The sequence below is a fragment of the Lamprobacter sp. genome, assembly GCF_034860625.1.
Classification (GTDB): domain Bacteria; phylum Pseudomonadota; class Gammaproteobacteria; order Chromatiales; family Chromatiaceae; genus Lamprobacter.
Genome location: NZ_JAYESN010000024.1, coordinates 1 through 57,671 on the forward strand (window position 1 = coordinate 1; position 57,671 = coordinate 57,671).

The 57,671-nt window shown below is 61.2% G+C and carries 46 protein-coding genes, 1 tRNA gene and 1 pseudogene (1 of these 48 running past the window's edge); 26 read left to right on the forward strand and 22 right to left on the reverse strand.

Annotated elements, in window-relative coordinates:
• Positions 1–42 precede the first annotated feature (42 nt).
• The 4 genes from VBE63_RS08500 to VBE63_RS08515 all read left to right on the forward strand — a co-directional run bounded on the left by VBE63_RS08500 (position 43) and on the right by VBE63_RS08515 (position 4,624).
• A complete protein-coding gene (locus VBE63_RS08500) occupies positions 43–399 on the forward strand; it encodes a hypothetical protein (protein WP_323682587.1) in 357 nt (118 codons plus the stop codon).
• A gap of 256 nt (positions 400–655) precedes the next feature.
• On the forward strand, positions 656–1,450 hold the full coding sequence (locus VBE63_RS08505; RefSeq protein WP_323682588.1) for a ParB/RepB/Spo0J family partition protein: 795 nt from the start codon (positions 656–658) through the stop codon (positions 1,448–1,450).
• A 778-nt stretch (positions 1,451–2,228) separates the two neighbouring features.
• Positions 2,229–3,905: a DUF6399 domain-containing protein gene (locus VBE63_RS08510; protein ID WP_323682589.1), complete on the forward strand. Its 1,677-nt coding sequence runs from the start codon at positions 2,229–2,231 to the stop codon at positions 3,903–3,905.
• A gap of 116 nt (positions 3,906–4,021) precedes the next feature.
• Positions 4,022–4,624 (forward strand): tyrosine-type recombinase/integrase, encoded by a 603-nt coding sequence (locus VBE63_RS08515; protein ID WP_323682590.1) that lies wholly within the window; start codon positions 4,022–4,024, stop codon positions 4,622–4,624.
• Positions 4,625–4,742: 118 nt separating this feature from the next.
• Here VBE63_RS08515 and ltrA read toward each other — a convergent pair whose 3' ends face one another.
• From ltrA to VBE63_RS08545, 6 genes are all read right to left on the reverse strand, one after another.
• On the reverse strand, positions 4,743–6,074 hold the full coding sequence (ltrA, locus tag VBE63_RS08520; RefSeq protein WP_323682591.1) for a group II intron reverse transcriptase/maturase: 1,332 nt from the start codon (positions 6,072–6,074) through the stop codon (positions 4,743–4,745).
• A 658-nt stretch (positions 6,075–6,732) separates the two neighbouring features.
• Entirely contained in the window at positions 6,733–7,077 is a 345-nt protein-coding gene (locus VBE63_RS08525; RefSeq protein WP_323682592.1) for a phenylpyruvate tautomerase MIF-related protein, read from the reverse strand.
• A 61-nt stretch (positions 7,078–7,138) separates the two neighbouring features.
• The gene (locus VBE63_RS08530) at positions 7,139–8,605 is read right to left on the reverse strand and encodes a GGDEF domain-containing protein (protein ID WP_323682593.1); all 1,467 of its coding nucleotides are present in this window, start codon (positions 8,603–8,605) and stop codon (positions 7,139–7,141) included.
• A 104-nt stretch (positions 8,606–8,709) separates the two neighbouring features.
• Positions 8,710–10,152, reverse strand: a complete 1,443-nt coding sequence (gene mgtE / locus VBE63_RS08535) for a magnesium transporter (protein ID WP_416274526.1) — start codon at positions 10,150–10,152, stop codon at positions 8,710–8,712.
• Between the two features lie 209 nt (positions 10,153–10,361).
• Entirely contained in the window at positions 10,362–12,362 is a 2,001-nt protein-coding gene (locus VBE63_RS08540; RefSeq protein ID WP_323682595.1) for an HDOD domain-containing protein, read from the reverse strand.
• Between the two features lie 218 nt (positions 12,363–12,580).
• Entirely contained in the window at positions 12,581–13,690 is a 1,110-nt protein-coding gene (locus tag VBE63_RS08545) for an AI-2E family transporter (protein WP_323682596.1), read from the reverse strand.
• 568 nt (positions 13,691–14,258) lie between these two features.
• Between VBE63_RS08545 and ilvB the strand changes: the two genes are divergently transcribed.
• The 3 genes from ilvB (at position 14,259) to ilvC (ending at position 17,638) form a co-directional block, all read left to right on the forward strand.
• On the forward strand, positions 14,259–15,986 hold the full coding sequence (ilvB, locus tag VBE63_RS08550) for a biosynthetic-type acetolactate synthase large subunit (protein WP_323682628.1): 1,728 nt from the start codon (positions 14,259–14,261) through the stop codon (positions 15,984–15,986).
• 15 nt (positions 15,987–16,001) lie between these two features.
• Positions 16,002–16,493: an acetolactate synthase small subunit gene (gene ilvN, locus VBE63_RS08555; protein WP_323682597.1), complete on the forward strand. Its 492-nt coding sequence runs from the start codon at positions 16,002–16,004 to the stop codon at positions 16,491–16,493.
• Positions 16,494–16,621: 128 nt separating this feature from the next.
• Positions 16,622–17,638 carry a ketol-acid reductoisomerase gene (gene ilvC / locus VBE63_RS08560; protein ID WP_323682629.1) on the forward strand — a complete coding sequence of 339 codons (1,017 nt, stop codon included), beginning with the start codon at positions 16,622–16,624 and terminating at the stop codon, positions 17,636–17,638.
• Positions 17,639–17,960: 322 nt separating this feature from the next.
• Here the strand turns inward: ilvC and VBE63_RS08565 are convergent, their stop codons facing one another.
• The 8 genes from VBE63_RS08565 to VBE63_RS08600 all read right to left on the reverse strand — a co-directional run bounded on the left by VBE63_RS08565 (position 17,961) and on the right by VBE63_RS08600 (position 30,842).
• A complete protein-coding gene (locus VBE63_RS08565) occupies positions 17,961–18,614 on the reverse strand; it encodes a cytochrome b/b6 domain-containing protein (protein ID WP_323682598.1) in 654 nt (217 codons plus the stop codon).
• Positions 18,614–20,200, reverse strand: coding sequence for a tetrathionate reductase family octaheme c-type cytochrome (locus tag VBE63_RS08570; protein ID WP_323682630.1), 1,587 nt, complete (start codon positions 20,198–20,200; stop codon positions 18,614–18,616). The genes VBE63_RS08565 and VBE63_RS08570 overlap by 1 nt, the downstream gene beginning before the upstream one ends.
• 387 nt (positions 20,201–20,587) lie before the next feature.
• Positions 20,588–21,001 carry an SCP-2 sterol transfer family protein gene (locus VBE63_RS08575; protein ID WP_323682599.1) on the reverse strand — a complete coding sequence of 138 codons (414 nt, stop codon included), beginning with the start codon at positions 20,999–21,001 and terminating at the stop codon, positions 20,588–20,590.
• Positions 21,002–21,193: 192 nt separating this feature from the next.
• Complete coding sequence (gene ppx / locus VBE63_RS08580; RefSeq protein ID WP_323682600.1) at positions 21,194–22,732, reverse strand: exopolyphosphatase; 1,539 nt, start codon at positions 22,730–22,732, stop codon at positions 21,194–21,196.
• A gap of 119 nt (positions 22,733–22,851) precedes the next feature.
• Positions 22,852–26,364, reverse strand: coding sequence for a mechanosensitive ion channel domain-containing protein (locus VBE63_RS08585; protein ID WP_323682601.1), 3,513 nt, complete (start codon positions 26,362–26,364; stop codon positions 22,852–22,854).
• Between the two features lie 22 nt (positions 26,365–26,386).
• Entirely contained in the window at positions 26,387–27,832 is a 1,446-nt protein-coding gene (gene argA, locus VBE63_RS08590; protein WP_323682602.1) for an amino-acid N-acetyltransferase, read from the reverse strand.
• A 32-nt stretch (positions 27,833–27,864) separates the two neighbouring features.
• A complete protein-coding gene (locus VBE63_RS08595) occupies positions 27,865–29,187 on the reverse strand; it encodes a sigma-54 dependent transcriptional regulator (protein ID WP_323682603.1) in 1,323 nt (440 codons plus the stop codon).
• A gap of 35 nt (positions 29,188–29,222) precedes the next feature.
• On the reverse strand, positions 29,223–30,842 hold the full coding sequence (locus tag VBE63_RS08600; RefSeq protein ID WP_323682604.1) for a sensor histidine kinase: 1,620 nt from the start codon (positions 30,840–30,842) through the stop codon (positions 29,223–29,225).
• Positions 30,843–31,005: 163 nt separating this feature from the next.
• On the opposite strand from VBE63_RS08600, the gene sucC reads away from it, so the two are divergent.
• The 3 genes from sucC to VBE63_RS08615 all read left to right on the forward strand — a co-directional run bounded on the left by sucC (position 31,006) and on the right by VBE63_RS08615 (position 33,555).
• Positions 31,006–32,199, forward strand: a complete 1,194-nt coding sequence (gene sucC, locus VBE63_RS08605) for an ADP-forming succinate--CoA ligase subunit beta (protein ID WP_323682605.1) — start codon at positions 31,006–31,008, stop codon at positions 32,197–32,199.
• Positions 32,196–33,068 carry a succinate--CoA ligase subunit alpha gene (sucD, locus tag VBE63_RS08610; protein WP_323682606.1) on the forward strand — a complete coding sequence of 291 codons (873 nt, stop codon included), beginning with the start codon at positions 32,196–32,198 and terminating at the stop codon, positions 33,066–33,068. Before sucC ends, sucD begins: the two co-directional genes overlap by 4 nt.
• A 148-nt stretch (positions 33,069–33,216) precedes the next feature.
• Positions 33,217–33,555, forward strand: a complete 339-nt coding sequence (locus tag VBE63_RS08615; RefSeq protein ID WP_323682607.1) for a P-II family nitrogen regulator — start codon at positions 33,217–33,219, stop codon at positions 33,553–33,555.
• A 147-nt stretch (positions 33,556–33,702) separates the two neighbouring features.
• On the opposite strand, the gene VBE63_RS08620 is transcribed toward VBE63_RS08615, so the two are convergent.
• Positions 33,703–34,524: an outer membrane protein assembly factor BamD gene (locus VBE63_RS08620; RefSeq protein WP_323682608.1), complete on the reverse strand. Its 822-nt coding sequence runs from the start codon at positions 34,522–34,524 to the stop codon at positions 33,703–33,705.
• A gap of 128 nt (positions 34,525–34,652) precedes the next feature.
• On the opposite strand from VBE63_RS08620, the gene rluD reads away from it, so the two are divergent.
• From rluD to gshA, 4 genes are all read left to right on the forward strand, one after another.
• On the forward strand, positions 34,653–35,639 hold the full coding sequence (rluD, locus tag VBE63_RS08625) for a 23S rRNA pseudouridine(1911/1915/1917) synthase RluD (RefSeq protein WP_416274527.1): 987 nt from the start codon (positions 34,653–34,655) through the stop codon (positions 35,637–35,639).
• Positions 35,636–36,376 carry a peptidoglycan editing factor PgeF gene (pgeF, locus tag VBE63_RS08630; RefSeq protein WP_323682609.1) on the forward strand — a complete coding sequence of 247 codons (741 nt, stop codon included), beginning with the start codon at positions 35,636–35,638 and terminating at the stop codon, positions 36,374–36,376. Before rluD ends, pgeF begins: the two co-directional genes overlap by 4 nt.
• Before the next feature lie 367 nt (positions 36,377–36,743).
• Entirely contained in the window at positions 36,744–38,831 is a 2,088-nt protein-coding gene (locus VBE63_RS08635; RefSeq protein WP_416274528.1) for a carboxy terminal-processing peptidase, read from the forward strand.
• 56 nt (positions 38,832–38,887) lie between these two features.
• On the forward strand, positions 38,888–40,522 hold the full coding sequence (gshA, locus tag VBE63_RS08640; RefSeq protein ID WP_323682632.1) for a glutamate--cysteine ligase: 1,635 nt from the start codon (positions 38,888–38,890) through the stop codon (positions 40,520–40,522).
• Here gshA and VBE63_RS08645 read toward each other — a convergent pair.
• On the reverse strand, positions 40,519–41,370 hold the full coding sequence (locus VBE63_RS08645) for an SDR family oxidoreductase (protein ID WP_323682611.1): 852 nt from the start codon (positions 41,368–41,370) through the stop codon (positions 40,519–40,521). The genes gshA and VBE63_RS08645 overlap by 4 nt on opposite strands.
• Positions 41,371–41,507: 137 nt before the next feature.
• Here VBE63_RS08645 and VBE63_RS08650 point away from each other — a divergent pair, with 137 nt between their 5' ends.
• Both VBE63_RS08650 and VBE63_RS08655 read left to right on the forward strand, forming a co-directional pair.
• Positions 41,508–42,497: a nicotinate-nucleotide--dimethylbenzimidazole phosphoribosyltransferase gene (locus VBE63_RS08650; RefSeq protein WP_323682612.1), complete on the forward strand. Its 990-nt coding sequence runs from the start codon at positions 41,508–41,510 to the stop codon at positions 42,495–42,497.
• 137 nt (positions 42,498–42,634) lie between these two features.
• On the forward strand, positions 42,635–45,022 hold the full coding sequence (locus VBE63_RS08655; RefSeq protein ID WP_323682613.1) for a Tex family protein: 2,388 nt from the start codon (positions 42,635–42,637) through the stop codon (positions 45,020–45,022).
• A gap of 49 nt (positions 45,023–45,071) precedes the next feature.
• Here VBE63_RS08655 and VBE63_RS08660 read toward each other — a convergent pair whose 3' ends face one another.
• The gene (locus tag VBE63_RS08660) at positions 45,072–45,257 is read right to left on the reverse strand and encodes a hypothetical protein (protein ID WP_323682614.1); all 186 of its coding nucleotides are present in this window, start codon (positions 45,255–45,257) and stop codon (positions 45,072–45,074) included.
• 113 nt (positions 45,258–45,370) lie between these two features.
• Positions 45,371–46,057, reverse strand: coding sequence for a Bax inhibitor-1/YccA family protein (locus tag VBE63_RS08665; RefSeq protein ID WP_323682615.1), 687 nt, complete (start codon positions 46,055–46,057; stop codon positions 45,371–45,373).
• Positions 46,058–46,471: 414 nt separating this feature from the next.
• Here VBE63_RS08665 and VBE63_RS08670 point away from each other — a divergent pair.
• From VBE63_RS08670 to VBE63_RS08715, 10 genes and pseudogenes are all read left to right on the forward strand, one after another.
• Positions 46,472–46,561 (forward strand) — tRNA-Ser (locus VBE63_RS08670).
• A 782-nt stretch (positions 46,562–47,343) separates the two neighbouring features.
• Complete coding sequence (locus VBE63_RS08675; RefSeq protein WP_323682616.1) at positions 47,344–48,948, forward strand: SNF2-related protein; 1,605 nt, start codon at positions 47,344–47,346, stop codon at positions 48,946–48,948.
• A 10-nt stretch (positions 48,949–48,958) separates the two neighbouring features.
• Positions 48,959–49,171: pseudogene (locus tag VBE63_RS08680) on the forward strand (four helix bundle protein); the annotation flags it as partial.
• A gap of 35 nt (positions 49,172–49,206) precedes the next feature.
• Positions 49,207–49,812: a DUF4391 domain-containing protein gene (locus tag VBE63_RS08685; protein ID WP_323682617.1), complete on the forward strand. Its 606-nt coding sequence runs from the start codon at positions 49,207–49,209 to the stop codon at positions 49,810–49,812.
• Positions 49,800–51,737, forward strand: a complete 1,938-nt coding sequence (locus VBE63_RS08690) for a site-specific DNA-methyltransferase (protein WP_323682618.1) — start codon at positions 49,800–49,802, stop codon at positions 51,735–51,737. The genes VBE63_RS08685 and VBE63_RS08690 overlap by 13 nt, the downstream gene beginning before the upstream one ends.
• Positions 51,738–51,743: 6 nt before the next feature.
• Positions 51,744–51,968 carry a hypothetical protein gene (locus tag VBE63_RS08695; protein ID WP_323682619.1) on the forward strand — a complete coding sequence of 75 codons (225 nt, stop codon included), beginning with the start codon at positions 51,744–51,746 and terminating at the stop codon, positions 51,966–51,968.
• On the forward strand, positions 51,968–52,300 hold the full coding sequence (locus tag VBE63_RS08700; protein ID WP_323682620.1) for a hypothetical protein: 333 nt from the start codon (positions 51,968–51,970) through the stop codon (positions 52,298–52,300). The genes VBE63_RS08695 and VBE63_RS08700 overlap by 1 nt, the downstream gene beginning before the upstream one ends.
• A 90-nt stretch (positions 52,301–52,390) precedes the next feature.
• Positions 52,391–52,663, forward strand: coding sequence for a YlcI/YnfO family protein (locus tag VBE63_RS08705; RefSeq protein ID WP_323682621.1), 273 nt, complete (start codon positions 52,391–52,393; stop codon positions 52,661–52,663).
• Positions 52,663–52,971, forward strand: coding sequence for a type II toxin-antitoxin system RelE/ParE family toxin (locus tag VBE63_RS08710; RefSeq protein WP_323682622.1), 309 nt, complete (start codon positions 52,663–52,665; stop codon positions 52,969–52,971). The genes VBE63_RS08705 and VBE63_RS08710 overlap by 1 nt, the downstream gene beginning before the upstream one ends.
• A 15-nt stretch (positions 52,972–52,986) precedes the next feature.
• On the forward strand, positions 52,987–56,112 hold the full coding sequence (locus VBE63_RS08715; protein WP_323682623.1) for a type III restriction-modification system endonuclease: 3,126 nt from the start codon (positions 52,987–52,989) through the stop codon (positions 56,110–56,112).
• Between the two features lie 137 nt (positions 56,113–56,249).
• Here VBE63_RS08715 and VBE63_RS08720 read toward each other — a convergent pair whose 3' ends face one another.
• The 4 genes from VBE63_RS08720 to VBE63_RS08735 form a co-directional block, all read right to left on the reverse strand.
• Positions 56,250–56,690: a type II toxin-antitoxin system HicB family antitoxin gene (locus VBE63_RS08720; protein ID WP_323682624.1), complete on the reverse strand. Its 441-nt coding sequence runs from the start codon at positions 56,688–56,690 to the stop codon at positions 56,250–56,252.
• A gap of 20 nt (positions 56,691–56,710) precedes the next feature.
• Entirely contained in the window at positions 56,711–56,965 is a 255-nt protein-coding gene (locus VBE63_RS08725) for a BrnA antitoxin family protein (RefSeq protein WP_323682625.1), read from the reverse strand.
• Entirely contained in the window at positions 56,952–57,449 is a 498-nt protein-coding gene (locus VBE63_RS08730) for a BrnT family toxin (protein WP_323682626.1), read from the reverse strand. Before VBE63_RS08730 ends, VBE63_RS08725 begins: the two co-directional genes overlap by 14 nt.
• An 80-nt stretch (positions 57,450–57,529) precedes the next feature.
• Positions 57,530–57,671, reverse strand: part of the annotated coding region (locus VBE63_RS08735) for a transposase (protein WP_323682627.1) (this coding region is incomplete at its 5' end). Its footprint extends 212 nt past the window's final position; 142 of its 354 annotated nt are in view.

Below are 57,671 nucleotides of genomic sequence, written 5' to 3' on the forward strand. Positions count from 1 at the left end.
ACCGTGCTGTTCACGCGCCCGAGCTGAGCGCCTTCCCAGGTATTGGTGATCGGTACCCTGCTTGCGCAGGGGCCGCGCACCGTGGCTGCAGCGCTGCGCGCGATTGGCCGCTCGGGCGAGCGGCGCTTCGAGCGCTCTTATCGGGTGCTCAACCGCGTGCGCTGGTCGGGACTGCGCGGCGCGCAGATCCTACTGAGGCTGTTGCTGGCCCTGCTGCCGTCCAGTCTGCCGATCGTGATGGTGGTTGACGAGACCTTGGAACAGCAGTTCGGGCCGCGCATCCGAGCCAAAGGGGGTGTATCGGGATGCGGTGCGCTCGAGTCGTGGCAATCCAGCGCCAGTGGAGCGACTTGGCCATCGCCCGCACCACGTCAGAGCGCATGGTCCTGTTCTCGCTAGTCTGTCTGATGGTGCATCGCTGGCGGGAGCACTGGTCCACCCTGGCGCGCTCGAGCGCCTGCTACCTCAAGCCGGAGGCAACGTGCTCCGATTGCCTGGCTTTGGTCCGGCGCCGGATTTGGGGCGAAACCTATTTCGACAACTCAGCCAGCGCGCAAGACCCTGTCCAAATATCACCCCAGTGCCTAAAGCGCTTGCTCGATCAGCTTGCCGCGACGGCCTAAGGGGCCGAAAAGTCCTAAAGTCGAGGTGAATAATGAACGGATTATTTGGAAATTCCATCGTGAATGCACCCGTGGTTGCAACCATCCGACTCGATGAGATCGAGCCAGATACAAACCAACCGCGCAAGCATTTCGATAAGGACGCACTCAAAGAACTTGCTGCTACGATCAAGGAGAAAGGGCTGATTCAACCAATCATCGTCCGTAGCAATCCTGACAGTACCGGCTACATCATCATTGCTGGTGAGCGCCGTTGGCGAGCAGCACGGATAAACAACGCTGAGACCATCGAGGCGATTGTGCGCGATGATCTCGATGCGCGAGCCGCGGCGCTGATCGAAAATATCCAGCGGCAGAACTTGAAACCGCTCGAAGAGGCCGATGCGGTTGCGACCCTACTGGCTGAGGCCGAGCTATCGCAAGGTGACCTCGCGGCGATGCTAGGGATGGGCCGTGCATCCCTCAATCAGCTGTTGAAGATCCGAGCGCTACCGGATGACATCAAACAGGAGAGCGTTGTAGCTGATACGCCAAAATCGATTCTAATTGAACTCTCTAGCATCAAGGATGAACCGGTAGTCAGGCGTCTGTGGAAGCGTTACCGCAACTCGGATCTGACGATTGCGGATATTCGCCGAGTTCGAGATGCAGGAAAAAACAAAAAGGGAGCGACAGAAGAACTGACCGGGATAAACATAGAAGAACGCAACATCCGCAAAGCGATCGGAGCGATCGCAACGCTGGTGGAAAAGCCACTGACCGATCAGGAACGATCACTCCTCGTTGAACTACAGCAACGGATTCAGACGCTACTTGGAGAACAGTAGATGAATTGCTCACCTCTGAAACGATTTCCGCGTACCTTCACTCGCCTTGGTCTCCTCGCGCTCATGGTGCTGCCAGTAATTGGGCCTCAAGCGAGGACAGATTCTCCGCAATTGGCCTCACGGAGGCCGAGGTACAAGCTTTCTTCGAGCCATTATAGACCGCCGTCAAAGACCATGAGATCAAGCGCATAGCTACCATGGTCAGGTACTCGCTCGTCGTCAACGGCAAGCTAAGGGTCCAGACTGAAGCCGAGTTCATCCGCCGTTATGCCAAGATCTTCAATCCAGCCCTTTTAAGGTGACGAAATTCACCTGACTGCAAGCCCCTGATTCTTCGTCAAGGTGCTTGCGACGGATCGCGTGGTTCGGTGACCGGCAGATTCACATGGAATCGTAAGTCGCTGATTTTAAATGTTGCTTTTATGCACCTTAAAAGGGCTGCTCTAATTGAACCAAAATCTTAAACGGCGGTCAAATACATCGAGCAAATCCCATATTAAGGAGATTTACTATGAAACCAGACTGGCTTTCCGATGCACGTTTGATACCCGATGAGGTGATGAGTTATGTCCGAAAAATCGCAGTAAATGCGGCCTTGATCACAACTCCGTCCAAAACCCAGTGCGGCGCTGCGAGATGACCCAGAAGGGGGATGGCAGACCCTCCGAAATCTCTTACCCTTGGAAGTGGAAGCTCACCGAGGGTCGAAAGAGATGTTCGAAGGCTCTGCCACTGATGACTTTAGCCCAGTCCTGGCGGCTTCGCCAGAGGCGCCGCGATGAAGCCCGCGACCCGTCTGGAGCGGGCGCAGACGCTCACCGCAGCGGCCAGCGCGTGCGCCGCAGCTCAGAGCGAACGCCAAGCGGCCGCCGCGATCGGCTGCCCACGCAGTACCTTGCGCGATTGGTCGCATTCGGCGCTAGCGGTTGGCGACGCGCCGGCGGCGTTAGCCGCGTTCATCGCCACCGAAGCCGGTGTGCACTGGCTGCATCAGTTGGTGCTGGCGATCCACTTCGTCATTACGCTGCGCGCCGGTGGCGGCGTGCGCCTGGTCAGTGAGGTCTTGGAGTTGAGCGGCTTATCGGCCTTCGTCGGTGCCTCCTACGGCAGCCAGCAGGCGTTGAATGCCGCGCTCGAGCAGGCGGTGGTCGACATCGCCGCCGAGCAGCGCCAGGCGCTGGCCGCCGGCATGGCCCCCCGGCAGATGACCGTCTGCGAAGACGAGACCTTCCACCCGGCGATCTGCTTGGTGGCGCTCGAGCCGGTCTCGAACTTCATCCTGTTGGAGCAGTACGCTGAGGATCGCACCGCGGCGACCTGGACCCAGGCGCTGGCCGCGGCCTGCGCGGGCTTGCCGATCACCCTGGTGCAGGGCACCTCGGATGAAGCCACGGCGCTGCGCCGGCACATCGAGCACGATCATCAGGCCCAGCATTCCCCGGACCTGTTCCATCTGCAGCACGAGGTGGCCAAGGGCACCGGTCTGTCACTGGCGCGGGCGGTGCGCGAGGCCGACGCCGAGGTGGCCACGGCTGAGGCACAACTGCAGGCCGAGCGCGAGGCCGAACAGGCGTACCGCCAGCAGCGCCATGGCCCGGGGCGTCCGCCGGCCTTTGCTCAGCGCATCCAAGGTGCCCTGCAGCGGTGGGCCGCCGCGGCCGTCGCTCGGGATCAGACGCAGGCGCGTCAGGAGGAGGCCAAGACGTTGATCCGCGCCCTCGGCGAAGCCTACCATCCCTTTGATCTGGAGCGCGGTGAGGCGCAACCACCTGAGCGCTTGGGAGAACGGCTGAACGCGATCTGGCAACGCTTGGAGGCCCTCGCCGAGGCGGCCGACTTGCCGGCACGCGCCCGTGCCCACTTACAGAAGGCCAAGCGCTTGAACACGGCCCTGCTGACAACGATCGCCTTCTTTTTTGCCACCGTGCATCAGCGTGTCGAGGCGCTCAACCTGGCGCCCGACCTTGAGACCGCCGTGCTCGAGCAACGGATCCCGGCGATCTACCTTGAACGCGTCGCAACAAAATGCTCGGGAGCCGAGGCGCGTCAATGCCTCGCGGCACTGAGCGCGCAGAGGCTCGCACCGCTGCGCGCGGCAGATCACCCCATTCAAGCCCTGGAGGCAACTCAGCGCGCGGAGATTGAGCAGGTCGCCAGCGACTGCGCCAACCTGTTCCAGCGCTCGAGCTCTGCTGTGGAGGGGCGCAACGGTCAGCTCTCCCTCTTCCACCACGGCTGCCATCGCCTCAGTGCACGTAAGCTCTCCGCCCTGACGGCGGTACACAACTTCTACATCCGCCGTGCGGATCAGACCACCGCCGCTGAGCGTTTCTTTGGCCGGGCGCCCCCGCCCTTGTTCGAGCAACTGCTCGAGCGGGTGCCTCTGCCACCCCGGCCACGCCGACGACGAGCGTGCGCGCCGAAGGTCTCCTACCTCACGCCGATGGCCGCGTGAGAGGGGTGGAACCGTGTCACCGCGGGTGCTGACGCACCCGCGGTTCCCACAGATCCGGACATGCGGGACTACCGCATCTTATGTAGCACGCCACATAATGTACGGAAAAACCGGAAATGGATGCCCTGCTTGGGGCGCCGGATCGCACGACTCACCAAGGGCGGCGCGATTATGCGCTGTTGCTCTTCCTGTTCAACTCAGGGGCCAGGGCGAGTGAGGCGGCCGGGCTGATGATTGCCGACCTCGACTTGGCTCAACCCTCGGCCCGGCTGCTCGGCAAAGGCAACAAGATCCGCTTTTGCCCGCTTTGGTCGACGACCGTGCAGACGCTCGCGCCCTTGGTGGCGGAACGCGCGCCGACCGAGGCGGTGTTCCTTAACCGATGCGGCCAACCGATCACGCGCTTTGGCATCCACACGCTGGTGGAGCGTTGCGCTCAAAAAGCAGCGGCCGAGTTCCCTTCGCTGGCGAGTAAGCGCGTCAGCCCGCACTCGATTCGCCATACCACCGCCGTCTTCCTCCTGCGCGCCGGCGTGGATATCAATACGATCAGGGCTTGGCTCGGGCATGCCTCGATCAACACCACGCACGTCTATGCCGAGTTCGACCTGGAGATGAAGGCCAAGGCGTTAGAAAAATGCGACCTCACAGGCGATACGATACCTGGGAAGCATTGGGCTGACGACGCCTCCTTGATGGCATTTCTCCAATCGTTGTAGGCGTCGTTTATGTGGCGCCCGGGCTGGCCGTAGATCAGTATCTACGGCCTCTGCGCGACGGGACGCCACATAACAGGCAACGCCACATTACGCATCCGGCTCCTCGGTTGAGCAGTCGCTACGCGACATAGTGGCTATGAACGACGCGGATGGGCGGCAGGGGGTAGCGTTGGAGCAGTCGGTTGAAGGCCTCCCAGTTCAGCGAGGGCCGATAGGAGCGGCGATTCAGCCACTTTATCCAGACACGGCGCACCGCCTGTCGGAACCGAACCAACGCTCGCGCGTTACCGGTGATTCCATAGTAGGCGTCATGGCCGAGCAGTTTGCGACTGAGTGCCTTCCATTGTTCCGCCACCGACAGATGCCGATGGCGGCGGCACCACTGCCCGATCTGTCGCACGGCGCGACTGAAGCGGGCTTTGGCCGTCTTGCGCTGCACCACCCAATGTCCCTTTCGGGAGCGTCCCCAGTAATGGGTAAAGCCGAGCAACTCGAAGCTGCGCCCGCGCTGCGAGCGCCGCGTTGCTCGCCGCCAGGGCGGACGACGAAAGTCCACCAGGCGGGTCTTCTCGGGGTGGAGCGTCAGCCCAAAGCGCGCCAAGCGCTTGGCCAAGACCTCCATCACCCGCCGGGCGTCATCTTCCCGCTCAAAGGCCAGCAGCGCATCATCCGCAAAGCGGACCATAAAGGCCCGCCCGCGCAGGCGCGGCTTGGCCGTGTCCTCGAACCAGCGGTCCAGGACTTCATGCAGGTAAAGATTCGACACCAGCGGGCTGATCACATGACCCTGGGGACTCCCCCGCTCGGGTTGGCTGATCACCCCGTCTTCCATGATCCCGGCTTGCATCCATTTGCCCAGCACGCGACGGATCACGCCGTCTCGTACCCGTTGGTCAAGAAAGGCATGCAGATGGCTTCGTTCCATGCTGCCAAAGAAGTCCTGGATGTCGAGATCGATCACCCAGGCGCCGCGCAGGTCCATAACCCCATCCCAGAGCGCTTGCAGCGCCTGGTGGGGACTGCGACCCGGGCGAAAGCCGTAAGAGCAGTCCAGAAAGTCTTGCTCGTAGACCGGCTCCAACACCATCAGCACCGCCCGTTGGAGGATTTTATCTTCCAGAGTGGGAATGCCGATCGGGCGGGTCTTCTTCGCCGTTCCCTCTTTCGGGATGTAGACGCGCCGCACCGGTGGCGCCTGATACCGGCCGCTCTTGAACCGATCGAGCAGGTCGCTCAGGTTCTCGTGCAACCGGGCTTCGTACGCCTCGGCAGTGACGCCATCCACACCCACCGCGCCATCCTTGCGCGTCCGCCGGTACGCTTCTTCCAGCCACATCAGGTCGATGTGGTGCGCCAACGTGGTCAGCACCATCTCGGGTGCCTGTCTCGCCAGATTCGCGATCATCGCTTGTTTCGTTGTGATGGTCTCGCAACTCAATGTTTGCGCCATCTGTCCCTCCCGATGTTGTCTCAACCGATCGGCCGCTTCCCTCCCGTGGGTCCGCTCGGGTGCGTTCCCCACGCTCGGCGGTACGATCAGCCGACTCTGACTGCTCAGCCGCCCTCGCACCGCACCTCTGGCCTTCGCTTGGTGCTACCTTGAGGTCGGTCCTGTTTGCTCCTGCCGGGTGGACCTTCACCGACAGACCTGGGCCGCTTCTCTCGCGGTGCCCGCGCCGCGTTTCACTCAAGGAACGACTGAGCCCTCCCAGGTTCCTGGGCGACCCGTGCGTGCATGCCCTGCTCTTCGACCCCGGCGGAGTCTCGTCATCAGACCGTTTCAATGTCGAGACGGTTGCCTTCCGGTCTTTCGACTACGTCGGCTCCGCTGACATCAGTATCGGGGCTCTATCACACAGCCTACACGCCCCCTGTGTTCGCTTCGCAGGCGGGATCACTCCCGCACCACGCCACACTCGGTTCCGGTGGATGGTCAGTCCTTACCGGCTCGGGACTTGCACCCGTTGGGCCGCAACAAGGAGTTTCCGATTCGCTTATCCGTTCGCTCTCTTCCCCTCCTTCCAGGCTTTGCCTGGCGCAACGAACTTAATGATCAAGGCCCGCAGCAGGACCCAAGCTTTCGCGGCGCGTTGTCATTCCTCTTTGGATCAAAAGGTCTTGCCGTCGAATCCGAACAGGTGGCGTGGCGGTGAGGCGAATTCGATGTAGACCCGGTTGGAGGGTATCTCGAGCGTCTCGTCGAGCAGTTCGCAGAGTGCAGCCGAGAGTGCTGGGGTCTGATCTTCGGGCAGCCCCAGGCTCTTCAGCTCCAGGAAGGCAAGGGGACTGGTCTCGCCGCCAAAGCACATGGCGGGGGTTGGCTCGAGGATCACCATGACGTAGCGCTCCGGCTTGCCGAGCAGCTCGGCGACACGGGCGGAGGCGCGTTTGATGAACGACTCGGTTGCCGTTGACTCAAGGGTGGCGTTGGTCTTGATGATAAGAGTGGGCATCGCAGAAATCGCTGCAGTGGGTTGCTAGGTCGGCAGCATAGCCGATCGCTAGGATGAGGGTTTAACCGCTGCTCAAGGCGGCCGAGTCTGACAGGGCTCCAATCCGTCCACGCCCGGTTCGCTTCACATCCAGCATGGCCAAATCGGCCTGATGCAGCAAGGCATCGAGGTCCAGAGGGTGATCGGCACGCAAGCAGGCGACGCCGATACTGGCGTTTAGGCTCAGAGGTTCGCCCTGATCATTGAGGATCTTTGCTGTCCGGATCTCCTCCAGCAGGCGCTCGGCGAGACCCAGCGCCGCTGTTTGATCTTGGCTGATGAGCACCACAAACTCATCACCGCCCCAACGGCCAACGACGTCCTCGGCGCGGGTGACACGGCTACAGCAGGCGGCAAAGGTCTTGAGGGCGCGATCACCGACATGATGACCATGGCTATCGTTGATGGTCTTGAAGCGATCGACATCGAGCAACAGCAGCGAGATCCAGCCGCAAGCACGCTGCGCCCGCGCGATCTCGCGTTCCGCCAGCGTCGTGAAGTAGAAACGGTTAGCGATCCCAGTCAAAGAGTCAGTGCGCGCCTGCTGCTGCAACGCGCTGCGACCTTCGAGCAAACGCAGGTAGTTGCGCAGGGCTATAAACCCCAACCCCATGATCAAGATCCAGCCCAACACTGCCAGCCCGGCCAGGCGATACCAGTCCGCCAACCAGTCGGCGTGATCGATGCCTAAGATGATCACGAAGGGCGTCCCCTCAACCTTCAGTGAACCAAAGTAGCGGTTTTTTTGGTCCAGTGGAGAGCGCACCAAGGCAACCCGAAACGGCTCGTCGGAGGCCAGGAAGTCGCTCAAGTTTGGGTTATCGACCAACTGCCCGATCGCCTGCGGCAAGGGCGGGTAACGTGCCAGCAGCATGTGCTGGTCATCCACAATCGCGAGGGAATCGAGGCGACCCGTCCCCATGCGGGCCAGCCATTGGCTGAAGAAGTCGGTCTTCAGGGCGATCGCCACCAAGCCGAGAAAGGTCCCGTCCTCGGCGCGCAGGGCGCGTGCGTGGGTCACATTCACCGGACCGACATTGGCGCGATAGCCCCGCGTGACTAGGCTGTCGAGCTCAGGATCAGCCTGCAAGCGCTGACAGTATTCGCGATCGCTGGCGTCATAACCGAGATCGCCATTGCCCTGTGTGACGACGCAGTGTCGGTTGAACGCGCCATACAGGAAGGCGTGGGGAAAGGTCTTGCGGCGTTGCTCGAGCCGCTGGCTCAGATCGGCATGGGCCTCGGGATTGGGATGCGGGTAGCGCAGTGCATTCGGGTCGATCTGGGCGACCATGTCCCGCAACAGATAGTCCGAGGCGACGAAGGCGCCGCGAATCCATTCAGCGATCAGTTCAGAGGAGAAGGCTAGGCGGCTCTCCTGAAGCTCCAAGGTCCGCTGATACGACGTCCAGAGAAACAGGCCCAGGAGAAGACTCGATAGGCCCATTAACAACGCATAGGCGGCAAGCCCTGAACTCCTTTTTTGCAACTGACTGCTCCTTTCTGACCCAAACCCAGGATGATACCGACGACGTTACTTGATGTCACAAGCCGGCAGGTTAGGCGGCTAAACTGCGCGCTCCGGTCTGCACGCTACAACAGAAATAACGTTGCCAGCCCGAGGAAGATAAAGAATCCACCGGAGTCGGTCAGGGCCGTGATCATCACCGAGCTGCCGAGCGCAGGATCTCGACCCAAGCGTTGGCGCAGCAGTGGGATCAGCACGCCTGCTGTTGCTGCAAGGAGCAGATTCAATGTCATTGCCGCGACCATGACCACCCCCAGTTGCAGATTCTGGTAGACCACCCCGGCAAAGACGCCGATCACGCCGCCCCAGACCAGGCCGTTGATCAGCGCCACGCCCAGCTCCTTGACGATCAGCCGCCGCCAAGCCGAGGGCTGCACCTGCCCCATCGCGATCGCGCGCACAATCATGGTGATGGTCTGATTGCCTGCATTACCGCCGATGCCGGCGACGATCGGCATCAAGGCTGCCAGTGCGACCAACTGCGCAATCGAGCCCTCGAACAGATCGATCACGCGTGAGGCGATCACCGCGGTGATCAGATTGATCGCCAGCCAGGCCCAGCGGTTCTTCACCGAGCGTAGGATTGGCGCGAAGATGTCCTCCTCTTCCTCCAGACCGGCCTGGCTGAGGATCTCGGCCTCGTTCTCCTCTTGGATGTAGTCGACCACATCGGAGACGGTGAGCCTGGCGACCAGACGCCGCTGTTTGTCGACGACAGGCACCGAGACGAGATCGTAGCGCTCGAAGGCATGCGCGGCTTGGCGCGCCTCATCCTCGGCGCGAAACAGGATCAGCTCACTGGCCTGCATCACCGCGCTGACGGGGGTCTCTGGCTCGTTGATGAGCAGCGCCTCAAGCGTGAGGATACCGCGCAAGCGCTCATCACGATCGACCACGAACAGCTTATCGGTATGATCTGGCAAGGCATCGAAACGACGCAGATAACGCGCCACCACCTCCAGCGTCACATCCTCGCGGACCTTGACCAGATCGAAGTCCATCAAGGCGCCGACCGTGTCCTCGGCATAGGACATCGCCTCGCGGACCCGCGCTTGCTCGCGCTGATCGAGGGCGGTCAAGACCTCCTGGGCGAGATCCGTCGGCAGATCCGGGATCAGATCGGCCAGCTCATCGGCATCCAGGGTCTCGGCCGCGGTCTTGAGCTCGTCAGGGTCCATGCTCTCGAGCAGGCTTGGGCGCACCGCGTCCGAGACCTCGAGCAGGATGTCGCCATCCTTGTCCGCTTTGACCTGATCCCAGACGTAAAGCCGCTCATCCAATGGCAGCGACTCGAGGATGTAAGCAATATCTGCCGGATGGAGGCGGTCCAGTTTGCGCTGCAGCCGCGCCAGGTTCTGCCGATGGGTGATGTTCTCGACCAGTCGCTGATGCGCCATGCGCTGTCGTCGTGTCACATCCTCAACCAGCTGCTGTTTTGTCAGTAATTGCCGCACTTCGCGCAGATGCCGCTGGAGCAGGTCTTCATCGGGTCGCGGCAGGTATGGCATCGGCATCTGTCTCCAAGCTAAGGTTTGAGTCAGGCACCTTGTAAGTCAGGTCGCACGGACAGCCAGACTATCCAGGTCAGCATCAGGACCACCAGCGCTATCAACAACGATGCCCCAGGTGAGGAATTGGGCGGGTCAGGAGGTTGTCGCAGTGGCTGCGCCAAGTGTCTTGGGGATAGTAGGAACGGTTGGCGATCGCGGTCAACGGGTCAGTGCGCGCCTGCCGCAGTCCCCTGGGTCCAAGCCGCGCAGACGCGATTGCGTCCCGACGACTTGGCGGTGTAGAGGGCCTTGTCAGCCGCAGCGACGAAACTCTTGGTATCCACGTAGCCGTGGCTGGAATGGGCGATGCCGATGCTGACGCTGAGCGGGTGGCCGGAAAAACGGGCCTCAAGCATCCGTCCGCGTCGAGCGATCTCGCGGCGGATACGCTCGGCGTAGCTGGCAGCGCCTGACTCGCTGGGTGACATCAGGCCAAACAGGAATTCTTCGCCGCCGTAGCGGCCCAGGAAGTCGCCGGGACGGGTCAAGCCGCGCATGGTGTCGGCGACGATACGCAGCACATCATCGCCGGTTTGGTGGCCGAAGGTATCGTTGAAGGCTTTGAAGTGGTCGATGTCGACCAAGCCGATGCCGAAATGACGCCCGGAGGAGAGTTGCGCGAAGGCTTCCTGTAAGAAACGGTCGACGGCGCTGCGGTTGGGTAGTCGGGTCAGGGCATCGATCTCCGCCTTGGCACGCTCCATTGCGAACAAGCGACTGCGCTCGAGCGCGATGCCAAGCTCGCCGGCGACGCCTTGAATCTCATGCAGCACGGAGGGTTCCGGGGGCCGCTGCGACTCGGGGTCGTAGAGGCAGATGATGCCTTGCAGCCGTCCCTGACTCATCACCGGGATGGCGGCTGCGACGGACGCTCCGAGCAGGCTCAAGAAGCGGTGATTGGGCGGGGTGTCGTGGATCATCACCGCAGTGCGCTTGCGCAGACAGAGGATCAGGTCGCCGGCCAGCCGATCGAAGACGATCTGGACGCCCGGCGGCTGCCCGCCTTGCGGTAGCTCGGGCAGCCCATGGGTGGCGACGAAGCGGCGCCGTTTCGGTTCGACCTGCATCAGGAGCAGATGCGAGAGCGCGAATTCCTGCTGCAGCGCGCGCAGTGTCTGCGGCACGAAGACGTCAGGGCTGAGGCTCTGGTGGGGGGCAGTGGCACTCTTGATCGGTTGACGACCGACAGGGTGGGTCGCGGACTGGCTGGCGTTGACCAGGGCCAGCGCGGTGGTCACTACATTGGCGCGCAGTTGTAACGGGGATGGGAAGCGCAGTCCATAGAAGGTGGCGATCTCGGTCATTTCTTGATCCGCCGTGGAGAGTAGATCAGCGAGCCCGAGCTGCTCCAGCTCGATCAGCTCGAGTACTTCAGGCGCTAGAGACGGGCTGGTGTAGGTGCGAACCGAGCCGAGGCCTTGTGTCCAGGCGATGAAGTCTGCGAGCGCGACGATGGCGACCTCTTGGGCTTGCGGCCTCTCCAGATGGCTCTCCGCGAGTCCGCAATGGTGCAGTGCTTGAGCCCGGCAGACGACGTCGGGTAGCCCCCAGGTCTCGCTCAGCAGCGCGCCGAGACGGTCGTGAGCGATGCCGAAGAAGAGGCGCTCATCGTCGCCTGTGGCCTTGCCGCTGGTGCCCGCGGTGCTGAGAAACTCGCTGTAACTGAGCTTGCCGTGCGATTCCAAGATGACTTTGCCGAGATCGTGCAATAGGCCGGCGGCATAGAGCTCATCGGGGTCCTCGTGGCCGAGGCGCTCGGCGATGCCGCGGCTCAGAATGGCCACTAGCAGGCTGTGCTGCCAGAAGAAGAGGCGATCGAAAGCGCGCTTGGTGTCGCTCTGGATCATGCTCTCGTAGAAGAACAGATGTAGGGTCGCTTGACGCAAGGTCGATAACCCGAGCAAGGTGGCCGCCCGGTGGATCGACGGGATACGCTGGGGGAAGCCGTAGTAGGCCGAGTTGACGAGCTTAAGCACCTTGGCAGCGAGTGCCGGCTCGGTCTCGATGAGCTGAGCGATCTCGTCGAGGCCGGTGTTCTCCGAACGGGTGACCTGCAGCAGCTTGAGCGCCGCCGCGGGCGCCGGTTGCAGGGCGCCAACCGGGCAGCGTAAGGCCTGGTGGACGATCGACTGCGTCTGCGGGTTCGCTCCTACAACATCCTCTGCCACGCTGTCCTGTCCTGCCTGGGTTAGCTGTTTGGCGCGCTGCCATGATCATGGCTCCTGATCATCATAGCATCGTCCTTTTCCGCGCTGCAGGTCGTGATCTCAGTCGCAGATCCCCGTGGCGTTGCCACGCCCCGATGCGGGCGCCGTCACAAGCTCCAGGCCAGTGACACCATGCGCATGGCTTGGGCAGCCTGACGCGCGATAGAGACGATCAGCACTCAGTGCCCATGATCAGTCGGCTCATCCATCGCAACGGCATCCAGCACCGGCTGATTGACCTGGTCGGGCGGGGGCATTGTCTCGACCTCCGGGCCGAGCAGGATGGCGATGGGACGGGTGGTTGGGCTCGCATCCAAGGCGATGACCAAGGTCACGGTGAGAGGCACGGCGAGGAACATCCCGACGCTGCCGAACAGCCAGCCCCAGAACAGCAGCGCCAAGAATACGGCCAATGTCGAGATGCCGAGCCCCTTGCCCATGATGCGTGGCTCGATGATGTTGCCGATGGCGGTGTTGATGACCAAGTAGCCGATGATGACCATCAGGGCGGTCGAGAGGTCGGCCTGGACCAACGCCAGCAACGCGGGTGGAATCATCATGATGATGTTGCCAACCACCGGGATGAAGTTCAGGAAGAAAGCCAGGATGGCCCAGAAGATCGCAAAATCGACGCCGAGGAGCCAGAGCAGCACATAGGCACAGACGCCAGTGGCGAAGCTGGTCGCCGCCTTGATCTGCATGTAGCGGTTAATCGAGCTGAACAGCCGGCGGATGCGCTCTTCACCCTCGGGCGTCAGCGAGAAGGCCGCATGCAGCTTGGCCCAGAGCGTCGGTGCCTCCAGCAGGATAAAGATAACCGTCAGTAGGACGAGCAGGCCGTTGGCGAAGATGCCACTGGCGTTCGACAACAGCAGACGCACGCCAACCATGAGCTTGCTCGGATCGAGCAGGTTAGGGACCGCATCGCCTGACTGATCCATGCCCACCGCCTCGAGCCAATTCCCGAGCTGGCTCACAAGCAAGGTCAGGCGATCTTGATAGGTCGGGATGCTGTTGCGAAAGCCCTCGACGGCGCCGGAGGTGACCAGCGCCAAGAGGCTGCCGATGTCGATCAGGACGAAGCCGATGACCACCAAGGCGGCCCATTTCGGCACGCCCTTGCCCCGCATCCAACCCAATACCGGCGTCACGACGATGGCGATGAAGGTCGCGAGCAGGATCGGTGCCAGCAGCGACGAGGCCATTTTCAAGACGATCACGACTAAGGCGAAGGCAGCCGCCACGATCAGACCGCGCGCGGGAGCACTGAAATCAGTCAGCGTGTTCATGGACCAGTGGACCTCTTGATGACAACCTGCCATGCCCGGCGCGGCTTGGCCGAGACCGTTTTAGGCGACCTCGGTATTTTCAGCGATCTCTCAAATGGGGTCTATCGAAATCTCCCCGCTGCCCAAGTCGTTTCGAAGGCGCTCAGTCAATGTGCTCAGTGAACGGGTTTCCCCGAAGTAGTTGACCGGTGGAGCAGTTATTTAGTATTTTTGACTGTTTACCGCTTGGGGCTAGCCGATTGGGCTTGCGGCGACGTTCGCTTGGTCAAGCAAGTCTCAGTGTTTCTAGCGCCGAGTCGGCGTGCGGTACCTTGTCAAGCCTTTGTGAGCCCCACAACTATCGCCTTTCGGCTGGGCGTTGCGAGAGGCGCTGCTCGGCATACTTGACATCTCACCGGTCGCTGCATCGGTGGCTGCGGGCGCAACTCTGCGTCTCAAAGCCGCCGAGTCGATCCGTACGGAGGACGCCTGCGTGCAATCCAATCTGGCCGATGGGCCTGACCTTACCAACACCGCTGAAGCTGTCGACCAGGAGCCTGTGGGTGCCAGCGCTGCAGCCGAGGCACCGATGCTGAGCGGTGCTGAGATAACCATTCAGGCGTTGATCGACGAAGGGGTCGAATACGTCTTCGGTTACCCAGGTGGCGCGGTGCTGCACATCTATGACGCCTTGTTCCAACGTGGCGATGCGATCAAGCACGTTCTGGTGCGCCACGAGCAGGGCGCGACGCACGCGGCGGATGGTTACGCGCGTGCGACCGGTCAGTGTGGCGTCTGCCTGGTGACCTCGGGTCCGGGGGCCACGAATGCGGTGACTGGCATCGCCACCGCGCATCTCGATTCGATCCCGATGGTGGTGATCACTGGTCAGGTGCCAACACCTGTGATCGGTAGTGATGCCTTTCAAGAGGTCGATACCGTTGGCATCACGCGGCCTTGCGTCAAACATAACTTCTTGGTCAAGCGGCTCGAGGACCTCGCGGAGACCATCCGCAAGGCCTTCTTTATCGCGCAATCCGGTCGCCCTGGCCCGGTCGTGGTCGACATCCCAAAGGATGTGACTGATCCGACGATCAAGATCCCCTACATCTACCCGCGTGATCTCAATATCCGGTCTTATAACCCGGCCAAGCGCGGCCATCTGGGACAGATCCGTAAGGCGGTCGAGGCCATGCTCGATGCCAAGCGTCCGATCTTCTACACCGGCGGCGGGGCGATCCTGGACGATGCCGCGGCACCGCTGACCGACTTGGTGCGCGCGCTCGGCTTCCCGATCACCAGCACCCTGATGGGGCTGGGCGCCTACCCGATGACCGACAAGCAGTTCCTCGGCATGCTCGGGATGCATGGCACCTACGAGGCCAACATGGCCATGCACGAGACCGATTGCCTGATCGCGATCGGCGCGCGCTTCGATGATCGGGTCACCGGCAAGATCGAGCACTTCTGTCCGCATGCCGAGATCATCCATGTCGACGTCGACCCTTCATCGATCTCGAAGAACGTCAAGGTACAGGTGCCCATCGTCGGCCCGGTCGGCAGTGTCGTCACCGACATGCTCGGCGTGCTGCGTGAAAGCGGCGGGCGCCCGGACCAGACCGCGCTCGCGGCCTGGTGGCAGCAAATCGACGCCTGGCGCGGCGTCGACTGCCTGCGCTATGACCGCTCGAGTCCGATGATCAAGCCGCAGTTCGCGGTCGAGACGCTCTATAAGGTCACCAACGGCGACCTCTATCTGACCTCGGATGTCGGCCAGCATCAGATGTTCGCGGCCCAGTTCTATCCGTTCGATAAACCACGCCGCTGGATCAACTCAGGCGGCCTTGGCACTATGGGATTCGGTCTGCCGGCGGCCATGGGCGTGCAGCTCGGCCACCCTGATGCCCAGGTGGCCTGCATCTCTGGCGAAGCGAGCATCCTGATGTGCATCCAGGAGATGGCGACCTGTAAGCAGTACAGTCTGCCGATCAAGGTCGTGCTGCTGAACAACGGCTACATGGGCATGGTGCGCCAGTGGCAGGAATTCTTTTACGAGAGCCGCTACGCGCATTCATACGTCGACGCCCTGCCGGATTTCGTTGCCTTGGCGCAGAGTTTCGGCCATGTCGGCATGCGCGTCGAGAAGCCGGATCAACTGGAAGCAGCAATGCGCGAGGCCTTCGCGATGAAGGATCGCTTCGTCTTCCTCGACGTGATCGTCGATCCATCCGAGAACGTCTATCCGATGATTTGTGCAGGCAAGGGCCATCACGAGATGGAACTGCCGCCGACCATGTCCGAGCGGGAGCTGGCCTAAGGCCTGAGAGCAGGTATGAGACACATCATTTCGATGCTGGTGGAGAATGAGTCGGGTGCGCTGTCGCGCATCGCCGGCCTGTTCTCGGCCCGCGGCTACAATATCGAATCCCTGACCGTCGCGGCGACTGATGAGCCGTCGCTCTCGCGCATGACCCTGGTGACGCGCGGCAATGACGACATCGTCGAACAGATCAAGAAGCAGCTCAATAAGCTCATTGATGTCGTCAAGCTCCAAGATCTCTCCGAGGGCGAGCACATCGAGCGTGAGATGATGTTGATCAAGCTCAAGGCCGCCGGTCCCGACCGCGAAGAATTGAAGCGCCTGACCGAGATCTTCCGCGCCAAGATCATCGATGTGACCGACGCGAGCTACATCGTCGAACTGACTGGCGCCTCGCGCAAGCTCGATGCCTTCATCGAAGCCGTGCCCGAGGGGCTGATCACCGAGGTGGTGCGCTCCGGTCCGACGGGTATCCTGCGCGGCGCCAAGGGCTTGACGCTGTGAGTCGCCGCGCCGCTCTGGCGCGCGGCCCAGGGTAACACGACCCGAGGCAGCCATTAACAACGGTTCAGCCGAGGCCGCTCGGCGTTCACGAATATCAACCCAAGATAGAGACCAGGACCATCATGGCTATTAATGTTTATTACGACAAAGACGCCGACCTCTCGCTGCTTCAAGGCAAGCAGGTCGCCATCATCGGCTATGGCTCGCAGGGCCATGCCCATGCCAATAACCTCAAGGACTCGGGCGTCGATGTTGTCGTCGGCCTCCGTACTGGCTCCAGTTCGGCCGCCAAGGCCGCTGATGCGGGTCTCGCCGTCAAGGACATCCCGGAGGCGGTCAGCGGTGCCGACGTGGTGATGATCCTAGCGCCCGACGAGCACCAAGCCAAGCTCTACAGCGAGCAGGTGGCGCCGAACATCAAGCAGGGCGCGGCACTGGCCTTCGCGCATGGCTTCAACATCCACTTCGGCCAGATCGAGCCGCGCGCCGATCTGGACGTGATCATGATCGCGCCCAAGGGGCCGGGGCATCTGGTGCGCTCCACCTATACCCAGGGCGGCGGCGTGCCGAGTCTGATCGCGGTGCATCAGGACGCGAGCGGCAAGGCGCGGGATATCGCGATGGCTTATGCCTCGGCTAATGGCGGCGGCCGTGCCGGCATCATCGAGACCAGCTTCCGTCAGGAGTGCGAGACCGATCTCTTCGGCGAACAAGTCGTACTCTGCGGTGGCTTGACCGCGCTGATCCAGATGGGCTTCGAGACCCTGGTCGAAGCCGGCTACGAGCCTGAAATGGCCTATTTCGAGTGCCTACACGAGGTCAAGCTGATCGTCGATCTGATCTACGAGGGCGGCATCGCCAACATGCGCTATTCGATCAGCAATACCGCCGAGTATGGCGATCTGACCCGCGGCCCACGCATCATCACCGAGGAGACCCGCGAGGAGATGCGCAAGATCCTGCGCGAGATCCAGAACGGTCAGTTCGCCAAGGAGTTCACGCTTGAAAACCAAGCTGGCGCACCCTCGATGAAGGCCATGCGCCGCCTCTCGCAAGAGCATCAGATCGAACAGGTTGGCAGCCGCCTGCGCGAGATGATGCCCTGGATTCGCGAGAAGCAGTTGGTCGATAAGTCGCGCAACTGAGCGCGGCTTTCTCCTCGTGCATCAATACTGGAAAAGGCTCCGCGAGGAGCCTTTTTTGTTTTGGGAGATCATTATGGCGACATCTGTTCGACTGCCTGAAGCCTTCGAGCGCGTGCGCAAGGGTGAAGAGCTTGTATATTCGGCTGCGGATGTGAGGATGGCGCTTGGCTTGGACGATTGAATACACCGATAAGGCCAAGCGACGGCTGAAAAAGCTCGATAAGCCAAGTGCACGGCGAATCATTGATGATATGGACGAGGTCGGCAATGTACCGAGCACATTGAGTCGGTCATCTTTATCTATGCGGATCGATTAGATCCGCTAACGGATCTGCGACGGCTCATCGGTGCGCAGATAGGCCTCTTCTTCCGGCGTGAGGTCGACATCATCGAAGCCGGTGATCATCGGCATCACATGGTCGCGGAAGGAATGGCCAGTGGTGAGCAGATAGACATGGATGAGCACGAACGCGAGGATCGCGAAGGCGGCGGCGGTATGCACCAGCGCGATGTTCTCGAGCCAGGCTGGGGCATTGGGCAGATTGCGCCAAGCGTAGTAGGACAGATAGGCCAGGCCGCTGACCCAGATGGCCGGAAACAGCACGATCTTGAGCACCAGATAGGCCAGCGCCTGCAGCGGGTTGTGTTTGCGCCAGTAGGCCTTGCGGTAGGGATGGCGCTCGCCTTTGAAGATGCCGTAGGCGTAGAAGCGCAGGACCTGCCAGAGGCCGCTGCTGGTCGGGATGAAGTGCCGCCAAGCACCGGTGGTGAAGAGCCAGAAGACGCTGAAAGCCCAGAGCAGCAGCAAGGCGAAGGCGGCCAGGGTGTGCAGGGTCACCGCATGCTCGAAGCTCAGCAGCTTATGAAAGCCGTGCAAACCGAAGCCGCTGATCAGTAGCAGCATGATCAGCACCATCTGGGACCAGTGCCAGAAGCGTTCGAAGATGCTGAAGATCTTGACGTGACGAAGCGCCATCAGTGTTGGTCTCCCTTCGGCGAGAAGATGCGGATGCCGCCGTGGATGAGGATGCCACCCAGGGTGCCAGCGACGAGGAGTGTGCCAATGATATCGACCCAGCGGTTGCGGTCGCGGCCGGGCAGATAGACCCCCTTGACCTCGGCGAGACGGCTGTTTTTCGGTGCGTGACAGTCGCCGCAGGCCAGCGCCTGTTCCTTGGGCGCCACCATGTGTGTGATCGGCCACCAGGATAGGGTCTCGATGAAGCCGAACTCGCCGGAGTAGTCGAGGCCGAAGTCGGCCATGCCCTTTTCGATCGCGGCACCCATGTCGTAGTTGCCCCAATAGGCGGCTTCGTCCTCGCCCCAGAGATGCGTATAGACCAGGGTGCCGTTGCCTTTGTCATAGGGTTGCCAGGTGTGCATGCGCTTGAACGGCCAGATCCGCGAGCGCCCATCCCCGCGTGAGCCGCTGAAGCCATTGATCTCGATCGATTCGGCGTTGGGGTCGAATTGAGTGTCGATCGTGGTGTAGACCATCTGGCCATCGAACCAGTCGTACTCGGGGATGATGTTCTCGTCGTAGACGAAGTTGCCCTTGATCGACTTATAGGTATAGCGGTGGCCGCCGTTACCCTGGATATAACCCTCTTCGTGATAGCCCTCGCCATCGAGGGTCTTGCCGGCGGTGCGCCAATCCCAGTCGACCACGGTGGCCACGCCCCCGCGTGCGAACTCGGGGATGTGGCAGGTTTGGCAGGCGATACTCTGCACATGATCGTTAAGCTTGAAGGCCGCGATGGAGTCGACCGGGTGTGGGGCTAGTCCATGGCAGGATTCGCAGGTGGCAACATCAGTGCGTTGGCCAGGGAGTCCGGTGCCCTGGGTGTCCTTCGAGACCACGTTGTAGCGACTCCCGGCCCAGACATGCTTGTTGGTGACATGGCAGGCGCTGCAGGCAAAGTTCAGCCCGTCGACACCCATGTGCACATCAAGTGTGCGCGGTGGCTGCTTCAGCGCAGTCGATAGGTCGCCATGCTTGACATTGTCGCCGCCGCCGCCGTTGAAATGGCAGGCGCCACAGTTGGCGCGCTGGGGTAGGTCGACGCTCTGTGCGGCGGCGGCGAGGTCGATCGGCGGCTTGCCTTCGAACATCACCGAACAGGCCGGGCTACCCTCAGAGTTAGGGGTCTTGTAATAGGTGCCGGTGGTCTCGTGGCAGACCAGACAGTCGATCTTGGTCTCGTCCGTGAAGTCGAAGGTCTCGTCTTTCCAGCCATAGCCGGCGTGACATTGCGCACACATCCCCTCGTTGCCGCGCGAGTTGGTGCAAAAATTATTGATCAGGTAACGCTTGCCCAGCTGCTGGCCGGTGTTCTTGTCCTGATAGGACCAGGTCCAATGAATGTTCTTCATGAAGTGCTGGCCGGTCTCGGTATGACAGCTGAGACAGACCTGGGTCACCTCGGAGCCGTTGGCGAACGGCCCCTTAAGCGCCTCGAACTTGGTGTGGTCGGCGGTACCGCCACGCAGCGGTCCGGAGATCTGAGGTGGGGCGATCGTGGTCGGTGGCGTGGGCCAACCGCTCGCATCGGCGCTGACCATCTGGGCCGGGACACCCAGCACAAGGGCGAGCAGGCCTGCTAAGACATATCGGCTGATGAGCCGCGGAGACGAATCGTGGCGGTGACCGCGCATAGGGTGGCTCTCCTGTCGGTGATCAATCGCGCAAGCCCTGCGTTAGGGGCCTGTGCGTGACCATTAAGGATGCGTTGCAACGGTCGTTTCGTCCGTGATATGGCGCAAGAGACGAGTGTGTAGGTTGATAGGAATGCGCAGGATCAAGCAAGTTGGTTGCTGGTTGAACGGCACTAAAGAAACCCGCCGGTGGCGGGTTGCGAGCAGGCTGAGACGGAGATCAGCCGCATTGACGTTGGGATGGCGCTGCGCCAGGCTCAGCCCAGCGCCACCCAAGGGAGCAGCGCTCCCGGCTCAGCTGAGTTCGTCTGCGCCAATCTGCTTCATCAGGTTGAAGCTTTTGACGAATGGCCCGGCCATGCGCGGGTCCTTGATCATGGCACCGTAATCACCAGTCTTGAACTTGAGCTTGCCGGTGGCGTAGGCGGTGCCCATGCCGACCATGCCGATGCCTTTCTCGACCCATTTCAGCCAGTCTTTCATGTCGGCGCGCATATCCCAATCCGGGCTCTCATCAGCCCAATCGCCGGCGCGCACGCAGACGCCGTTCTCGACCACAAAGACGCCTCGTGGGTTCGCCTCGTCCTTAAACCCACAAGAAATGATGGAGTTGAAGCCGATCTCAGCGAGCTTCCCGCTGACTTCCGGATCGTTGTTCCATGCATCTTTGAGCTGGTTCATCCATTCTGCGGAAAAGAGTTTGGCCATGGTTGAGAGTCCTCCGTTAATTCGGTGTGGTGGTTGGCGTTCTTGGGTTGACGAACGATCGGGCAAGCCTGTGGCGAGGCTCGGCGAGATCTGAGTGACAGCGCCTGAGTCCTCACCCCTAGGGATTCTACCAGCAAGCAGGCTTGGGTTGGGTGACTCCGCAAGAGGTGATGCACCTCAAGCCCGTGGTTTTTAGCCAACATCTAGTGTGATGCCTGCGGCTGCGAGCCGCGTGGCCTCTTCCTCGAATTCCAACCGCGTCAGTGGGTGGTCGTCGAGCCAATGCGGCGGAAAACGCAGCCGCAGGGTCTCGTCGTCAGCCTCGACCTGGGGGTTGGGTTCGGCGCTGGGCGAGCGGCCTCGATGCATCAGGACCGCCAGCCGCAGCAGGATGGTCAGTCGGCGCGCGCACTCGCGTGCAGGGCGCGACAGCGCCATGAAGACATCGATGGGGAACTTGCGACGATGCCCCAAGACCAGGGCGGCCAGGGCATCTTGCTCTTGGCGGGTGAAGCCAGAGAGGTCGGCGTTACGCAGTAGATAGGCCCCATGCTTCTGATACTGGCTGTGCGAGACGGCGAGCCCGATCTCATGCAGATCGGCCGCCCAGCCAAGCATCTTCGGATAGTTGTCGTGGTCCAGTGCCCAGCGCTCGCGCAGCTGCTCGTAGAGTTCGAGTGCCGTGCCACGGACGCGCCCGGCGTGCTCTTGGTCGGTGTCGAAGCGCCGGCAGAGGGTCGCGACGGTCCGCTCGCGAACGTCCTCATGGTGTACGCGACCCACCATCTCGTAGATCAGACCCTCGCGCAGCGCCTCGTCCGAGGCCCGCATCGTTTCGATCGCGAGATTCTGGAAGACCGCGCGCAACACGGCCACGCCGCCGGGGAAGACCGGGCGACGTTCTTCGCTCAGGCCCTTGAGCTCAAGGGCCGAGACCTTGCCGCACTCGATCATGGCCTCACGCAGTTTGGTCAGCGCCTCGGCGGTGATGCCGTCATCGCTCCAGCCCTCGGCGGCGATGACCGCAGCGATGGCCTTGATGGTGCCGGAGCTTCCGGTCGCCGTGGTCCAACCGGATTGGCGAAACAGCTCGCGGACTGGGCGAATCTCCAACGCACAGGCCAGCTCGGCCCGGTCCATCAACTTGGCGTTGATCTTGTCGCTGGCAAAGTAACGCCGCGAGATGCTGACGCAGCCCATGTGGAGGCTCTCGCGCAATGTGGCGCTGAATCCTTGGCCGACGATCAGTTCGGTGCTGCCACCACCAATATCGACCACCAAGCGCTTCTCGTCACCGATGGCGAGTCCATGGGCAACGCCGAGATAGACCAAACGCGCCTCCTCGCGCCCGGCAATAACCTCGATGGGATGTTGCAGCACGGCCTCGGCGTATTGAATAAAACGCGTTTCTGGCCGCAGTTGACGCAGCGTGTTGGTGCCGACGACACGCACCTTGGTGGGGTCGAGGCCGCGCAGGCGTTGACCGATCCGTTCAAGACAGGCGAGGGCGCGCTCGGCGACTTCGGGGTCGAGATAGTTGTCTTCGGTCAGCCCCTCGCCAAGACGGACCATTTCCTTATAGCGATCGATGACCTGAAGGGTGCCGCCATCGATCCGAGCGACTAGCAGATGGAACGAGTTCGAGCCCAGGTCGACGGCGGCGAAGCTGTCGGCGGGGGCGGATGGCGAGCTGTCGGCTGATGGGGCGACGGAAACGGCGGCGTCGGCCATGCGATCCTCGGTAGCGTTGGCGGCATCGGCGCCTGAGTATAGTCGCCTTTATCGTCCACGGGCAGGGCAATGGCATGCGGCAGCCAGTCCCTGTAAGACCAGCCTAGATCTATTCAGGCTCAATCCGCTGGCGCTGATCCTGTTGGCGCTGGGCCAGCGGCGAGGGTTGGTCCGCGCATCATGATCTCGACCGGCGCGGCCGAGCGCAGATGGAGGTCGCGCTGCGGGAAGGCAATGCCGATGCCGGCGGCGCGGAACTTGTCGTCGATGGCTTGATGCAGCTCCGTGATCACGGTCAGTCGAAACTCAAGCGTTTCAAGGTAGCAGCGGAGAAACAGGTTCAAGGCGTTGTTGCCAAAGCCTTCGAAGGTGATGAGGGGGGCTGGGTCATCGAGAATCTTGGGATGCTCGGCGGCAGCCTCTGCCAACAGCGCAAGCGCCTTTCGCGTATCGCTACCATATTCAATGCCGACCGCAATGACCAAGCGATTGATCTGATCAGTCAGGGTCCAATTGAGCAATCGCCCGGTGATGAACTCCTTATTCGGGACCAGCAGCTCCTGTTTATCCCAGTTGCGGATGGTTGTCGCGCGGATCTGGATGCGTGTCACGGTGCCTGTGGTATCACCAATGGTGACCGTATCGCCCACTCGGACTGGCCGCTCGAACAGGATGATCAAGCCGCTGATAAAGTTTGCAACGATCTCCTGCAGCCCAAAACCGATACCCACGCTCAGGGCCGCGACCAGCCATTGCACCTGGGACCACTGCAAGCCCAGGGTGGTGACGATCAGCAGGAGGCCAAACGCGGTGATCAGATACCGGGTCAGGGTCACCAGGGTGTAGCGCCCGCTGGGACTGACCTCCGTGTTCTTCAGCAGCAAGATCTCGAGTAGGGCTGGGAGGTTGTTGACCGCGATCAGTGCTGCCGTCGCAGTCACCAAGACGAGCCCGATATCAGCCAGCGTGACCGGCACTAACTCTTTAATCCCATCAACCGTTGCGGTGTAGTGCCAGAGCGTGACTTGATGAAACAGGTTCAGCGCGGGCAAGACATCCGACCAAATGATCCAAACGCCGACCATCGCCATGATCGTCATGCTGCTGTTGAGCAATTTTCGAGTCTGGCTGTCCAATGCGGCTAAGTCGACGGAATCGTCAATTGGGTCGATCCGCTGCGCACCCTGTTCCAGGGCTTCACGCTGGGCTTCGCGCTGAGCGCGCCGATCAAGTGCGGCCTCAAGTGCGAGACCACGCCGGGTGATGATCAGCCAGCGGACGATCAGCTGATGCAGCACCACGAGTGCAAGGGCGAGCCAAAGTTGGGCGGCGACGGAGGCTAGCAGCGTGCCAGCGGTGTAAATGAAGCCAGCCAGCGCCAGGGCGGCGAGTGCGGTTGGCATGAACACCGCGAGTGGGTACCAGATGAACCTCAGCCGGTTGAGCCAGCCTTCCGGCTGTTCGGCGAGGAGTCTATGAAAGACGCCGCGGCTCGGGTGGATCAGCCAGGCAGTGAGTGCCGCGAGTCCGAGACAGAGCAACACCAACGCAAGCCGGACCAGAGTGCCATCGAAGGCGGGGTTTTGGGCTTGACTAATCGTCTCGGCGATGAACCCAATCGGTAGCAGCAGCAGCGCGGCGATCTGGAAGCCGCGGCGCAGCTCGAAGAGCGTCCTTGAGCCCCAGCGGAAATGTCGAGCGGCGACGCCGCCCGGCATGCACAGCAGGCGAAATGCTCGGAGATAGTAGAACGGGATCACCATTCTGAGCAGGCCCTCTCCAACGGCGAGCGCGAACGGGGAAGCTGTTTGAGAGAGGCTCAGCTGCCAGCCTAGCAGAAGGCTGAGCAAGGGCCAGGGCAACGCCAACAAGAGCGTCAGACCCAGCGCCGAGACGGTGTAGCCGAATCGGTCGGTACTGATGCGGCGCATCGGCTCGATATAGCTGCGGATGCGTCGACGCATCCAGGGGCCGGATGCCAAGAGCCCAATCACCAGCAGTAGGCCAATCCAAAGCAGCGCCGATGAGCTCATGGCTTCCGCTAAGCTGTCGACAACGCTTGCCCAATGCGCTGGGGCGATCATCCACCAAAGGGCTTCTGGGAGGGCGGTAAAAGATTGTTGGGTGATCGGTTTGGCGCTGCGCACCCAGAGCAGGTGCTCGGCCAAGAAGTCGCGGTATCGATTGACCAGGTCAGCGTACTGTTCAGCGGTAAAGTCGAGGTCGCCGATCGCGCGTTGATAGCTCTCCTGGAGCCGCAACGCCCTCTGCAGCAGGTCGCGCTGCCGCAGCAGCTGCTTTCTCAATTGCGATTCAAGCTGCGCGCGCTGCTCAGCTGCCAGATCGTCCGCTTCCTCAGCATCGGGCAGGGTTCGAGCCACCGCCTCATCGATGTTCTCAATCCGGCGCAGCCCGTCAGTCAGACGCAGTTGGCTGAGCGTCAGCTCGGCGATTTTCTCCGCGCGTGCGGCGGCTTGCTTACGCAAACTGCTCGCGTCTGGCAGGTCAGCGCGCTCATCGACGAGGATCTGCCCAACCGCTTGGCTCAGGCCCGCGGCACTGATGCGGGCACGGGCATCCTTGAGGTCTGTCTGGGTCTCCCGCAGCCTCTCTTCCAGCCCGGCCTGCTGCTCGTCGAGTTGACCTAGGGCATCAGTGACCGAGCTGATCGTCTCGCTGATCTGACGGTTCTGTTGGGCAAGCTGTCGCAACAGCGGGTCGGCATCGCCAAGCTCACGCTCGGCGGACTCGGTCTCTTGACGCGCACGCTCAGCCTCCAGATTACGGAGCCGATCCGCTTCGTTCTCGAGATAGGCGCGGCGCAGGCGCAGCTGCTGCAGTGCCGCTGCGCGTTGCTCGCGTTGGGCTTCAGCGAGCTGCCGGCGGGCGTCGGCACTGAGGATCTGCTGATCGAGCATCAACATCTCGGCGCGCAGCGCATCGCGTTCGGTCTCAAGCGCCCAGACGCGGGCTTGGCGGGTCTCTTCGGTCTGTCCCTCGGGCTGTGGCCGCTTGAGCGCTTCGTCGATCTCAGTGAGCTCCTGAGGCGCCTCGGTGAGTCGCCGCCGCACGCTGACGAGCTCGTCGGACTGAGCGCTCAGGGTTTCGTTCAGATTGCTCAATTGGGCTTCGATCGAGGCCGCTTCGGCCTGCTCGCGCGCCAGCAGCTGTTCGATGTCGGCGATGGTCAGGGTTTCCGGCAGCGCGATCGGTGGGTCGCTCGGCGTGGTCAGCGATTCAAGCTCGAGCCGCAACGCAGCAGCCTCGCTTGGGGCCTGTTCCAAGGTCTCGAAGTAGCTCCTGGCTTGCATCTGAAAGCTGTCCAGTTGCTCCAGGTTGTTCAGGGCGCTGCGATACAGTTCGGTCAGCTGTTTCTCGGTGTCTTCCGACAGATCCTGGTTTTCCTCCAGCGCCTTGAGCTTAGCCTCGATCTGTGCGGGCAAGACCGTGGGCTGGATGCGCAACCCGGTCTCTGCTGGCGGTTCAGTCTGTGCCATGGCCGTTCCGAGCAGCAGCCCGGCGAGCGGAAGCAGGACGGCGAGCAGCAGCGCAGCGAACGCGGGAGCGGGGTTGGCGCGGGTCGGCGCGCGCCGGCATTGATGGCGTGTTGCTTGAGGCCAACTGGGCGTCATATGGGGATGGAGACCGACAGTCTCAGCGCTGTGTTTGGAGACACTTGATATAGACCTGTGAGTTGCGGGCTTCGTTGTACTGGCGACGACGTTCCTCCGGCAGATCTTCGACGCTGCCGGGCAGGAAGCCGCGCTCGCGGAACCAGTGCGCGGTCTGTGTGGTGAGCACGAACAGCCGCTCAAGAGCCTGCGCGCGCGCTTGCGCCTCCATGTGGGCGAGCAGCCGATCGCCGCGTCCTTGGGCGCGATAGGCGGGGTGCACGGCAACGCAGGCGAGTTCGCCGATCCCGGCCTGCGGAAAGCCGATGAGCGAGGCGCAGGCGATGATGGCGCCATCCAACTCGGTGACCTGAAAACGATCGATGACCAGCTCAAGCTCTTCCGCTGAGCGCGGCACCAGGATGCCGGCGCGCTCCATCGGTTCGAGGAGCTTGCGGATGCCAGGGATGTCGGTGCTTTGGGCGGCGCGCAGCCGCTCGTAGGGCTCGCCGGTCATCAGGGTGCCGGCGCCATCGCGGGTAAACAGTTCGCGTAATAGCGCGGAAGGGTCGTTGCGGCCAACCAGGTGAACGCGGGCAATGCCGTGCGCGCAGGCCTCGGCCCCTGCGCGCAGTGCTTGGCCGAGGTCTTCGCCGATAGCTTTGTCTTCGGCGAGCAGGGCGGCCACCTCGGCCCCAAGCAGATGGGAACGTATACGGCGCGCCTGGGTTGCGGGTTCGGGTTGGGTCGTGGTGGGGCGTCTGTCTTGCAGGCCCTCGCCTTCGACCAGGAAGATCAACTTGTCAGCCTCAAGCGCGATGGCCACGGCGCGGGCGACATCGGCGGCGGTGAGGTTGAAGACTTCGCCGGTCGGCGAGTAGCCGATCGGCGGAATCAGTGCGACGGCGCCCTGATCGAGCCGCTGGGCCAGCGAGACAGCGTCGATGCGGCGTACCGCGCCGGTGTGCTGATAGTCGGTGCCGTTGAGCACGCCGATCGGTCGGGCAAAGACAAAATTGCCCGAGGCCACTGGGATGCGCACCCCGGCCATGGGTGAGTTGGCGAGGCCGAACGAGAGCAAGGCTTCGATCTCGACCCGCGCCGCTCCGGTCGCCTCCTTGACGCAGGCCAGGGCGGCGTTGTCGGTGACGCGCAGTCCGTTGACATATTGGAAGGCGATGCCGCGCTCGGCGAGCCGGCGCTCGATCTGCGGCCGCGCGCCGTGGACCAAGACCAGTCGGATACCGAGCCCATGCAGGAGCGCGATGTCGTGCACCAGCTCTGGCAGGCGGGCATCATTGAGCGCCTCGCCACCGAACGCGATGACAAAGGTGCGTCCGCGATGGGCGTGGATATAAGGGGTGCAATGGCGGAACCAGTCTAAGAAAGGGTCTTCCGTTGTGTGTTCAAGCAAGGGCTCAGCCCCTTCGCTGTTCAAGGCGTCGGCAGGGACCAAGTCGCCCGCCGATGCTGTTGTTCGGGATGCCATCGCGATGTGGATTCCTAAAGGGTCAAATCGGTCTAGGGTAGACCTAGCTTGCTCAGTCGATAGCGCAGCGAGCGCGGCGTCATGCCCAATTGCCGGGCGGCGGGTGTTTGCTTCCAGTGCGTTGCATCCAGGGCTTCGAGGATGGCGTGTCGCTCGATCTCGTCGAGCTGGTCTCCGAGCGGTCGCCGATCGGTGTCGGCAGGTCGGGCTGCCGGCAGGTGCAGGTCCTCGGGTCCGAGCTCGGCGTCGTCAGCGAGTGCCGAGGCGCGCTCGAGCAGGTTCTGAAGCTCTCGCACATTACCGGGGAATGAATGCTCCGCGAGTCGTTTCAAGGCGGCCTCGCTCAGATGCTTGTTGGCGGTCTTTCCGGTCTCGGCGATCTGGCTGAGGATCTGATCTGCGAGCAGCGGAATATCCTCTGGGCGGCTGCGAAGCGATGGCATCAGGAGTTCGATGACATCGATGCGGTAAAAGAGGTCGCGGCGGAAGTTGCCGCGTTCGACCTCCACCTCAAGGTTGCGGTGACTGGCGCTGATGATGCGCACGTCGACCTCGACCTCGGTTTCGCTGCCGACGGGCCGCACGCTTTTCTGTTGAATCGCGCGCAGCAGCTTGACCTGCATCGGCAGCGGCAGATCGGCGATCTCATCGAGGAACAGGGTTCCGCCATCGGCGGCCTGGAACAGCCCGGCCTTGTCGCTCAGGGCGCCAGTGAAACTGCCTTTGCGATGGCCAAATAGCTCGCTCTCCATCAGATCGGCGGGAATGGCACCACAATTGACCGGCACGAAAGGATGCTCATGCCGCGGCCCCTGATGATGGATCAATCGGGCGGCGAGCTCCTTGCCGGTACCGCTCTCGCCGGTGATGAAGACTGGCGCTTGGTTGCGCGCCAGCTTGGCGATCAAGGCTCGCGTCTCGCGAATCGCAGCAGAGTCGCCGATCAACGCCTGTTCCGGCCGCAGGGGTGTTGTCGACGGCTGAGATCTGCCTAGCCTCAGTGCGGCTCCAATCAGGTTGCGCAAGACTTGCAGATCAACCGGCTTGGAGACGAAGTCGAAGGCCCCGGCCTTCATTGCCGACACCGCGGAATCCATGTTGCCGTAGGCGGTGAGCATGGCCACGGGCAGGCTTGGGTGCTGTTTGCTGATTCGCCGCACCAGATCGATGCCATCGCCGTCCGGCAGGCGCATGTCGGTCAGACAGAGGTCGAAGGTGTCATGCTCCAGGTGATGGTAGGCCTCGGCAAGCGTTTGCGCGCGTTGCGTGCCGATACCGATGCGCGCGCAGGTGATGGTGACCAGCTCAAGGATGTCTGGCTCGTCGTCGACGATGAGGAGATACGCCTTGCTCATGACTGTAGCTGATGGACCGAAGCTGATGATCCGAATCAGCGCTCGAAGATCAGACTGAAGCAGCTGCCGCCTTGTGGGCGATCACTATACTCCAGCCGCACACCAATGGCTTCGGCTAGCGCCTGCGCGGCGAAGAGTCCGAGCCCGTTGCCGCTGGCCGCGGTGGTGAAAAAGGGCTCGAAGATGGTCTGGCGCTGCTCGCTGGGAACACCTGGTCCCTGATCGCAAAGACGCATCACGACCGTCTTGGCGTCTGCGTCTTGTTCGAGGCTCCAGTGCATGCGGCAGTGCCCCTCTCGGTCTTTGCCATGTTCGCGTGCATTGTCGCAGAGATTGTTGAGGATCTGGCGCAGATGACGCGGATCGGCCTTGACCCAACAGTCCACCTCGGGCAGCGCGAATGTCAGCGCTTGGTCAGAGAGCTGGTGCTGCTCGCGGTATTCGTCGCAGGCCTGCGCCAGCCAGTGATTGAGCAGGATGCGGCGCAGCTCAGCCCGATGCCGGTGAGACAGCTCGAGCACGCTGTTGACGATCTCATCCAGGCGGTCGGCATTGCGGCGGATGATCTCGAGCAAGGTCTGATCTTCCGCTCCCAGATGCGGGGATTCTGCCAGCAGTTGGCTCGCGTGAGTGACCGCCGAGAGCGGGTTGCGGATATTGTGAGCGATGCTTGCCGAGAGCCGTCCAAGGGACGCCAGATTGACCTCCTGGGCTTGACGCAGCAGTTCCTGCTCGTCCTGCAAATAGATGAGGGCGCCATGTGGGCGGTTGACGCCGAGGAGCTGCAATGAGGGGCGCAGATCCCGCTGCCACAGGCGCAAGCTGAGGCCGTACACGGTCTCGCCAGCAAGGCTGCGCTCGAACCAGTTGAATAGCCTGGGCGCGACCCGTTTGAGCTCGACCCCAGGCCGCGCGCGGACATCATGGAGCATGCGTTGCGCAGCTGCATTGAGGAGTCGGATACGGCGCTCACCGTCAATCACCAAGACGCCCGTGCTGAGCTGCTGGATCACCGATTCATTGAGCTTAGAGAGGTCGGCGATGTCCAATTGACGCCTTGCGGCAAGTTTCTCGGTGGCGTGCAGGCGCTGTGACAGCAGATGCGCCAGCGCGGCTACCGAGAAGAAGACGAGGCCGAGCAGACCGGCCTCGAAATAGCTGCCTTCAGAGGTTTCCAGGTACAGGTCGGCGTAGAGCTGTTGGCTGATGACCCCGAGCGAGGCAAGGGCGGCGAACAACAGCGATTGACGCCCTTCGAGCAGGATGGCGCCCCAGATGACCGCAACGGCTGGCAGCAGCCCAAATCCAGCTGCGATTCCGCCGCTCAAATGGATCAGGAAGATGGCGAAGGCGATATCCAAGTAGACGGCTAACTGGGCTTGTTGGTCGCGCCGGGGCCAGCCGGCGATGATCATGAGGCCGCTGAGCAAGATCAATGTGGCCTGCAGCAGCAGCAGACGGTGCGCACTCCAGCGATCGGCAACCTGGGGTAGCCAACTCGTGGTATCGGCGAACGAAAGCGCTAAGAGCAAGACCAGCACCAGCAGCAGCCGCGAGAGAAACAGCCAGGACAGGTGATCGCGTCCATCGAAACGGGGCCTGAGCCGTTGTGCAGCACCTTGGCAGCTCTGCTTGCGGGAGAGGCGAAGTGGCATGGCTGCGCTCTTCTCGGCGGTGGTTGATGGGGTCTGCGGGACATGGCACTTGGTCGTTGCCCGAGAATCCCGCAGAATAGGCGATCATCCCATGCGTCAGCCTGCGCTCATGCCGGCGCCGCTGTGAACGCTCGGGCCATGCCGACTGTTCGATCGAGTGTCGATGAATCTACACGAGTTTCAAGCTAAACAGCTGTTTGCCCAATTTGGTGTCCCCGTGCCTGAGTCGAGCGTCGTCAAAACGCTGGACCAAGCGCGAGCGGCATCGACCACACTTGGCCTGCCCATGATGCTGAAGGCGCAGGTGCACGCGGGCGGTCGTGGCAAGGCCGGCGGCGTGCGGCGTTGCGGATCGGTTGCCGAGCTTGAAGCCGCAACCCAAGGGCTCCTGGGGCGTCCGTTGGTGACGGCGCAGACCAGCCCGCAGGGGCTTCCGGTGTCCCGCCTGCTCTTGGAAAGGCCAGTTCAGGTTGAGCGTGAGTTCTATTTGGCGTTGTTGGTGGATCGCGCCGCTGAGCGTATCCTCATCATGGCCTCAGCCGCTGGTGGTATGGAGATCGAGCAGGTCGCGGCCAACAACCCAGATGCGCTTCTGGTCTCTCGCATCGAGCCCGTGTTTGGGCTGCGACCCTGGCAGAGCCGGCACATTGGCCTGTTTTTCGGTTTGACGCCCGATCAGCAACTCGCCTTCGACAAGCTCTTGGGCAACCTCTACCAACTCTTCGTGGAGTGCGATGCCAGTCTGGTCGAGATCAACCCGCTGGTGGTCACCGCCGATGGCGAGCTGATCGCGCTCGATGCCAAGGTCGAGCTTGACGATAACGCGCTTTACCGGCATCCAGCACTGGCCGCGCTGCACGACCCCAGCCAAGAAGACGCACGCGAGGTCGCGGCCCGCGCCGAGGGGCTCAGCTACATCAGCCTTGATGGGGACATCGGCTGCATGGTCAATGGGGCTGGACTGGCGATGGCGACCATGGACCTGATTGCCTTGCATGGCGGCTCGCCAGCCAATTTCCTCGATGTTGGCGGAGGTGCCACCGCTGATCGTGTTGCGCGCGCCTTCAAACTCGTCCTAAGCGATGAGAAGGTGGCCGCGGTGCTGGTCAACATCTTCGGCGGTATCGTGCGCTGTGATCTGATTGCGGAGGGTATCCTTGAGGCGGTGCAGGGGGTTGGCGTGAATGTCCCCGTGGTGGTCCGCTTGGAGGGCACCAATGCCGAGCTGGGACTCGAGCGGCTCAGGCAAAGCAAGCTCGCCATCGAGACGGCGGCGACGCTGACGGATGCCGCCAATCAGGTCGTTGCTGCGGCTGCCGCGACCCAGAGCCGAGGTGGCGCCGGAGGTCAGTCATGAGTGTGCTCGTTGATGCGACGACGCGAGTGATCTGTCAAGGCTTTACCGGTCGACAAGGCACCTTCCATAGTGAGCAGGCCATGGCCTATGGCACCCAGATGGTTGGCGGCGTCACCCCGGGCAAGGGCGGGCAGCGGCATCTCGGGTTGCCGGTGTTCGATACGGTGCAGGCTGCGGTTCGCGAGACCGGGGCTGATGCGACCATGATCTATGTGCCAGCGGCCTATGCCGCCGATGCGATCTTGGAGGCAGCCGATGCGGGTATCCAGGTGATCGTTTGTATCACCGAGGGCATCCCGGTGTTGGATATGCTCAAGGTGAAAGCGGCATTGACGTGCCGCGAAGCGGTACTGATCGGGCCGAACTGTCCGGGTATCATCACCCCTGGTGCCTGCAAGATCGGGATCATGCCGGGCGCCATCCACAGGCCGGGCCGGGTTGGTATCGTATCGCGTTCCGGTACGCTGACCTACGAGGCGGTGGAGCAAACCTCCGCCGAGGGGCTGGGGCAGAGTACCTGCATCGGTATTGGCGGCGACCCGATCCATGGCCTCGACTTTGTGGATTGTCTGGCGATGTTCGAAAACGATCCAGACACCGATGCGGTGCTGATGGTCGGTGAGATCGGCGGCGGAGCCGAGGAGGCGGCAGCGACCTTTGTGCAGCGGCGGATGACGAAGCCCGTGGTGGCGTATATTGCTGGCGTGACCGCGCCCCCCGGTAAGCGCATGGGCCATGCCGGCGCTATCGTCAGCGCAAGCGGTGGGACCGCTGAGGCCAAATATGCGGCACTGCAGGCGGCAGGCGTGCACATCCTGCGCTCGCCGGCAGGGCTAGGACGCGGTGTTGCCGAAGCCCTGCGACGCTAATCTCATCAAGGGCAATGGCCGACAGGGCCTCATGATCGCTGTAAGGTCTTGTCGGGCTCCGAGAACCCAGGCGATTCGGGATGGTCAATCCCCGGACAGACTCTTATACTCACTCGTTAACCAGCCGAGAGGTTGAAAGGAGATTCGCATGAAGAAGGTCGAAGCCATCATCAAGCCCTTTAAGCTCGACGACGTCCGCGAGGCGCTGTCGCAAGCCGGCATCACCGGGATGACCGCGATTGAAGTCAAGGGCTTCGGCCGTCAGAAGGGCCACACCGAGCTCTATCGCGGTGCCGAGTACGTGGTCGATTTCTTGCCTAAGGTGAAGGTCGAGCTCGTGGTTGCCGACGACCAGCTCGACGTCTGCGTGGAAGCCATCACCAAGGCTGCCCGCACCGGCAAGATCGGCGACGGCAAGATCTTTGTCAGCCCGGTTGATCGTGTCGTGCGCATCCGCACCGGCGAAGAGAACGAGGCGGCGATTTAATCAACCAGGGCTTGGGGTCTTGGCCCTCGGTCTTGAGAGGCGCTGCTGGCGTTGAAACCCTGCTAGCGAAAACCGGGCTGGCTAAAACGGTGCTGAGAGTAGACTGTGCCGACCCTCGGGTCGGCTGTGGCTCCAAAGGGCGGGGATTCAGTTCTCGTCCAGACTCAGATAGTCCCAGACGCGCCGCGCGAGACTGATCTCCTCGGGCTCTGGATCAGCGCTGATAAAGCGCCCTGCCTCTCGATTCATCACCAGTACGCGGCGCGCGTCAGTGGCGAGATCTTCTTTGCCAAGCCGCTGATAGCCCTCGATCATCAGCTCTAAGGCTTCTTCGACGGCGGTGGTGCGCTGAAAGCGTTCGACGACATATTGGGCTCGGGCGACCGCGGCGACATAAGCGCCTCGCGCGAGGTAGTAGCGGGCGACGTGCAGCTCGCCTTCGGCCAGATTATTACGCAGGTGTAACATTCGTTGGCGTGCATCAGCGGCATATTTGCTGTCTGGGTAGAGGCGCACCAGTTCGGCGAAGTCGTTAAAGGCGTCGAGCGCTGAGCCTGGGTCGCGCTGGGCGGTATCGATGGGTACGAAGCGATCTAGGAAGCCGATGCTGCGGTTGTAGTTGACGATGCCTTTGAGATAGTAGGCGTAGTCGACGAAGGGGTTCTGCGGGTAGAGCTTGATGAAACGGTCTGCAGCGGCGATCGCCTGCTCCGGCTCATCGCCTTTGTAATAGGCGTAAGCGATATCGAGCTGGCCCTGCATCGCATAGCGGCCGAATGGATAGCGGGCCTCGAGCTTCTTGTAGAGCTCGATGGCACGTTTGTAATTCGCGGCGTCGAGTTCGCGTGCCGCCTTGCTATAAAGCTCGTTGGCCGACCAGCCCTCGGTCTCGTCGAATTCCTTGCCGAGGATGCCGCAGCCGCTCAAGAGGGCAACGGCGATGAGGATGATGACTAGGGTGCGGATCATGAAAATGCCTGCCGATAATCGCCGAGACTGTCGTCGGCGCCACAATCTCGCCAGTATACTGAATCGTCGTGACTGTCACAGAACCACCCCAAGCCTTTAGCCGGCTCGAGCCTCCCCAGCTCGAATCCCTGCGGCGAGAGCAGGCTCGGCGCGAAGAGGCCGAGACGCAGCATCTGCGCTTGCAGCCTGAGCACGCCGGCCGCCGGCTCGATCAGGTGCTTGCCGAGCTGTTGCCTGCGTTCTCGCGCAGCCGCTTGCAGGCATGGATTGAGCAAGGGCGGGTGTCAATCGATGGGCGCAGGCTGCGAGCCAAAGATCGCGTTCAGGGTGCCGAGCAGGTGCGGGTGCAGCCATTGCTCGAGCGCACTGATGATTGTCTACCGCAGCCGATTCCGCTGCAGATTGAGTTTGAAGACGAACATCTGATGGTGGTGAACAAGCCAGCCGGTCTTGTGGTGCATCCAGCGGCTGGTCATCCCGATGGAACGCTACAGAACGCGCTCTTACACCATGATGTGGGCCTTGCTGAACTGCCCCGATGTGGAATCGTCCATCGTCTGGATAAGGATACGACTGGGCTGATGGTGGTTGCGCGCAGCCTGCTCGCGCATCGCTCCCTGGTCGCGCAGCTCAAGGCGCGTAGCGTTAAACGCGATTATCGGGCCTTGGTGGTTGGGGCTCCCGGCGCCAGTGGCCGGGTTGATGCCCCAATCGGTCGCCACCCGACAAGGCGCACGGCGATGGCGGTGGTGACCGGTGGCCGGCCAGCGGTGAGCGACTATCGGGTGCTGGTGCGTTATCGGCAACACAGCCTCGTGGCGGTGCAGTTGCAGACAGGTCGCACACATCAGATTCGGGTGCACATGGCGCATCTAGGGTATCCGTTGGTGGGTGATCCGCTGTACGGTGCCAGGACGCGCTCTGGCACCCATGCCCTAGGCCCTGAATGGACCCGTGCCCTGAGTGCTTTTCCGCGTCAGGCCTTGCATGCCATCGGTCTTGGCTTGATCCATCCGGCCAGCGGTGAGCCGATGCACTGGCAGGTCCCGATGGCCGCTGATCTCGCGGCGCTCTGCAGGCTCTTGCGACAAGATCTGGAGGCTGAAGTCGGATGACCATGTTTTTGACGCCGGCTTGGACCCAGCCTTCGCCGGTGCGGGCGGCCAGTACGACGCGCCAGGGCGGGGTAAGTGCCGGTGCTTATGCCAGTTTGAACCTGGCTACGCATGTCGGTGATGATCCGGTTGCCGTTCGGCGCAACCGAGCGCTGCTGTGCAAACAGTTGGCGCTACCGGTTGAGCCGACTTGGCTGAACCAGGTTCACGGCTGTGCTGTCTCTGTCTATGAGCACGGATTGGCCGCACAGCCCGTGCCAGAGGCGGATGCCATGGTTGCGTTCGGGCCCGGGGCGGTCTGCGCGGTGATGACGGCAGACTGCTTGCCGGTCTTGCTCTGTGATGACGTCGGCTCGGTAGTTGCTGGCGCGCATGCGGGCTGGCGCGGCCTAGCCGCCGGCGTCATTGAGGCGACAGTGCAGCACATGGACCGGCCGGCGGCTCGGTTGCAGGCTTGGCTGGGGCCTGCGATCGGCCCCGCGCATTTTGAGGTCGGCGATGAGGTGCGTGCCTGCTTTTGCGAGACCGATGCGGGTGCGGCGGTCGCCTTTCGTCGGAGCGTGAAGGGTCGCTGGCTCGCCGATCTGGCCATGCTTGCCAGGCAACGGCTTGAGGGCTTGGGTGTCGCCTCGGTCAGCGGCTGCGGCGACTGCACCTACTCTGACCGCGACCGGTTCTTCTCGTACCGTCGCGATGGCGTTAGCGGACGCATGGCCAGTCTGATATGGCTGCGGTAGAGTGCCTTCGTTGGCCCTTCGGCGGCTGTTAGCGGCCTGTGGCTGTGCTTGAAGGCAAGGGCTCAGGGTCGGCTGTATGAGCTTATCCAACGTCTGTTTGATTGATCTCGACTCGCCCTGCCGCTACTCTCTTTTTAACAGCATCGTCGTATTCGATAAGCGCTAGATCATGAGCATAAGACGCGTTCACACCGCCACTGCCACAGAGGGTTTGATCCAAGCCCGCCAACATCGTCGCTCGCTAGGATTGGCGGTGGGCTTGCATTTGGCCTCGCATGGGATCGGTGATCTTCTGGGACGGCGACTCGCGATGGGCCTGAGCCGGACGACGCATCAGCGGTTCAGCTTACCCTGGTGGCCGCTCGCCATGCGCTTCAGCGCCGCAATCCTGATCGCGCTTCTCGCCTTTGGTGCCGTCGCCAAGACCCAAGAAGTTGGCCTCGCCGAGCTGTTCCCGGATGAGCGCCAAGCACGCACCATGGTGGTGATCAACAAGGTGCTGGAGCGTTTTCACTATCGCGACTTTAAGCTCAATGGCGCCTTTGCGGCAGAGGTCATCGATAACTATTTCACCGACCTCGACCCCGGGCGGCTATTCTTTCTCGAGCGTGACGTGGAACGCTTTGGGCGCTCCGCGAATCGCCTGGATGCCGACCTGGCGAAGGGCAAAATCGATACCGCGTTCGATATCTTCCGAGTCTACCGCATGCGGGTCGATGCACGCATCGACTATGCGCTTTCGTTACTGCAGCAGCCGTTCGATTTCAGCCGCAACGAAACCTATCTGTTCAAACGTGATGAGGCCGACTGGGCGACCAGCGAAGCAGCGCTAAACGAACTCTGGCGCAAACGGGTGAAGAACGATTACCTACTGCTCAAATTGGCCGAGAAAACGGATGAGGAGATCCGTCAGCAGCTCCGCGAGCGCTACACCGGCATCACCAGGCGTATCCACCAGTTCACGCCCGACGACGTCTATCAGGCCTTCGTCAACGCCTACACGCGGACGCTGGAGCCGCATACCAGCTACATGTCGCCGAGCACCTCGGAGAACTTCGACATCAGCATGCGGCTCTCGCTCGAGGGCATCGGCGCGGTACTACGGGCCGATAACGAGTACACCGTGATTCAGCGGACGATTCCAGGCGGCCCGGCGCGCCAGTCAGGACAGATCCAGACGGGAGATCGGATCATCGGCGTTGGCCAGGGGCTGGATGGCGAAATGGTCGATGTGGTGGGCTGGCGGCTGCAGGATGTCGTGGATAAGATCCGTGGTCCGAAAGGCTCGGTCGTCCGGCTGCAGACCCTCCCGAAGTCGGAGTTGTCCGGTGGTCGCATGCGTGAGGTCTCGCTGGTGCGCAACGAGATCAAGCTGGAGGATCAGGCCGCGCAGCACTTCATCATTGACGGCCTCGAGCATGACTCTTCGCTGCGCATTGGCGTCATCGAGGTGCCTGCCTTCTATCGCGACTTCCGCGCCGAATCAGCAGGGCAGCGTAATTTCCGGAGCACCACGCGTGACGTCCGCGCCCTGATCAAGGAGCTTGAGGCAGAGGGTGTTGACGCCCTGATCATCGACCTGCGGGGGAATGGCGGCGGCTCGCTCACCGAGGCCTTGGAGCTGACAGGGCTGTTTATCGAGGAGGGACCTGTGGTTCAGGTCAAGGACTCGTTTGGTAAGGTCGATGTGGAGGTCGATCCCGACCCGGCCATCTTTTACACCGGTCCGCTGGCGGTCTTGGTCGATCGCAACAGTGCCTCGGCCTCGGAAATCTTCGCCGGCGCCATCCAAGACTACGGCCGCGGCATCATCATTGGAGAGGCAACCTTTGGCAAGGGGACAGTGCAGACGCTGATTGATCTGGATCGCTACGTGCCGGGCGACGATACCCAGCTTGGCCGCTTGCGCCTGACCATGGCCGAGTTCTACCGCATCAGCGGCGGAAGTACGCAGCTCAGGGGCGTCGAGCCCGATATCCGCTTTGAGCTTGGCCTACAGGGCGTCGATCATGGTGAGCGCTCTCTCGACAACGCACTGCCCTGGAGCCAGATTCAGCCAGCGCGGTTCGATGCGATGACGGTGCCTGATATCGATATCCTGAAACAGCGCTCCGCGCGGCGCGTCCTCAAGGATGATGGCTTCAGGATGCTGTTTGATCAGGCACGTATCCTAAGCGAGATCGAGGCGCAGGATGAGGTCTCCTTGAGCGCGAGCCAACGACGGGCCGAGTCTGATCGACGTGAACAGGTGCTGAAAGGAAAGAAGGCCGCCTTCCTGCGCGCGCGAGGCATCGAGCCGGTCGACGAAGACGCCGATGAGGTCGACGAGGATGCGCTCGAGAAGCAGCAGGAGGTCATCGATCGCATCCTGACCCAAGAGGCGGCTCGCATCTTGGCCGATCTCATCGTGCTGCAAGGCGATGATGAGCGCCTGCGTGCGGCGATGCGAGACTGAGTCCCTTGATACCTGAAGAACGCTTGACTGCCGAGCTGCCCGCTCGGCGGCTGGAGATGCTGTCTGATCCCGCAGTCCGCGCGCTGGTCACCAAGGGGTTGGTGGGGTTGGAGAAGGAGACGTTGCGCGTGACGCCTGACGGGCGGGTTGCGCTGACGCCGCATCCACCGGTGCTGGGCTCCGCCTTGACCCATCCGCACATCACCACCGACTTTTCTGAAGCGCTGGTCGAGCTGGTGACGCCCGCATTGTCCGATCCGCAGGCCGTGCTCGATTTCCTGGGCGATCTGCATCTCTTCGTCTACCAGCATATCGGTGACGAGCGGCTCTGGGCGGGGAGTATGCCTTGTGTGATCCACGGGGGTGCCGAGATTCCGCTCGCCCAGTATGGTCGCTCCAATGCCGCTCAAATGAAGACCGTCTATCGGCGCGGGCTGGGTAACCGCTATGGCCGTGTGATGCAGATCATCGCCGGGGTGCACTTCAACTTTTCGTTGCCGGAGGCCTTCTGGGAGCAGACTCAGGCCGACTTTTTTGGTGGGGTTTCCGCCGGGTTTGCCTCTGATTCGGCAGCGGTGCTTGGGGCGCGTAATCTGGGCTACATGGGCATGGTGCGCAACCTGCAGCGGTTGGGCTGGATGGTGCCCTATCTGTTCGGCGCCTCGCCCGCGGTCTGCAAGAGCTTTGTCCAGGATGCGAATGCGGATCTTGAGGCGTTCGATACCAACACGCTCTACTCTCCGTTCGCAACCTCGTTGCGCATGGGGGATATCGGCTACCAAAATCGTCAAGAGGAGGGCACTGGGCTCAAGGCCAATTACGATAACCTCGACGCCTATACGCGCAGCCTCACTTGGGCGATTCGGACCCCTTGTCCGCACTATGAGCCGCTTGGGGTCAAGGTGAACGGGCGTTGGGAGCAGCTGAACGACCATGTGCTGCAGATCGAGAATGAGTACTACAGCACCGTCCGCCCCAAACAGCTCACCGACTGGATGGAGTTCCCAACCTTAGCGCTTCGTCGGCGTGGCATTCGCTATGTCGAACTGCGCTCGGTGGATGTCAATCTGTTCGATCCGCTTGGGATCGAGCTTGAGCAGATGCACTTCCTGTCCTTGTTCATGCTCTATTGCCTGCTGCTGCCGAGCCCGACGATCTCACCGCGTGAGCGCCGTTGGATTGATGCCAACGAGGTGCTTGCGGCGCACCGCGGGCGCGAGCCAGGGCTGATGCTGCAGCGGGCCGATGGCCAGATCGCGTTGCGAGATTGGGGGCAGCAGGTGCTGAGCGCGATGGAGCCCTTGGCGGTGTTGATCGATGGCGGGATCGGTGGTGAGTTGAGTGCCGCACTCAAGGCACAGCAGTTCAAGATGACCGAGCCTGATGCGACGCCATCGGCCCGCGTGCTGGCTGAGATGCGGACCAGGGGCGAAGGCTTTGCTGAGTTTGCAGGTCGCTTAACCGAGCAACATCGAGACAGGCTCAAACAGCGGGAGCTCGCCCCAGCGTCTTTAGCGCTGTTTCAGCGTCTGGCTGATGAATCACGCCAGCGGCAAGCGCAGATCGAGGCCGCTGACGACTGTGACTTCGATACCTTCCTGGCTCGCTACTTTGCGCAGACCGAAGCCCAACCGGTCACCCTGCGGTCGCCCTTTGCAGCGGCCCTAGCACCCAGCGAGGAACTCACCTAGCCGCGGCCGCCGCGTGAGGCCCGCCGCAGGACCCAGTCCATGCTGCGGTCTGGTAACAAGCGGCGCAGGGTGCCAAGCAGATGGGTTGGAAAGGTTACGTAGTAGCGTGGTTTTGGGCGCGGGCTCTCAAGCGCTCGCACCAGTTGATGCAAGACCGCCGCGGGCGTCAGCGTAAAGGGCTGTACGGCCCCTTCCTTCTGCAGTCGCTCCTCCATCAGCCGATAAGTCTCGGCGTGCTGGCTATTGCTTGGGTCGATAGAGCGCTGATAGGCGCTGAAGGCGTTATCCCTAAAGCGGCTCAGGATCGGGCCAGGCTCAATCAGCACCACCTCGATCCCGCTGCCTTGCAGCTCCAAGCGCAGGGTGTCGGTCAGCCCCTCAAGTGCGAACTTGCTGGCGACATAGGCACCGCGGAACGGCAGGGCAACGAAGCCAAGCACCGAGCTGTTCTGCACGATGCGCCCCTGGCCTTGAGCGCGCATCAATGGGATCACCTGCCGAGTCAGGTCATGCCAGCCGAAGAAGTTGGTCTCGAACTGCGCGCGCAACGTTTCGGTGGTCAGATCCTCGACTGCTCCGGGCTGCCCATAGGCGCCGTTATTAAACAAGGCATCAAGGCGTTGATCGGTCAGCGCCAAGGCGTCTCGCAGCCCGCTGGCAATACTCTCCGAGCGGCTGAGATCGAGTTGCACCGCTTCCAGTCCATCCTCGGTCTGCAAGCGTTCGACATCCGCCGGTTGGCGTGCGGAGGCGATGACCCGCCAGCCTCGTGTTGCCAGCCCTTTAGCGCAGGCGAGTCCGATGCCACTCGAGCAGCCGGTGATCAGGATGCTGCGTTGATGCTCCATGAAACATGGCTCCGTGATGTCTGGGTTTGGTTGGCTGCTGATCGGTGCAGCGCTGGTGCTTAAGCGCTGGTGCTTAAGCGATGATGCTTATGGTATGCCAGATTGCCTGGTGCGGTCTGCTCAACGGCTGAGTGCCGATGATGAAGGCTGATGGCTGTCGGCCGCAATGGCTCTCGGTGCCTGCGGCGCCTGATCAGATGCACGATCAGATGCCGGAACCGATGCATCGTCACAGGCATGTGGCCCAAGCAGGCGCTCGGCTCAGTCGGTTGCTCGCCATCACGGCCGATCATGGCGTCGCTCGACCCTTGCCGTTGCTGTCACCGCTGTCACCACCCTGCATGCTGTGCTGCATCGGGTCTTGCCAGTCGTCCAGATTAGACGCGTTGGCGACGCTGGCCCGGCAGGTCGAACGGACGGGACGGACCGAGTGGGCAGAGCAGGCAGAGCAGGCAGGGCAAGCAGGGCAGGCCGAGCCAGGAACAGGGCACCGAGCCGATGTGATGACGGCCGTCAGGCTTGATCTCGGATGCCGTGATCCGGCGGGATTTGATCCCGCGGTTCAGCGCTTTGATCTAGGCGCTGGCACGGCCGATAGCCGGCTGGGGGACGCGATGGATGACCACCAGCTGGATTTGGCCCTGAGTGCCGGGCGGCATGCCGTTGAGCGCGCCAAGCTCGATGGTGTGACTCTGATCTGGGCTCGGGGGCAAGGGCTCGGTGCGAGCACGACCAACCAGGCCTGGTGGCGGCTGCTGCCGAAGACGGCAGGTGCGGTCGGGCGATCCTGTGGAGACGCGCGATCGATGTGCCATGCGCAGCGGACTGCGCCCTTAGCGGAGTCGCAGGCTCCCGAGGATACCGACGCAGCGATCAGCCGTATCCTTAAGCGTCATGCCGCGATGCTGAATGATCCTTATGCAGCACTGCGCTGCCTCGGGGGCTTTGAGCATGCAGCGCTGGTTGGGTCGGCGCTGGCAGCGGCCCAGCTCGGGCTTGAATGGTGGGCCTTAGGCGCAAGCGCGCACATTGCGTTGCTGCTAGCGCAGCGTTTAAATCCCTCTGTGCAGCCTTGGCTGCAGGCGGTGCCTGAGGGCGGATGTCAGGTTGGTCGTCATGCGTCCTGAGGGGCCGGCTTTTTATCCCAGGATTCCTTGGCCGCCATCGATGGACCCTCGACCGCTAACGGCCATCCGAGATCGGAGCTGGCTTTTGTCTACAATACTCGGCCTTGTTGGTATCAATGGAGCAGTGACACAGATTCATGGGCGCGATTATTACCCTTATCTCGCAAGAGCTTGGTTGTCATCCACGGCAGGTGCAGGCCGCTGTCGACCTGCTTGACGATGGCGCCACAGTGCCATTCATCGCGCGTTATCGAAAGGAGGCGACCGGCGGACTCGACGATGTTCAGTTGCGCCATCTGGCGCAGCGCTTAGTGTATCTGCGTGAGCTGGAGGAGCGCCGCGCCGCGGTATTGGCCAGCATCGATGAGCAGGGCAAGCTGAGCGAGGCACTGCGCCTCGAGATCGAGGCTGCCGAGACCAAGCAGCGGCTCGAGGATCTCTATCTGCCATTCAAGCCGAAGCGGCGAACGAAGGCGCAGATTGCGCGTGAGGCTGGGCTTGAGCCGCTGGCGGATGCCTTGCTTGTCGATCGCTCGCAGGCGCCGGAGCAGCAGGCTGCAGCCTATGTCGACGTAGTTAAAGGAGTTGTTGATGTCGGGGCGGCGCTCGAGGGCGCGCGGCAGATCCTGATGGAGCGCTTCGCTGAGGATGCTGAACTGGCTGGCCGGCTGCGCGAGCAGTTATGGGAGGCTGGCATTTTGGTTTCGCGAGTGATCGAGGGCAAGGAGGCCGAGGGCGCCAAGTTCGCTGATTATTTCGACTATCGCGAGCCCATCGCGAAGGTGCCATCACATCGTGCGCTAGCGTTGTTTCGTGGTCGCAACCAGGGCATCCTGGCGTTGGAGCTACTGGCCGGCGAGGGCGAGAATCCGGACGCTGTCTTCCGTGGTCGCATCGCGCAGCGCTTCGGTATCCGGGATGAGGGCCTGCCGGCCGATGCCTGGCTGATCGAGACGGTGCGCAAGACGTGGCGCATCAAGCTGATGACACGCCTGGATCTGGACCTCAAGCATCGGCTGCTGGAGGCTGCCGAGATCGAGGCGATTCGGGTCTTTGCGAAGAACCTCAAAGCGCTGCTGTTGGCGGCCCCGGCCGGTCGGCTGCCCACCATTGGGCTTGATCCAGGGCTGCGCACGGGTGTCAAGGTGGCGGTGGTGGATGCGACTGGTCGGGTTGTCGACACCGACACGCTGTATCCGCATGTACCTAAGAACCAGTGGGATGCCTCGATTGCGGCGCTGGCCAAGCTGGCGTCCACCCATGGCGCCAAGCTGATCAGCATCGGGAATGGGACCGCCTCGCGCGAGACCGATAAGTTGGCGCGCGAGCTGATCCGTCGCCATCCGCAGCTGGGTCTGCAATCGCTGGTGGTCAGTGAGGCTGGGGCCTCTGTGTATTCGGCGTCTGAGTATGCGTCGCGTGAACTGCCGGAGCTGGATGTCTCGCTGCGGGGGGCGGTGTCGATCGCTCGCCGGCTGCAGGACCCGCTGGCCGAGTTAGTGAAGATCGAGCCGAAGGCGATCGGGGTTGGCCAGTATCAGCACGATGTGAATCAGTCTGGACTCGCGCGGACGCTAGATGCAGTGGTTGAGGATTGTGTCAATGCGGTTGGAGTCGATCTCAACACGGCTTCGGTGCCTTTGCTGGCGCAGGTCTCTGGCTTGACACAGACGCTGGCTGAGAATGTTGTGCGATTCCGTGAGGAGCAGGGCGCCTTCCGAAGCCGTGCGCAGTTGAAGAAGGTGCCGCGTTTGGGCGAAAAGACCTTTCAGCAGTGCGCGGGCTTTTTGCGCATCAACGATGGCGATGAGCCGCTGGATGGCTCGGCGGTGCATCCAGAGGCCTATCCGGTTGTCAGGCGCATCCTTGGGCAGTTGGGGCGGGACATTCGGGCGTTGATCGGCGATCGCACAGCATTGCGGCGTTTGCAGCCGGCGCAGTTTGCCGATGAGCGTTTTGGTGAGCCGACGGTGCGCGACATCCTCGCGGAGCTGGAGAAGCCGGGGCGTGATCCACGTCCGGAGTTCAAGGCGGCGAGTTTTATGGAGGGGGTCGAGACGCTATCTGACCTGCGGCCGGGGATGGTCCTGGAGGGCACGGTGACTAATGTCACCAACTTCGGCGCCTTTGTCGATGTGGGCGTGCATCAGGATGGTCTGGTGCATATCTCGCGGCTGGCAGATCGATTCGTCAAGGACCCCTATGAGGTCGTGAGCACCGGGCAGCTGGTCAAAGTGAAGGTGCTGGAGGTCGATCTGACGCGCAAACGGGTGTCGCTGAGCATGCGCTTGGGTGATGCGCCGGAAGCGGAGGGTGGAGCGAGTGCTGGCGGTCGGCAGGCGACTGGCGCCCCAGGTGCTGGTGCTAGTGGCCGGGGGTCGTCTGCGGGTGCGGTGGCTGAGAGCCTTGATGCGACCGGGACCGGGCGTGGCCGCTCTCGCGCAAAGTCGAAGTCCGAGCGCGAGGAATCGACGGCAGTTGCTGGCACGATGGCAGATGCCTTTGCCAAAGCGCGTCGTCGCTGATTGAGCGATGCAGCTGTATCGTCGTCCTACCTGGTGATTGGCGCACTAATTAGCGCACCAACATGATCAGTAGGATGACGAGACCAACAACGCCGGCGAGTGGCAAGATGACGGCTTGCCAGTCGCCTTTCTCTGCCTTAGGGCCGTTCTCCTGCCAGGCCTTGTAGGCCGGCCAGAGGAAGAACAGCATCATGACCAGGACGCCGGCGACGGCGATCTTGAGAAACAGGTCCATGGGGCCTCCCGTTTGCGAGGGTTACTCACAAAAACCCCGGCCAAAGCCGGGGTTTTGTCAGCCACATCGTCGATGAGTGATCAAATCCTCGATTCGACTGTGCGAGCTAGCCTTTAATCATCGCCCATGATACCCAGGATCTGGAGCAGGCTGATGAAGATGTTAAAGATCGAGAGGTAGATCCCGTAGGTCGCCATGATGTAGTTGGTTTCGGCGCCGCTCTTGATCCGGCTGGTATCGAAGAGGATGAAGCCACTCATCAACAGGATGATTGCTGCAGACACGGCCAGCGCGAGGGCCGGCATATTGAGGAAGATGTTGGCGATCATTGCGACCACGGCAACCATCATGCCGGCGAACAGGAAGCCGCCGAGGAAGCTGAAGTCACGCTTGCTGGTGAGCGCGTAGCCGGACAGCCCAAGGAAGATCACCGCCGTGCCGCCGAAGGCCGTGGCGACGATGCTCGGGCCATTGGGTAGGGCCAGGTACATGCTCAGAATCGAGCCGAGACCGAAGCCCAGCATGCCAGTGATCACGAAGATGACGCCGACGCCTTTTGCCGACTGCGCGGTGCGGGGCAGCACGAACACGCCGAGCAGCATGGCGCCGATCACCGAGACCATATAGACCCAGGATGGCATCGCGAGTGCCATCGAGAGCATGGCGGTAAAGGCGCTGAAACCGAGGGTTGCGGCGAGCAGCAAGTAGGTGTTCTTGAGGACCTTGTTGGTCTCAAGCACCGCGCCGGCACGCGCCGTCGTCGCGTACTGATTCGATGGGAAGGGGTTGTGATTGGCCATAGCAGCACTCTCTCCGTCTGGAACGAACAGGTTATCGGTCTAACATTCAGGTATCCGGTCGCGGGGTTTCGACCTGTCAGCTGGGTCGAAGGTTTCAACCGCGTTGCCTTAACGCACAAGGATACCCAGAACTGGCTTCCTGTTGCACCCTGTGGCGCATGGATATCCAACGCCTAATGCGGTCTTTTCCGGCGGAAACAAGACGGCCATCGAGTCGATTGGACTGAATGCCAGCGCTTCCGACCCGAGTTCCGTCAGGCCAAAAGGTCTCTTGGCTCCGCATCGAAGCAGCGGATGGGGCGATCGAGAAGACGATTGAGGCCAGACGGCGCTGATATGCCCCTCGCAAGCGGGACGGGTTTAGGTTATGCTAGCCAGCCGGCGACGCTATGAGAGTATCGGCGATTTCCTACTGGAGAGGTGGCAGAGCGGTTGAATGCACCGGTCTTGAAAACCGGCGACGGTTAATCCCGTCCGTGGGTTCGAATCCCACCCTCTCCGCCAATCAATTTTCGATAAAACCATTAAAAACAAACCATTAAGGGTTTTATCTTTCCTCAGATTTGGTGTTTTGACCCCAAAAATCCCCACAAGGCCGTTCGTGGTCAAACTGACTATTGACCCGATCCCTTGCCTGGGATGGCTACCCCTCAACTTATCCTATCCTGCGCTAAGCAGCATCGCTGATGATCCACGAAGATCGTTGGCTCGCCTTCGTGTCGCACCTCAGTCTTGCCCTTGCAGATGACGGGTCGAGACCCTGCAGCGACGTTCTGATGGCACCCCCAAAAACCGCTTACCAGTTGCCTCAGATCAAGTCTTCCAGTTCCCCCTCAGGCGTAGCATCGGCCGCACTGACGATTCAGGACGCGCAAGGCTAGGGTGTAGTCGCGTCAACGTATGGAGGCTGGGGATGGTGAAAGTGGTTGGCGTCACTTCGTGGCACTTTAAGTGCGCGCAATTCGAGCAGCGCTGCTTTGCTCAGGATGGCGCGCCTGCTGACGTTGGCATCCGACCTCCCGCCCCGCAGCCTCTAGGCTCCACCTCTACTAAATACACGCCTCGATCCTTTCGGGGCGAAGGCTCCTAAAGCCGAGACCCTCCTAGGCCGAGCCACGCACGTTCGCGATGGCGACACCATCGAAGTCCAATCTGTCCCGGTCCGTCTTCAAGGCATAGCCGCGCAGCCAGAATGGCTATGCAGTGCATGGTTACTAGCCGATATGCAGGCCAGTCTTAAATCGTTATGTATTTGAGTCTCTTGCTGTTCTCTTAAAGCGCCCAGCATGAAGCTCCTCGACAACACCAACGCCCTGCTCGGTGACGATCTCCAAGACACCCTCCAGCCCGGCGCACGGTTGAAGATCGCCGCCTCCTGCTTCTCGCTCTACGCCTTCGAGGCCCTGAAGACCGAGCTGTCCAAGATCGACAGCCTGCAGTTCATCTTCACTGCGCCCACCTTCGTCGCCGCTGAGGTCACCGACGACCGCCTGCGCAAAGAACGCCGCGAGTTCTTCATCCCCAAGCTGAGCCGCGAAACCAGCCTTTACGGCACCGCGTTCGAGATCCAGCTGCGCAACCAGCTCACCCAGCGCGCCATCGCCCGCGAGTGTGCGGAGTGGATTCGCCGCAAGGCCCGCTTCAAGTCCAACCGCACGCAAGCGCCGATGCAGGCGTTTGCCCATGTCAGCACGGACGCCGGCAATGCCGCCTACATGCCACTGACCGGCTTCACCCTGACCGATCTGGGTTATCAGAAAGGCGATGCCATCTCCAACTTCGTCAACCGCTTCGACGAAGCCGCCCACACCAACAGCTACCTGCAGCTGTTCGATCAGATCTGGCGCGACCCCGAGCAACTCGCCGACGTCACCGAGGCGATCTGCAGCCACATCGAATCGGTCTATCAGGAGAATGCGCCCGAGCGCATCTACCTCCTGATGCTCTACAACATCTTCCGCGAGTTCCTCGACGACATCGACGAGGACGTGCTGCCGAACGATCGCACCGGCTATCAAGACAGCCTAGTCTGGCAGAAGCTGTTCAACTTCCAGCGCGATGCCGCCACCGGCATCATCAACAAGCTCGAGACCTACAACGGCTGCATTCTCGCTGACAGTGTTGGCCTGGGTAAGACCTTCACCGCACTCGCCGTCATCAAATACTACGAGCTGCGCAACAAATCCGTCTTGGTCCTCTGCCCGAAGAAGCTCGCCGACAACTGGCGCAACTTCAACGCCAACCTCAAGACCAATCTCTTCGCCCAGGATCGCCTCAACTACGACGTTCTCTGCCATACCGATCTCTCGCGCACCCGCGGTGAGTCCTTCGGCATCCCGCTGAACCGGGTCAACTGGGGCAACTACGATCTCGTCGTCATCGACGAATCCCACAACTTCCGCAACAACGAGGTCTACAAGGATCGCGAGACCCGCTACCAGAAGTTGATGAACAAGGTCATTCGCGAAGGCGTCAAGACCAAGGTGCTGATGCTCTCTGCCACCCCGGTCAACAACCGCTTCACCGACCTGCGCAATCAGCTCGCGCTCGCCTACGAAGGCCAATCCGAGGCCTTGTCTGACAAGCTGCGCAGCAAAAACAGCGTTGAAGAGATCTTTCGCCAAGCACAGAAGGCCTTCAACAGCTGGTCGCAACTCCCACCGGAGCAACGCACCGCCGCCGGCATCCTCAAGACCCTGGATTTCGACTTCTTCGAGCTGCTCGACGCGGTCACCATCGCCCGCTCGCGCCGACACATCGAGACCTTCTACGACACCCGCGACATCGGCCCCTTTGCCGGTGGCCGCACTACGGCGCTGACCACGACGATTCAGGGGCTGGATGACTTTGAGTTGATCGCCTTCTTGGTAATTATGAAGGATGAAGGATGAGGGTGGAAGGATGAGGGATGTGGCTGGTCCTTTGAATTTGAAGGTTCGGACTAAGGCGTTTGCTTTGCGGATTATTCGCGTGTTTGGTGCTTTGCCGAACAAGATTGAGGCGCAGGTGATTGGCAAGCAGGTCTTGCGGTCTGGTACGTCGGTGGGTGCGCATTATCGGGAGGCGTGTCGTGCGCGTTCTGATGCGGAATTCATTAGCAAGCTTGAAGGTGGACTGCAGGAGCTAGAAATCTCACCGCGACGGATGCCGTGGCGGAGATCCAGGTCTTCCGCGTCACCCAGAAGACGGCGGTGCTGGACCCGGATCTGCTGCGCGCGATCGATAAGGCCATCCCCTTTCCGCTGCTCTTCGAGCTGGCCTATGCTGGACGGATCAAGCTGACCGCCGCCTGGAAGCGGCCCAGCAAGGCTGATCGCACGCGCTGGGTGGTGGGCGACTACTTTGAAGCGGAGTGGTTGCCCGAGGAGGCCTACCGCTCGCCTTTGCCCGTGGTCAGGAACCTGGGCGTACTGTATGAGCGGCTGCTGAGTTCGCTGGTGGAGGCACAGACGGCGCGGCTGTTGCCAGGCGCTGATGCTGGCGTGGCTGAGGCTCCGCTGGGTTATGCCAGCCCGGAGGTGCAGACTGAGCCGTTGTCGCTTGAGGCGCGCATCGCGCAAGCCGAGGCCATAGAGACCAAGGCGCGTGAATTCGAGCGGATCAAGGCCCGGTTGGCACGCGAGAAACAATTCAACAGGCGCGTGGCAATCAATGCCGAGCTGCGCGCAGCAAAAAAAAGCATTAGTGCAGTTGACTGCGGGCGAGCCCGTTGCCGCTGTGACGAAAGATTGAGAGCAGACTCATGGACAAACTGAAGATGCACAGCCCCGACCTAAGCCAAGACAACATCGCGAAGCTCCGCGAGTTGTTCCCCGGTTGTGTGACTGAGGCGCGCGACGAGGCGACGGGGCAACTGCGTTTGGCGGTGGATTTCGACCAGCTCAAGCAGGAGTTGAGTGACCATAGCGTGGGGGGGCCGCAGGAGCGGTATCGGTTGGATTGGCCGGGGAAGCGGGAAGCGTTGGCTGCAGCCAATGCTCCAATTGCGAAAACTTTACGGCTCGATGAGGGAGAAAGTGTCAGTTTTCATTCAACTGAGAACCTATTTATCGAAGGCGATAATCTTGAGGCTCTAAAAATACTGCAGGAGCCATTTCTTGGTGAGGTGCAGTTAATATTTATCGACCCACCCTACAATACTGGTAATGATTTCGTCTATGACGATGATTTTTCGGAATCAGCAGAAGAGTTTTTTATCAAGTCGCTACAGGCTGATGACATCGGCAACCGCATGGTCGCGAATCTAGAGTCTAATGGCCGTTTTCATTCGGATTGGCTATCGATGATCTATTCGCGCCTCAGGGTTGCGAGAAACTTGCTATCAAAAACCGGATTCATCTGTATTTCAATCGACGATGGCGAGTCAGCAAATCTCAAGAAAGTCATGGATGAAATTTTCGGCGAAGAGAATTTCGTCGCCACTCTTGCATGGCAAAAAAGATACGTCGCAAATGTTACAGCGCGACACATATCAGACATGCACGACTTTATACATGTGTATTCTAAGAGTGCTGCAGATGCGAAAGTTCAGAAGTGGCCACTGACGGAAGAACAACTCCAAGCGTATAAAAATCCGGATAATGACCCTAGAGGGAGATGGCGAGCACAAGATTTGTCAGCGAGCAAGCCTTACCAAGCGGGTCTTTTTACGATTTATCGAAATGGGCAGGAGTTTAGGCCTCCACCTAATCGTTACTGGCGCTGCAATGAGGCGCAATTTAACGCATGGGTAAGGGAAGGGCGGATATGGTGGGGTATCGATGGTTCTGCTCGCCCAATGCTTAAATCGTATTTGGAGGAAAAAGAGGCAACGACAACACCGCATACATGGTGGGATTATGAGAAGGCGGGGCACAACAAGGAGGCAACTCTTGAGATGAAGGAACTCTTCGATGGTGCTTCCCCTTTCGATACACCTAAACCCGTTCGCCTCATGAGACGCCTTCTGGAGACGTTCGGTAACGGTGGCCTTGTGATGGACTTTTTTGCCGGTTCATCAAGTTTTGCTCATGCTGTACTGGAGAGCAATGCAGAGAAAAATTTAGGATTTAAATTCATTCAAGTTCAGTGGCCTGAAAAGCTGAAGAGACAAAACGATCTCGCTGGAACAACATTCACGAATATTGCCCAGATCTCTCGGGAGCGCATCCGCCGCGCCGGCAAGAAGATCCTCGAAGGCGAATGCCACCCCAACTGGAACCGCGATGTCGGCTTCCGAGTCCTCAAGGTCGACACCTCCAACATGAAGGACGTCTACTACCGCCCCGACGAAGTCAATCAGGCTGACTTGCTCGACATGGTCGACAACGTCAAGGAGGACCGCACCGACGAGGATCTGCTGTTCCAGGTGCTCGTCGACTGGGGCGTCGACCTCACCCTGCCCATCCGCCGCGAGACCATCACGTTAAAGGATGAAGGCGGAAGGATGAGGGATGAAGGGAGAGCGGATTCATCCTTCAGCCCTCAGCCTTCATCCTTTACCGTCTTCTTCGTCGATGACAACGCCTTGGTCGCCTGCTTCGAGCGTGGCGTGACCGAGGAGTTGGTCAAAGAGTTGGCCGGCCATGAGCCGCTGCGGGTGGTCTTCCGCGACAACGGCTTCGTCTCGGATGCGGTCAAGATCAATGTTGAGCAGATCTTCCGCCAGCTTTCGCCGGTTACCGAGGTCAAGTCGCTTTGAGTCGGCGTGTCTGAACCGCTCACCAAGCAGCTGATCTCCACATCACGTGTCATCGCAAAGGGCCGGCGTATCCGCGACGTGGATCGGCTTGTTGCGACCTACGGCGGGGTGGCGTCGAAGTGGGTCAAGAAGAGCAGCCCTCATGTCGAGTATCAGGGCGATACCTATGAGTATCACTGGTACGAGCATCAAGGCTTGGGACGATTTGAAATCAAGATGAAGAGGATCTGATGGCGATGATTGTTCGTCTGAAAACAACACACCCCGAGTATCCAGATCTGTCTGCTAACCAACCTTACTTTGTCATTGGGATCGAGGCCGACGACTTTCGGATACTTAACGATTTGGGTAAGCCCTATTTGTATCCCGGCGCGTTGTTCGATGTGATCGACTGCGAGCGGCCAACCGACTGGCTGACCGATATCGGTGATGACGGCGAGCAGTATGCCTATCCCCCTGCCTTGAACGCACCTGGGTTTTTTGAGGACTTTTTCGATCAAAAGCCTGAGCAGACTGCGATCTTCTGGCATGAACTGAACAAGGTGCTATCCCATGCCGCTTGACCGGCTTCAGTCTTGTGTCGCCATCGCGCTTGCGCTGTTGCCAAAGAGCGGGCATAGTGCATCGCAAATGCAACGCACTGGGGTGCTGAAATGAAAACAGCCACGATTCCTTCCCTGCGGGTTGATCCGGAACTGCGGCATTCCGCGGAAAGCGTCTTGCAGGAAGGCGAAACTCTATCCGGCTTCGTCGAGCAGGCCATTCGTCAGAGCGTGGCCTATCGTCAGGCCGAACAAGCGTTTATCGAACGCGGCTTGAGGGCTCGTGATCAGGCGAGACAGACCGGACGCTATGTCGAGGCGTCTGCGGTGGTCGATCAGCTCCAAGCGATGCTTGATGCGCACAAGTCTGGCGCATCGCTTTGATGACCTATCGGATTCGCTTCACCCCGGAAGCCGAGGACGATCTACTCAGACTGTTCAGGTTCATTCTTGAGCGGGATGCCACGGATTGGGCGCTAGCCGAGCGGGCGCTGGCGGCGATTCGCGCGGCCATGGTCACATTGGAGCAGTTTCCGTTTACTTGTCGCAAGGCGTCGATCGACTCGCCGTTTCTCCGTGAACTATTGATCCCATTTGGCGATTCTGGCTATGTGGCACTCTTTGAGATCGAGGACGCCGAGACGGTTACCATACTGGCCGTGCGCCACCAGCGCGAGAGCGACTACCATTGATCAGGCAGCCGCAGCATGAAGCTCAAATTCAAAGTCCAGCCCTACCAGACCCATGCCGTCGAGTCGGTCGTCGACTGCTTCGCCGGCCAGCCGATGACCTCCGGTCTGACCTACCGCATCGATCCCGGCCGCACGGCGCAGGTCAGCGCCTTCGATGAGGGCTTCAAGAACGCTGATCTCGCGCTGAGCGAGGCACAGATCCTGGAGAATATCCAGAAGGTGCAGCGTCGGCAGAACCTGCCGGTGTCGTCGTCGCTGTCCGACTTTACGACCTTCAACAACAAAGGCGCTCGCGTACCCGCGCCGGCGACCTATCGCAAGCAAGCCTTCGCCGCCACGCCGATCCATCTGGATGTCGAGATGGAGACCGGCACCGGCAAGACCTACTGCTACCTCAAGACGATCTTCGAGATGAACCAGCGCTACGGCTGGTCGAAGTTCATCATCATGGTGCCCTCGATCGCCATCCGCGAGGGCGTCTACAAGTCGCTGCAGATTACCGCCGAGCACTTCACCGAGCGCTACGGCAAGAAGGCGCGCTTCTTCGTCTACCACTCCAAGCGCCTGCACGAGCTGGAGAGTTTCTCCTCGGACGCCGGCATCAACGTCATGGTCATCAACATCCAGGCGTTCAACGCGCGCGGGGCCGACAACCGCCGCATCTATCTGGAGCTGGACGATTTCCAATCCCGCAAGCCGATCGATGTCATCGCCTCGAATCGGCCGATCCTGATCATCGACGAGCCGCAGAAGATGGAAGGCAAGGCGACCCTGGAGGCGCTGCCGCAGTTCAGGCCGCTGTTCATCCTGCGCTACTCGGCCACCCATCGCACCCAGCATCATCGCGTGCATCGGCTCGACGCGCTGGATGCCTTCAACCAAAAGCTGGTGAAGAAGATCGCCGTGCGCGGTATCCAGACCCGCGGGCTGGCCGGGACCAATGCCTATCTCTACCTGGAAGGCATCGACATCTCCAAGCAGGCACCGGTGGCGCGCATCGAGCTGGAGGTCAAGCTGAAGTCCGGTGAGATCAAGCGGCAGCTGCGGCGGCTGCGCTTCCGCGACGATCTGTTCGTGGCATCCAATGAGCTGGACCAGTACCAAGGCTTCACCATCAGCCAGATCGACGCCAACGCCGATACCGTCGAATTCACCAACGGCGAGATGCTGAAGGCCGGCGAGGCCAACGGCGATGTCTCCGAGCGCGATATCCGCCGCATCCAGATCCGCGAGACCATCAAGGCGCATCTGGACAAGGAGAAGCAGCTCTTTGCCCAGGGCATCAAGGTGCTGTCGCTGTTCTTCATCGACGAGGTGGTGAAGTACCGCGACTATGGCCAGCCCGACGAGCAGGGCGAATACGCGCGCGTCTTCGAGGAGGAATACGCGCTACTCAAAGACGAATACCTCTCTGAACTGGCGATCGACAACAAGGCCTACCGCCAGTACCTCGGCGCGATCGATCCCGCCAAGACGCATCAGGGCTACTTCGCGGTCGACAAGAAGACCAAGCGCCTCAAGGACCCGGCTGTCGGTGCCCGCTCCGTCGATTCCGACGATGTCGACGCCTACGATCTGATCCTCAAGGACAAGGAGAGCCTGCTGGCGTTTCCCAGCCCGCACGACAGCCCGGAGGACCGCGCCAAGAAGCAAGTGCGCTTCATCTTCTCGCACTCCGCCCTGCGCGAAGGCTGGGATAACCCGAACGTCTTTGTCATGTGCATGCTCAAGCACAGCGACAACAGCCTCTCGCGCCGCCAAGAGGTGGGTCGCGGGCTGCGCCTGAGTGTCGACCAGCAGGGCGAGCGCATGGACCACCCGAACCTGGTGCATGACATCAACGTGCTAACCGTCGTCGCCAGCGAGAGCTACAAAGACTTTGTCGCTGGATTGCAGCAGGAGATCGTCGAGACCCTGTCCTCGCGACCACGGCAAGCGACGCCAGCGTACTTTACAGGCAAGGTGCTGAAGACCGAGTCAGGCACTGTCGGCGTAACGGAGACGATGGCCAATCAACTTCATCACTATCTGGTCAAGAGCGGCTACGTCGATTTTTCCAATCACATCGCCGACGCCTATCACGACGCCAAGGCGACAGGCACCTTGGCTGAGCTACCAGCCGATCTGCAGCCCCATGCTGACCAGCTCTTCGAGCTGATCGACAGCCTGTTCAGCGACAAGCAGCTCCCCAGGTTCGAGGATGGCCGCACACCGAAGACCAATCCACTCAACGCCAACTTCGAGAAGCAAGCCTTCCAGGAGCTGTGGCGGCGCATCAACCGCAAGGCGGTCTATCGCGTCGACTTCGATTCCGTTGAACTGATCGACAAATGCATCGGCGCACTGGATCTGCGGCTGCGCGTCACGCCGCTGCAATACATCGTACAGAAGGGTCAGCAGAAGGATGGACTGACCGCTGAGCAGTTACGCCAAAGCGATGGCTTCAAGATCTCGGAAACGGCCACCGAACAGGGCGACTCCATCCACTCGCGGGTGAGCTATGACCTCTTGGGCAAGCTCGCCGAGAACACCCAGCTCATGCGCCAGACGGTCGCGAGCATCCTCTGCGGTATCCAACCCGCTGTGTTCCAGCAGTTCCGCCAGAATCCCGAACACTTCATCGCCGAGGCCTCACGCCTGATCAAGCAGGAGAAGGCCGCCATGGTGATCGAGCGCCTGGCCTATGACGAGATCGACGAGCGCTATGACGTCGACATCTTCACCGCCGCTCAAACCGGGCAGGACTTCTCGCGCGCCTCAGAAAAGCTCAAGCACCATATCTATGACTACGCCATCACCGATTACGGCGTTGAAAAGCAGTTTGTCAAAGACCTGGATACCAGTGCGGAGGTCGTCGTGTACGCAAAGCTGCCACGAGGTTTTCTCATCCCGACACCCGTCGGTGATTACAACCCAGACTGGGCGATCTCATTCAAGGCTGGCAGCGTCCGTCACATCTACTTCGTCGCCGAGACCAAGGGCACCATGTCGACGATGAAGCTGCGCGAGATCGAGCAGACTAAGATCGCCTGCGCGCGCAAGTTCTTTGACGAGATCGGCCAGCGCATCAGCGAGGACAGGGTGAAGTACGACGTGGTCACGGATTATGCCAAGCTGATGGATGTGGTTGGCCTCATTTAAATTTTCGACTCGCCGCCTTTTGGCTTGTTTTACCTGTAGATGGTCATAAGCCAACGTTTCAAGCAATCGGCATTTAATAATATCAATGGGTTACAAGTCCGACAGACTCCTAGGCCGGGCGTTGATCGCAAACGCGCCTAGGAAGCGTTCTGTATCTGCTCGCGCGGGCTGACATTCACCTCGACGCGCAGATCCAAGGCGCGCGCAGCGGCCTCGATCTGATCGAAGCCTGAGGTGTGAGTGAGATCGAACAATCGATCGACCTGCGGGACGTCCCAGCCGAGCCGCCGCGCCAGCTCGGCCTTGCGCATACCGCGCTCGGTCATGGCCTGATACAGCCCCAGCTTGGCCGACTCCAAGCCGGAGGGGCGAACCGTCGGGTGGCCGGTTGCAGGCGAAGGCGCTGGCAGCGGCTGGCGGTTATCGATGTAGAACGATAGCGCGGTCTCCAGCGCATCGACGGCTTGCTGTAGCGCATCCTCTGTGTCGGCCCCAAAGGTGATGGCCTCGGGGATATCGGGAAAAGTCACCAGCACGCTATCGCCGTCAGGGGTCAGCACGACCGGGTAATCAAACATTCGCGTCGATCTCGATAAGCCTAGGAGCGCACGCGGTGATGATGTTGCAGCCAGTCGCGTAGCGCGGCGTTGGCGCGGGTCTGCCAGCCTTTGCCAGTCGCGCGCAGGCCCTCAAGCACGTCCGGGTCAAGCCGGATGGTGATCGGGATCTTGGTTGGAGCCTTCTGCGGGCCGCGCGTTCGGCCCGGGCCGCTCTTGCGCAGACGGAGGCTCTGCAGATCGTATTCAGGACGCAGATCGTCCTCGATATCGGCAACGGCTTCAGTCGTCTTCATAGGCTTTGCGTTCATGGCTGGTGGCCTGGCGAGCACTGATGATCCGGGTCTGTTCTTCGCGTTCGGTGTAGGCGACGATCAAGAGACGCCCGCGAGCAGAGCGTCCGATGCGCAGATAGCGGTGCTCGTCTTCGGAGTGATCCGGGTCGAAAAAGTCGAGATAGAGCGGATCATCGAAAACGGTCGTTGCCTCCTCAAACGAGACGCCATGTTTAGCGAGATTGCTCCTGGCTTTGTCGTTCAGGAGGTTGGCGAGCACATCCTTGTCAGCGGTCCAGATGGCGCGCAACGACGCGACATCCCACTGGCGGTCGGTCTGGGCGCCGCCTGGCAGGAACCAGACCTCGCCCGAGTGGATGTATGCCTCGACGCCAAGGCAAGGCTGGCCGTCGGTATCGACGACCAGCTCGCCCGTGCTGAGCTTGCGGTAGACGGCTTCAGGATCGCCGTCGAAGTGTTCCTGCCCCGCTACCAAACAACGCAAAGGGCCTACATCATCTCGATGTAGGCCCTTTTTTCGTTGCGCTGATCCTTGTGCTTAGAAGCTGTTTGGAAACTACCGTCTTATGCCAAGCGGTTAGCCATCAGTCTGATCATCGCCAGATGAATCCAGGTTTTGCTGGTCGGCATCAAGCGCTCATCGTCCTTGCTAAGGCGGCGTGAGAGGTTGAGCCAGCCAAAGGTCCGCTCGACCACCCAGCGCCCT

Bases quoted from the DNA above. Each gene is read 5' to 3' on its own strand.
- VBE63_RS08505 (WP_323682588.1), top strand. From the start codon at position 656: ATGAACGGATTATTTGGAAATTCCATCGTGAATGCACCCGTGGTTGCA.
- VBE63_RS08510 (WP_323682589.1), top strand. From the start codon at position 2,229: ATGAAGCCCGCGACCCGTCTGGAGCGGGCGCAGACGCTCACCGCAGCG.
- VBE63_RS08515 (WP_323682590.1), top strand. From the start codon at position 4,022: ATGGATGCCCTGCTTGGGGCGCCGGATCGCACGACTCACCAAGGGCGG.
- ltrA (WP_323682591.1), bottom strand. From the start codon at position 6,074: ATGGCGCAAACATTGAGTTGCGAGACCATCACAACGAAACAAGCGATG.
- VBE63_RS08525 (WP_323682592.1), bottom strand. From the start codon at position 7,077: ATGCCCACTCTTATCATCAAGACCAACGCCACCCTTGAGTCAACGGCA.
- mgtE (WP_416274526.1), bottom strand. From the start codon at position 10,152: ATGCCATACCTGCCGCGACCCGATGAAGACCTGCTCCAGCGGCATCTG.
- VBE63_RS08545 (WP_323682596.1), bottom strand. From the start codon at position 13,690: ATGAACACGCTGACTGATTTCAGTGCTCCCGCGCGCGGTCTGATCGTG.
- ilvB (WP_323682628.1), top strand. From the start codon at position 14,259: ATGCTGAGCGGTGCTGAGATAACCATTCAGGCGTTGATCGACGAAGGG.
- ilvN (WP_323682597.1), top strand. From the start codon at position 16,002: ATGAGACACATCATTTCGATGCTGGTGGAGAATGAGTCGGGTGCGCTG.
- VBE63_RS08565 (WP_323682598.1), bottom strand. From the start codon at position 18,614: ATGGCGCTTCGTCACGTCAAGATCTTCAGCATCTTCGAACGCTTCTGG.
- VBE63_RS08570 (WP_323682630.1), bottom strand. From the start codon at position 20,200: ATGGTCAGCGCCGATGCGAGCGGTTGGCCCACGCCACCGACCACGATC.
- VBE63_RS08575 (WP_323682599.1), bottom strand. From the start codon at position 21,001: ATGGCCAAACTCTTTTCCGCAGAATGGATGAACCAGCTCAAAGATGCA.
- ppx (WP_323682600.1), bottom strand. From the start codon at position 22,732: ATGGCCGACGCCGCCGTTTCCGTCGCCCCATCAGCCGACAGCTCGCCA.
- VBE63_RS08585 (WP_323682601.1), bottom strand. From the start codon at position 26,364: ATGACGCCCAGTTGGCCTCAAGCAACACGCCATCAATGCCGGCGCGCG.
- argA (WP_323682602.1), bottom strand. From the start codon at position 27,832: ATGGCATCCCGAACAACAGCATCGGCGGGCGACTTGGTCCCTGCCGAC.
- VBE63_RS08595 (WP_323682603.1), bottom strand. From the start codon at position 29,187: ATGAGCAAGGCGTATCTCCTCATCGTCGACGACGAGCCAGACATCCTT.
- VBE63_RS08600 (WP_323682604.1), bottom strand. From the start codon at position 30,842: ATGCCACTTCGCCTCTCCCGCAAGCAGAGCTGCCAAGGTGCTGCACAA.
- sucC (WP_323682605.1), top strand. From the start codon at position 31,006: ATGAATCTACACGAGTTTCAAGCTAAACAGCTGTTTGCCCAATTTGGT.
- sucD (WP_323682606.1), top strand. From the start codon at position 32,196: ATGAGTGTGCTCGTTGATGCGACGACGCGAGTGATCTGTCAAGGCTTT.
- VBE63_RS08615 (WP_323682607.1), top strand. From the start codon at position 33,217: ATGAAGAAGGTCGAAGCCATCATCAAGCCCTTTAAGCTCGACGACGTC.
- VBE63_RS08620 (WP_323682608.1), bottom strand. From the start codon at position 34,524: ATGATCCGCACCCTAGTCATCATCCTCATCGCCGTTGCCCTCTTGAGC.
- pgeF (WP_323682609.1), top strand. From the start codon at position 35,636: ATGACCATGTTTTTGACGCCGGCTTGGACCCAGCCTTCGCCGGTGCGG.
- VBE63_RS08635 (WP_416274528.1), top strand. From the start codon at position 36,744: ATGCGCTTCAGCGCCGCAATCCTGATCGCGCTTCTCGCCTTTGGTGCC.
- gshA (WP_323682632.1), top strand. From the start codon at position 38,888: ATGCTGTCTGATCCCGCAGTCCGCGCGCTGGTCACCAAGGGGTTGGTG.
- VBE63_RS08645 (WP_323682611.1), bottom strand. From the start codon at position 41,370: ATGGAGCATCAACGCAGCATCCTGATCACCGGCTGCTCGAGTGGCATC.
- VBE63_RS08650 (WP_323682612.1), top strand. From the start codon at position 41,508: ATGATGAAGGCTGATGGCTGTCGGCCGCAATGGCTCTCGGTGCCTGCG.
- VBE63_RS08655 (WP_323682613.1), top strand. From the start codon at position 42,635: ATGGGCGCGATTATTACCCTTATCTCGCAAGAGCTTGGTTGTCATCCA.
- VBE63_RS08660 (WP_323682614.1), bottom strand. From the start codon at position 45,257: ATGGACCTGTTTCTCAAGATCGCCGTCGCCGGCGTCCTGGTCATGATG.
- VBE63_RS08665 (WP_323682615.1), bottom strand. From the start codon at position 46,057: ATGGCCAATCACAACCCCTTCCCATCGAATCAGTACGCGACGACGGCG.
- VBE63_RS08675 (WP_323682616.1), top strand. From the start codon at position 47,344: ATGAAGCTCCTCGACAACACCAACGCCCTGCTCGGTGACGATCTCCAA.
- VBE63_RS08690 (WP_323682618.1), top strand. From the start codon at position 49,800: ATGGACAAACTGAAGATGCACAGCCCCGACCTAAGCCAAGACAACATC.
- VBE63_RS08700 (WP_323682620.1), top strand. From the start codon at position 51,968: ATGGCGATGATTGTTCGTCTGAAAACAACACACCCCGAGTATCCAGAT.
- VBE63_RS08705 (WP_323682621.1), top strand. From the start codon at position 52,391: ATGAAAACAGCCACGATTCCTTCCCTGCGGGTTGATCCGGAACTGCGG.
- VBE63_RS08710 (WP_323682622.1), top strand. From the start codon at position 52,663: ATGACCTATCGGATTCGCTTCACCCCGGAAGCCGAGGACGATCTACTC.
- VBE63_RS08715 (WP_323682623.1), top strand. From the start codon at position 52,987: ATGAAGCTCAAATTCAAAGTCCAGCCCTACCAGACCCATGCCGTCGAG.
- VBE63_RS08720 (WP_323682624.1), bottom strand. From the start codon at position 56,690: ATGTTTGATTACCCGGTCGTGCTGACCCCTGACGGCGATAGCGTGCTG.
- VBE63_RS08725 (WP_323682625.1), bottom strand. From the start codon at position 56,965: ATGAAGACGACTGAAGCCGTTGCCGATATCGAGGACGATCTGCGTCCT.